The 57,671-nt window shown below is 58.0% G+C and carries 50 protein-coding genes (1 of these 50 running past the window's edge); 33 read left to right on the top strand and 17 right to left on the bottom strand.

The features are described 5' to 3' along the window. From J7382_RS00250 to J7382_RS00235, 4 genes are all read left to right on the top strand, one after another. Positions 1-224: the 3' portion of a MarR family transcriptional regulator gene (locus J7382_RS00250; protein WP_223229148.1), read on the top strand. 238 nt of this gene lie to the left of the window's left edge; only the last 224 of its 462 coding nucleotides appear in the window; its start codon lies beyond the left edge, outside the window; the stop codon is at positions 222-224. Positions 225-228: 4 nt separating this feature from the next. Then, positions 229-1,281, top strand: coding sequence for an efflux RND transporter periplasmic adaptor subunit (locus J7382_RS00245; protein ID WP_209066355.1), 1,053 nt, complete (start codon positions 229-231; stop codon positions 1,279-1,281). Between the two features lie 11 nt (positions 1,282-1,292). Continuing rightward, on the top strand, positions 1,293-4,346 hold the full coding sequence (locus J7382_RS00240; protein ID WP_209066354.1) for an efflux RND transporter permease subunit: 3,054 nt from the start codon (positions 1,293-1,295) through the stop codon (positions 4,344-4,346). Positions 4,347-4,529: 183 nt separating this feature from the next. Continuing rightward, positions 4,530-5,123, top strand: coding sequence for a 3'-5' exonuclease (locus J7382_RS00235; RefSeq protein WP_209066353.1), 594 nt, complete (start codon positions 4,530-4,532; stop codon positions 5,121-5,123). 294 nt (positions 5,124-5,417) lie between these two features. On the opposite strand, the gene J7382_RS00230 is transcribed toward J7382_RS00235, so the two are convergent. Further along, on the bottom strand, positions 5,418-5,597 hold the full coding sequence (locus J7382_RS00230; protein ID WP_209066352.1) for a hypothetical protein: 180 nt from the start codon (positions 5,595-5,597) through the stop codon (positions 5,418-5,420). 809 nt (positions 5,598-6,406) lie between these two features. Continuing rightward, entirely contained in the window at positions 6,407-7,000 is a 594-nt protein-coding gene (locus J7382_RS00225) for a TetR/AcrR family transcriptional regulator (protein ID WP_209066351.1), read from the bottom strand. A 217-nt stretch (positions 7,001-7,217) separates the two neighbouring features. Here J7382_RS00225 and J7382_RS00220 point away from each other — a divergent pair, with 217 nt between their 5' ends. Continuing rightward, complete coding sequence (locus J7382_RS00220; protein ID WP_209066350.1) at positions 7,218-7,673, top strand: nuclear transport factor 2 family protein; 456 nt, start codon at positions 7,218-7,220, stop codon at positions 7,671-7,673. Between the two features lie 59 nt (positions 7,674-7,732). Here J7382_RS00220 and J7382_RS00215 read toward each other — a convergent pair whose 3' ends face one another. After that, complete coding sequence (locus J7382_RS00215; RefSeq protein ID WP_209066349.1) at positions 7,733-8,647, bottom strand: alpha/beta hydrolase; 915 nt, start codon at positions 8,645-8,647, stop codon at positions 7,733-7,735. Positions 8,648-8,673: 26 nt separating this feature from the next. Then, entirely contained in the window at positions 8,674-9,327 is a 654-nt protein-coding gene (locus J7382_RS00210; protein WP_209066348.1) for a glutathione S-transferase family protein, read from the bottom strand. 115 nt (positions 9,328-9,442) lie between these two features. On the opposite strand from J7382_RS00210, the gene J7382_RS00205 reads away from it, so the two are divergent. Then, positions 9,443-10,048 (top strand): TetR/AcrR family transcriptional regulator, encoded by a 606-nt coding sequence (locus J7382_RS00205; protein WP_209066347.1) that lies wholly within the window; start codon positions 9,443-9,445, stop codon positions 10,046-10,048. 348 nt (positions 10,049-10,396) lie between these two features. On the opposite strand, the gene gyrB is transcribed toward J7382_RS00205, so the two are convergent. From gyrB to dnaA, 4 genes are all read right to left on the bottom strand, one after another. Further along, complete coding sequence (gene gyrB / locus J7382_RS00200) at positions 10,397-12,814, bottom strand: DNA topoisomerase (ATP-hydrolyzing) subunit B (protein WP_209066346.1); 2,418 nt, start codon at positions 12,812-12,814, stop codon at positions 10,397-10,399. A gap of 76 nt (positions 12,815-12,890) precedes the next feature. Then, on the bottom strand, positions 12,891-14,015 hold the full coding sequence (recF, locus tag J7382_RS00195; protein ID WP_209066345.1) for a DNA replication/repair protein RecF: 1,125 nt from the start codon (positions 14,013-14,015) through the stop codon (positions 12,891-12,893). A 56-nt stretch (positions 14,016-14,071) separates the two neighbouring features. After that, complete coding sequence (dnaN, locus tag J7382_RS00190) at positions 14,072-15,190, bottom strand: DNA polymerase III subunit beta (RefSeq protein ID WP_058239851.1); 1,119 nt, start codon at positions 15,188-15,190, stop codon at positions 14,072-14,074. 172 nt (positions 15,191-15,362) lie between these two features. Beyond that, positions 15,363-16,739: a chromosomal replication initiator protein DnaA gene (gene dnaA, locus J7382_RS00185; RefSeq protein ID WP_209066344.1), complete on the bottom strand. Its 1,377-nt coding sequence runs from the start codon at positions 16,737-16,739 to the stop codon at positions 15,363-15,365. 771 nt (positions 16,740-17,510) lie between these two features. Between dnaA and nth the strand changes: the two genes are divergently transcribed. Both nth and J7382_RS00175 read left to right on the top strand, forming a co-directional pair. Further along, on the top strand, positions 17,511-18,155 hold the full coding sequence (gene nth / locus J7382_RS00180; protein ID WP_209066343.1) for an endonuclease III: 645 nt from the start codon (positions 17,511-17,513) through the stop codon (positions 18,153-18,155). Then, positions 18,152-19,138, top strand: a complete 987-nt coding sequence (locus J7382_RS00175; RefSeq protein WP_209066342.1) for an adenosine kinase — start codon at positions 18,152-18,154, stop codon at positions 19,136-19,138. Before nth ends, J7382_RS00175 begins: the two co-directional genes overlap by 4 nt. Positions 19,139-19,216: 78 nt before the next feature. Here J7382_RS00175 and J7382_RS00170 read toward each other — a convergent pair whose 3' ends face one another. Continuing rightward, on the bottom strand, positions 19,217-19,858 hold the full coding sequence (locus tag J7382_RS00170) for a TetR/AcrR family transcriptional regulator (protein ID WP_247744767.1): 642 nt from the start codon (positions 19,856-19,858) through the stop codon (positions 19,217-19,219). Between the two features lie 141 nt (positions 19,859-19,999). Between J7382_RS00170 and J7382_RS00165 the strand changes: the two genes are divergently transcribed. From J7382_RS00165 to J7382_RS00130, 8 genes are all read left to right on the top strand, one after another. Beyond that, entirely contained in the window at positions 20,000-21,181 is a 1,182-nt protein-coding gene (locus J7382_RS00165) for an acyl-CoA dehydrogenase family protein (RefSeq protein WP_209066341.1), read from the top strand. 4 nt (positions 21,182-21,185) lie between these two features. Continuing rightward, positions 21,186-22,295, top strand: a complete 1,110-nt coding sequence (locus J7382_RS00160; protein WP_209066340.1) for an acyl-CoA dehydrogenase family protein — start codon at positions 21,186-21,188, stop codon at positions 22,293-22,295. Positions 22,296-22,461: 166 nt separating this feature from the next. Further along, a complete protein-coding gene (locus J7382_RS00155) occupies positions 22,462-23,337 on the top strand; it encodes a branched-chain amino acid ABC transporter permease (RefSeq protein ID WP_058239858.1) in 876 nt (291 codons plus the stop codon). A gap of 4 nt (positions 23,338-23,341) precedes the next feature. Next, positions 23,342-24,427 carry a branched-chain amino acid ABC transporter permease gene (locus J7382_RS00150; protein WP_209066339.1) on the top strand — a complete coding sequence of 362 codons (1,086 nt, stop codon included), beginning with the start codon at positions 23,342-23,344 and terminating at the stop codon, positions 24,425-24,427. Continuing rightward, positions 24,424-25,194, top strand: a complete 771-nt coding sequence (locus tag J7382_RS00145) for an ABC transporter ATP-binding protein (protein WP_058239860.1) — start codon at positions 24,424-24,426, stop codon at positions 25,192-25,194. The genes J7382_RS00150 and J7382_RS00145 overlap by 4 nt, the downstream gene beginning before the upstream one ends. Beyond that, positions 25,194-25,967: an ABC transporter ATP-binding protein gene (locus J7382_RS00140; protein WP_209066338.1), complete on the top strand. Its 774-nt coding sequence runs from the start codon at positions 25,194-25,196 to the stop codon at positions 25,965-25,967. Before J7382_RS00145 ends, J7382_RS00140 begins: the two co-directional genes overlap by 1 nt. Before the next feature lie 13 nt (positions 25,968-25,980). Then, positions 25,981-27,873, top strand: coding sequence for a long-chain fatty acid--CoA ligase (locus J7382_RS00135; protein WP_209066337.1), 1,893 nt, complete (start codon positions 25,981-25,983; stop codon positions 27,871-27,873). Between the two features lie 46 nt (positions 27,874-27,919). Then, complete coding sequence (locus J7382_RS00130) at positions 27,920-29,074, top strand: ABC transporter substrate-binding protein (RefSeq protein WP_058239863.1); 1,155 nt, start codon at positions 27,920-27,922, stop codon at positions 29,072-29,074. Between the two features lie 137 nt (positions 29,075-29,211). Here the strand turns inward: J7382_RS00130 and J7382_RS00125 are convergent, their stop codons facing one another. The 3 genes from J7382_RS00125 to J7382_RS00115 form a co-directional block, all read right to left on the bottom strand. Then, the gene (locus J7382_RS00125) at positions 29,212-29,826 is read right to left on the bottom strand and encodes a hypothetical protein (protein WP_209066336.1); all 615 of its coding nucleotides are present in this window, start codon (positions 29,824-29,826) and stop codon (positions 29,212-29,214) included. Between the two features lie 261 nt (positions 29,827-30,087). After that, positions 30,088-30,792: a response regulator transcription factor gene (locus J7382_RS00120; RefSeq protein WP_209066335.1), complete on the bottom strand. Its 705-nt coding sequence runs from the start codon at positions 30,790-30,792 to the stop codon at positions 30,088-30,090. A gap of 8 nt (positions 30,793-30,800) precedes the next feature. Beyond that, on the bottom strand, positions 30,801-32,726 hold the full coding sequence (locus J7382_RS00115; RefSeq protein WP_209066334.1) for a PAS-domain containing protein: 1,926 nt from the start codon (positions 32,724-32,726) through the stop codon (positions 30,801-30,803). A gap of 197 nt (positions 32,727-32,923) precedes the next feature. Between J7382_RS00115 and J7382_RS00110 the strand changes: the two genes are divergently transcribed. From J7382_RS00110 to J7382_RS00075, 8 genes are all read left to right on the top strand, one after another. Then, positions 32,924-34,894: an AMP-binding protein gene (locus J7382_RS00110; protein ID WP_247744766.1), complete on the top strand. Its 1,971-nt coding sequence runs from the start codon at positions 32,924-32,926 to the stop codon at positions 34,892-34,894. Next, entirely contained in the window at positions 34,891-35,712 is an 822-nt protein-coding gene (locus J7382_RS00105; protein WP_209066332.1) for an ABC transporter ATP-binding protein, read from the top strand. The genes J7382_RS00110 and J7382_RS00105 overlap by 4 nt, the downstream gene beginning before the upstream one ends. A gap of 41 nt (positions 35,713-35,753) precedes the next feature. Beyond that, positions 35,754-36,755: a branched-chain amino acid ABC transporter permease gene (locus tag J7382_RS00100; protein WP_209066331.1), complete on the top strand. Its 1,002-nt coding sequence runs from the start codon at positions 35,754-35,756 to the stop codon at positions 36,753-36,755. 6 nt (positions 36,756-36,761) lie between these two features. Next, positions 36,762-37,019, top strand: a complete 258-nt coding sequence (locus J7382_RS00095; protein ID WP_058239868.1) for a hypothetical protein — start codon at positions 36,762-36,764, stop codon at positions 37,017-37,019. After that, the gene (locus J7382_RS00090; RefSeq protein ID WP_209066330.1) at positions 37,019-38,095 is read left to right on the top strand and encodes a branched-chain amino acid ABC transporter permease; all 1,077 of its coding nucleotides are present in this window, start codon (positions 37,019-37,021) and stop codon (positions 38,093-38,095) included. The genes J7382_RS00095 and J7382_RS00090 overlap by 1 nt, the downstream gene beginning before the upstream one ends. Before the next feature lie 78 nt (positions 38,096-38,173). After that, positions 38,174-39,457, top strand: a complete 1,284-nt coding sequence (locus J7382_RS00085; RefSeq protein WP_209066329.1) for an ABC transporter substrate-binding protein — start codon at positions 38,174-38,176, stop codon at positions 39,455-39,457. A 73-nt stretch (positions 39,458-39,530) separates the two neighbouring features. Continuing rightward, entirely contained in the window at positions 39,531-40,349 is an 819-nt protein-coding gene (locus J7382_RS00080; protein ID WP_209066328.1) for an ABC transporter ATP-binding protein, read from the top strand. 160 nt (positions 40,350-40,509) lie between these two features. Further along, positions 40,510-41,730, top strand: coding sequence for an AMP-binding protein (locus J7382_RS00075; protein WP_209066327.1), 1,221 nt, complete (start codon positions 40,510-40,512; stop codon positions 41,728-41,730). A 47-nt stretch (positions 41,731-41,777) separates the two neighbouring features. Here J7382_RS00075 and J7382_RS00070 read toward each other — a convergent pair whose 3' ends face one another. After that, entirely contained in the window at positions 41,778-43,031 is a 1,254-nt protein-coding gene (locus J7382_RS00070) for a DNA polymerase IV (protein WP_209066326.1), read from the bottom strand. 41 nt (positions 43,032-43,072) lie between these two features. Here J7382_RS00070 and J7382_RS00065 point away from each other — a divergent pair, with 41 nt between their 5' ends. Next, the gene (locus J7382_RS00065; RefSeq protein WP_058239874.1) at positions 43,073-43,552 is read left to right on the top strand and encodes an NUDIX hydrolase; all 480 of its coding nucleotides are present in this window, start codon (positions 43,073-43,075) and stop codon (positions 43,550-43,552) included. 25 nt (positions 43,553-43,577) lie between these two features. Here J7382_RS00065 and pyrF read toward each other — a convergent pair whose 3' ends face one another. After that, complete coding sequence (gene pyrF / locus J7382_RS00060; RefSeq protein ID WP_209066325.1) at positions 43,578-44,297, bottom strand: orotidine-5'-phosphate decarboxylase; 720 nt, start codon at positions 44,295-44,297, stop codon at positions 43,578-43,580. A gap of 155 nt (positions 44,298-44,452) precedes the next feature. Then, on the bottom strand, positions 44,453-44,773 hold the full coding sequence (locus tag J7382_RS00055) for a hypothetical protein (protein WP_144432552.1): 321 nt from the start codon (positions 44,771-44,773) through the stop codon (positions 44,453-44,455). 211 nt (positions 44,774-44,984) lie between these two features. Here J7382_RS00055 and clpB point away from each other — a divergent pair, with 211 nt between their 5' ends. From clpB to J7382_RS00020, 7 genes are all read left to right on the top strand, one after another. After that, on the top strand, positions 44,985-47,600 hold the full coding sequence (gene clpB / locus J7382_RS00050; RefSeq protein WP_209067517.1) for an ATP-dependent chaperone ClpB: 2,616 nt from the start codon (positions 44,985-44,987) through the stop codon (positions 47,598-47,600). A 79-nt stretch (positions 47,601-47,679) separates the two neighbouring features. Next, the gene (dgt, locus tag J7382_RS00045; RefSeq protein WP_247744765.1) at positions 47,680-49,074 is read left to right on the top strand and encodes a dGTP triphosphohydrolase; all 1,395 of its coding nucleotides are present in this window, start codon (positions 47,680-47,682) and stop codon (positions 49,072-49,074) included. 104 nt (positions 49,075-49,178) lie between these two features. Then, entirely contained in the window at positions 49,179-49,853 is a 675-nt protein-coding gene (locus tag J7382_RS00040; RefSeq protein ID WP_209066324.1) for an HAD family phosphatase, read from the top strand. Positions 49,854-49,939: 86 nt separating this feature from the next. Then, positions 49,940-51,433, top strand: coding sequence for an FMN-binding glutamate synthase family protein (locus J7382_RS00035; RefSeq protein ID WP_209067510.1), 1,494 nt, complete (start codon positions 49,940-49,942; stop codon positions 51,431-51,433). A 129-nt stretch (positions 51,434-51,562) separates the two neighbouring features. Further along, entirely contained in the window at positions 51,563-52,465 is a 903-nt protein-coding gene (msrP, locus tag J7382_RS00030; protein WP_209066323.1) for a protein-methionine-sulfoxide reductase catalytic subunit MsrP, read from the top strand. Positions 52,466-52,472: 7 nt separating this feature from the next. Further along, a complete protein-coding gene (gene msrQ, locus J7382_RS00025; RefSeq protein WP_209066322.1) occupies positions 52,473-53,096 on the top strand; it encodes a protein-methionine-sulfoxide reductase heme-binding subunit MsrQ in 624 nt (207 codons plus the stop codon). Between the two features lie 124 nt (positions 53,097-53,220). Next, positions 53,221-55,176 carry a methyl-accepting chemotaxis protein gene (locus J7382_RS00020; RefSeq protein ID WP_348539982.1) on the top strand — a complete coding sequence of 652 codons (1,956 nt, stop codon included), beginning with the start codon at positions 53,221-53,223 and terminating at the stop codon, positions 55,174-55,176. A 48-nt stretch (positions 55,177-55,224) separates the two neighbouring features. Here the strand turns inward: J7382_RS00020 and J7382_RS00015 are convergent, their stop codons facing one another. Beyond that, positions 55,225-56,112 (bottom strand): AraC family transcriptional regulator, encoded by an 888-nt coding sequence (locus J7382_RS00015; RefSeq protein ID WP_209066320.1) that lies wholly within the window; start codon positions 56,110-56,112, stop codon positions 55,225-55,227. Positions 56,113-56,383: 271 nt separating this feature from the next. Here J7382_RS00015 and J7382_RS00010 point away from each other — a divergent pair, with 271 nt between their 5' ends. Continuing rightward, positions 56,384-57,115: an SDR family oxidoreductase gene (locus J7382_RS00010; RefSeq protein ID WP_209066319.1), complete on the top strand. Its 732-nt coding sequence runs from the start codon at positions 56,384-56,386 to the stop codon at positions 57,113-57,115. 349 nt (positions 57,116-57,464) lie between these two features. Here J7382_RS00010 and J7382_RS00005 read toward each other — a convergent pair. After that, positions 57,465-57,671 (bottom strand): hypothetical protein (locus J7382_RS00005; protein ID WP_209066318.1); only part of this gene is annotated, 207 nt, incomplete at its 5' end.

Genomic DNA, 57,671 nt, shown 5'->3' with positions numbered 1-57,671 from the left:
AAGTGCGGGGCATCGTCAGCCGGACGCGTGATCCCAGTGATCGTCGCGCCTGGCTGTTGGAGTTGACACCAGAGGGTGTCGCCGCCCGTAACCATATCATGACCGAAGTTGTATCTCGGTTCCGCAAGTTTTCCGGCATGTCTGCCGATGAAATTCCCACATTTGCCAATTTGGCGATCAAAGCCATGCCCGGTGCCGTTGAGGCCGGGCTGATGGAGGATTAAACCCATGAAATTCCTTGGATATGTCTGCGCCTTTGCAATGGCTGCGACCCTTGGGGCCGGTGTGAGTGCTCAGAGCGCGGATCAGCGGCTAAAGCCGGTAAAGCTCATGCAGGTGAGCGAGACGCCCGTGGCGTTTCAGCGTCAGTTTTTTGGTCAGGTGAAAGCCCGCCAAAGTGTGGATCTGGCCTTTCAGGTAGATGGGCAGATCGTCGAATTCCCTGTGACAGAAGGCAATAGCATCAAGCAGGGCGAAACCATTGCCCGTCTGGATCTTGAGATTTTTGAGTTGCAGCTCGATCAGGCGCGTTTGCAAAAGGAACAGGCAGATCGCACTGTGCAGCGCCTTGAGAAACTGCGGGGCAATACTGTCAGTCAGGTGACACTGGATGATGCCGAAACCCAGGCGGGGCTTGCGGCGATCGCGGTGCGCAACGCGGAATGGTCTTTGAAACACGCGACATTGAATGCGCCGTTTGATGCCTTGGTGTCTTCGCGCAATGTTGAGCTGTTCACTACAGTCTCCAGTGGCACACCGGTGGTACGGATCCATGATCTGAGCGAATTGCGCATTGAGGTGGATGTGCCGGAAATCCTGTTTCAGCAGGGCAGAAGTGATGAAAACGTACAGATCACCGCACAGTTCCCGGGCAGCAATGAAACCCATCCTTTGGAGATCCGTGAATTTGATGCGGAGACCTCAAACATCGGTCAGACCTTCCGCATTACCTTTGGCATGACACCCCCAGAAGGGCGCACCATTCTGCCCGGATCGTCCGTGACGGTGAGCGTGAGCGCGGTCCAGCCTACGACGGGGATCCTGATCCCCGCGACTGCAGTGGTCATCAACGTGGACGGAGAAATTGGCGTGATGCGCTTTGATCCGATTGGCGCGGCAGAAGGCTCTGTCACTTGGGTGCCAGTGGCCACCGAGCCGGGCATTGGCGGCACGTTGCGTGTGACCGGCGGGCTGAGCGATGGCGATGAGATTGTGCTCACCGGTGGCGCAGGGCTGGATGACGGGCAGGCGGTGCGCCGCTTTGTCGGATTCGGGAACTGAGGTCTGACATCATGGTCAATATCGCGCGCGCGTCGATCGACAAGCCGATCTACACTTGGCTGATCATTTTGATGTTTCTGTTTGGTGGGGCGGTGAGCTTCCTCAACCTGGGACGTCTGGAAGATCCTGCCTTCACCATCAAACAGGCCGTGGTCACCACCAACTACCCCGGTGCAACGGCCGAACAGGTGGCGATCGAGGTTTCTGAGCCACTGGAATCTGCGATTCAGCAGATGGAAGAAATCGACTTCATCACCTCAACCAACCAGCCCGGGTTCTCCCGGATCGATGTGCACATCAAATCCACCTACAGTGGCGATGAGCTCAAGGATATCTGGACCCGTCTGCGGGCGCGGATGCGCGATGCCGCGCGGCACCTGCCTGCTGGGGTGAGTTCGCCTTTGGTCAATGATACCTTTGGAGATGTGTATGGCATCTTCTTCGCTGTCACCGCCGAGGGTTTCACTGATTCAGAGAAGCATGAGTTGGCCACGTTCTTGCGACGGGAGTTCCTGACCGTTGATGGTGTGGCGGATGTAGAGCTTCAGGGCCTGCCAGAAGAAGCGATATTCGTGGAGCCGGATCTCGCACTTTCGGTCAATCAGAACATTTCTCTTGAGGCTATCGCCAACGCCATTGCCAATGCGGATGCAGTTTCTGCGGCAGGCTCGATCACCAATGCCACGAGCAAAACCCGCATCATGCGGCCTGATGGCTCTGACTCTGTGTCAGACATTGCGGGTCTCTCACTGGGTCAGCAGGGGCATGTGGTGAACCTTGTGGATATGGCACATGTGTTCCGGGATCGTCTGCGTGATCCCATGCAGATCATTCGCTTTAACGGCGAAGAGGCCTTTACGCTGGGTGTGGCTGGGATTGCGACAGAGAACATCGTTGAAGTGGGCAAGCGGGTTGATGCCAAACTGGCCGCCATGGAGGGAGATATCCCTGCAGGTGTGACGCTGCACCCGATTTATCAGCAGCATCTGGTGGTCGATCAGGCCTCCAATGACTTCCTTGTCAGTCTGGCGATGTCCGTGGCGATTGTGGTCGCGGTGCTGGCCGTCTTCATGGGCTGGCGTGCCGCGGTGGTTGTGGGAGTCACCCTGTTTCTGACCGTGGTCGGTACCTTCCTGTTCATGGGGCTGTTCTCCATTGAAATGGAACGGATTTCGCTTGGCGCTCTGATCATTGCCATGGGCATGCTGGTGGACAATGCGATTGTGGTGGCCGAGGGCATGCAGATTGCCATGCTGCGCGGCAAAAATTCCCGTGAGGCGGCTGACGAGGCTGCGGGCAAAACGCAGATCCCGCTGCTTGGTGCGACCATCATTGGGATCATGGCCTTTGCGGGCATCGGACTGAGTCCGGATGCCACAGGTGAATTCCTGTTCTCTCTCTTTGCGGTGATTGGCATTTCACTGCTTCTGAGCTGGGTGCTGGCGCTGACTGTGACACCGATGCTGGGGCATTATCTTTTCAAACAAGGCCATGCGGATGCGGCGGATGCTTATGGGGGATTGATCTTCCGGCTTTATGGTTGGTCCCTGCGTCTCGCGCTGAAGCTGCGCTGGCTGGTGATCCCGGGTTTGTTTGCCGTGACCATCGCCTGTTATGCGGGCTTTGGCATGGTGAAGCAGCAGTTTTTCCCCGACAGCAACACGCCGATCTTTTTTGTGCACTACAAGCTGCCGCAGGGCGCGCCGATCCGCACAACCTCCGACCATCTGGAGGTGATCGAAGACTGGCTGGATGCGCGCGAGGATGTGGTCAACTACACCACAATTGTGGGGCAGGGGGCGACACGCTTTCTGCTGACTTATAGTGCCGAGCCGATCAACCCAAGCTATGGCCATCTGATCATCCGCACAGAAACGCTGGAAGAGATCCCGCCGCTGCAAGAGGCGCTCGAAGCCTTTGCCGCAGAGCAGTTGCCAGAAGGGGAATTCCGTACCAAACGTTTGGTCTTTGGCCCTGGCGGCGGTGATCCCATTCAAGTGCGTCTCTCCGGTACGGATCCGGTGATCCTGCGCCAATTGGCGGGGCAGGCGGAGACCATCCTGCGGGGCGCCTCCGACAATATCCTCAGCGTGCGCACCGACTGGCGTGAGCAGGAGGTGGTGATCAAGCCGATCTATGCCACCGAGCGGGCCCAGACTGCAGGTGTCAATCGCGAGGACATCGCTGGCATGCTGGAATTTGCTACCGATGGCAGCAGAACCGGGGTGTTCCGGGAAAATGATCGGTTGATTCCAATCATTCTGCGTCGTCCGGCGGAAGGTGATTTTGGGCTCTTGGATCAGGTGGTCTATTCCTCCACATCTAATAGTTTCCTGCCGGTGGAGCAGCTTGTCGACGGGTTTGTGCATGAGACGCAGAACACGCTGTTGCATCGTCGTGACCGTCTGCCAACCATCACGGTGGGTGCGGACATAGCGCCGGGGCTGACTGCTGCACAGGTGCAGGCTGAGGTGACCGCTGCGATGGAGGCGATGCCAATCCCTGTTGGCTATTCCATGGAATGGGGCGGCGAACTGGAGAGCTCCAGCGATGCGCAGGCCAGCCTTGGGGCACAGCTGCCGCTGAGCCTGTTGATCATGGTGTTGATTTCGGTGCTGCTTTTCAATGCGATCCGACAGCCGATCATCATCTGGCTGCTGGTGCCCATGTCGGTCAACGGGGTTGTGATTGGCCTGCTTGGCACCGACATGCCCTTCACCTTTACCGCGCTGCTTGGGCTGCTCAGCCTGTCGGGGATGTTGATCAAAAATGGCATCGTGCTGGTAGAAGAGATCGACTTCGTCCGCGAGGAAGGCCTGCCCCTGCGGGAAGCCATCGTCACGGCCAGCGTCTCACGTCTGCGCCCGGTGATGTTGGCGGCGGTGACCACGATCCTTGGAATGGCGCCTCTGCTGACCGATGCGTTCTTCGTCTCCATGGCGATCACGATCATGGGCGGTCTGGCCTTTGCCACCGTGCTCACTCTGATCGCGGCGCCGGTGTTCTATCTGGTGTTCTTTGGCCGTGATGAAAAACGCGAGAAGGCTGCTGCGCAGCCCGCCTGATCGCAACACCACATCCAAAAGAGGGCCGTTCTGCACGTCAGGGCGGCCCTTTTGTCGCAAAGGCTTTTGTTCCGTCCCGGATGCTGGCATAGGAGGGGCCCGGTTGGAGCAAGGGATCTGGCATGGCGTTGCGGCGCATCACATATCAACTTGGATGGCAGAGGCTGTTTTCGGAGGGGTTTGATGTTTCTGCCTGACCAGCCTCTTCCGCAGGGCCTGTTCCGCTTCATTGCTTTGGATGTGGAAACCGCCAATGCCAACCGTGGCAGCATCAGCCAGATCGGTCTGGCCTGTGTGCGCATGGATGGCACGATGGAAACCTTTGCCACCTTCATTGATCCGCAGGAAGAGTTTGCGCCTTTCAATACGGAGCTTACCGGCATTGACGCGACAACCGTACGCGGCGCGCCCAGTTTTGCGCAGGCCTGGAAGCAGCTTGAGCCTCTGTTGCGGGGGCAACTGCTGGTCCAACACAGTGGCTTTGATGAAAAGGCGCTCACAGCGGCCTGTCAGCAGGCCGGCCTGCCAGTCTCCCGCCTGATCTGGGCGGACAGTGTGAAGGTGGCCCGCAAAGCCTGGCCAGAGTTTCGCGGCAACGGTGGCCATGGGCTGGCCCATCTCAAAGAAGCGCTTGGCCTGCGCTTCCATCACCATGACGCAGGTGAAGATGCCCGCGCGGCGGCTGAAGTCGTGCTGCTGGCCGAGGCACGCCTGAGCAAGACCATCGAAGCCATCACCGGGCGCACCGCACATCTGCAGATGTCTTTTGCCTTCTGAACGCATGCACAGCCCGTCGCGCTGTCTGCTTCATTTGACCTAAAATATCCCGGGGGTATGGGGGCTGGCCCCCATGTCTCTGCTTTGTCTCGCGCCGCCGTTATGCAAAAAGCCCAACCAAAAGCCGGGCTTCCTGATCACATGAGGCCGCGTCCATGTAGGCGCATGTAGGACGCCGCGAACGCGTTCGCGGCAGCTTCCGTAATCCAAGTAAAATTTCCGCAGAAGGCACCCGAAGAAGTTCGCACTGAATTCCCAAAAGAATTCGCGAAACTCTCATAGTTGTTCGCACGCCTAGTCTTCAAAAAGGCGTTTCTCGGCTCGACGAAACAAACCCATCGCCTGAGATCTTGATAGCAAAATCAATGACTTTTGGGGGGCGCGAAATTTGGGCTCAAAATCGAGAATTTCGGCGAGGATTTCGACTGGCAGGAAGGCCTGATGGTAAACTTTCGGTGTCAGCGATGCTGTCATTGCCACCTTTTGAGCGCGCAGCAGTGCGCGAAAGCTTCATATTACCCCACAAGTAGCGTGCTGTGGGGTATATGAACGCCGACGAGAACGCGTTCGACCTGCACCCGGCGGAAGGCAAGCAAACCATCAAACAGGTTTTGCCGACGCTCGGCGTTTCGCGTCCCCCCCCGTCTTGCTCATGCATCATGGCCCGGTTGGTGCGGACTATGTGAAAGAGGCCGGAACTGACCTCTACATCGCCGGTCATACCCATAGAGGTGGACAGGTCTTCCCGGTCAAAACGATTTCATGCGCGTTCTTCTATGCCTATTGTGGTGGAATTTATGACCATCAGGGCATGAAAGTCCTGGTGTCACAGGGTATCGGAACCTTTTCCTACCAATGCGTGTAGGGACGGAAAATGAACTCAACTTGGTCCACCTCAAACCAGAGGCATAATTGGGATCGCACTGGAAAACGTTCAACAATTCATAGTGCAATTCGTCAATTGCCAAAAATATGAGCCAACTGGCAGCAAATTATCCGACCCCTCTTCGGTTTGATGCGTGGTTCGTGTTCGGCAAGCCGGATCTTCGTTGCGCAAGCTACGAATGGCCGCTTTGAGCCGGACGCTGACTTGGACATTTTGGTCAGATTGAGGTCATTCGCTGCAGTTAGCACCAAGGCCTAATGTTCGGGGCAAAGCAGGCATTGGCACCATGAAACTTAAACAACGGCAACCCGAGCGTTGCTCGCGTTCGAGTGTTTTCGTCAAAATCTGCTCTCGGTTCTGCTCATCCATTGGCCCGCTGCTGGCGTACTCCGGCAGATCACTGCATTTCTGCCTTGTAGTGCGCCAAGAACATCTTGATGCAATCCGACATGACGCCCGCATTTTCCTGCTTCTGGCCAAACATGAAATCAGGTGTGTAGAAGAAATCTCGGATCAGGCTGATTAACTGCCTGGAGGCGTATTTCGGATCGGTTCTCCGGATGGCTCCGGCATCCATCGCTTCAGAAATAAGCTGCGTGATCGGGTCCTGGAATGTTGCAAGCTGCGCGTAGTAGTCCTGCGACCGCTCCAGGTCGATCAGCATTTCAGCTGTGACCATTCGGGTCAGTGCGATGGTCTCAGGCTCGGTTAGCGCATCAACATATCTTTGCAGGGTTTCCGCCAGTTGCTCCTCTAGGTCACGTTCGGGATCAAAGGGGATTTTTTCCACCGCTGCCTTCTGCTCGATCATGATCTTGGAGATTTCGTCGAGAAGCGCGTCCTTGGTCTCGAAGTGATTGTAGAGCGTCCGGCTCGACACGTTGGCTCTTTTGGCGATTCGGCTGGTCTTGCCCCCCCGGAACCCGTGTTCTTGGAACTCTTCGATTGCCGCGGTAACAATATATTTTCGTTTCTTTTCAGTTAGTTTCACCTGATCACCCTACAAAATGTAAATTATTAGTTTATATTTACCCTCGCTCTCCTCAAAAAGTAAGGCGCAAGTTTACATTTGTCCGCTTCAAACCAAGGAGAGACCCAAGAAAACCGCCCTCAAATCCGCCGCCATCGCCGCCACCCTGGCCGTATCCTCACCTGCCACCGCCGAAGACAGGACGTTCCTGGGCTCGCGAATCACCGTCGAAAATATCGTGGATGTGCTGGAGATCCAGCGCGTCACCGCCAACCTGACCAATGCCGCCGACAGCCAGCACTGGGATGTGGTGCGTAATATCCTGGGTGATCAGGTGGATACCACGATCGGGGAAACCGAGCCCGGCGTGTCCAGTGTGAAGACCAACGATGACATTGCCACCCGCTGGGAGAGCTTCTTTGCCAGCACTGAGCGGTTCGTCATGCATCATGTCACCTCGAACGAGCGCGTGTTCTTTGAGGATCCAGACAATGCGACCGTGTTCAGCAAGGGTGTGATCGTGGTCGAAAACACCCCCGCCGGTGCCTATGCCGAAAGCGGCGGCACCCTACGCGGCTATCGCTGGGTCAGCTACGAGTTTGGTCTGAACCGGACCGATGAGGGCTGGAAGGTGAACAAGGTTCTGGTGGATTACCACTTGCAGGAGTGGGGCTCACTGGAAGCACCGAAGTAACTGAGCCCCAAAGTAGGGTGTTCCCCGCCCAGGTTCCCGGGCGGGGAATGCCTTTCGGCTCAGGCCATGTGCTCGTCAAAGAAGGCAACCATGCTCTCCGGGTTTTCACCGAAGTAGTTGTAGCCATCAAAACGCTGCGTAGTGCCCTCCACCCAGAGCAGTTTCTTGTCCGGTGTGCCCAGCAGATCATAGGTCGTCTGCACATCCTCGGGCCGGGTCCACAGGTCGTCTTTCACCTGGATCACATAGGTCGGCACCGTGACATTTGCCGCGAAGTGATGCGGGGTCATGCGCGCCATCGGGAAGGCGCCAAGACGCTGTTGCTCCTGATCAAGAAGGTCGATGAACTCACCGATCCCCTGCAGTTTGCCAATCTCCTCAGATGCGGTGCGCGACGAGCAGGGTTGCGGGCAGACAAAGGCGCGAACATCCACGAACAGGTCAGGACGTTTGCTCATCGCCACCATGGCCGAGTTGCCCCCGTTACAGGGATTAAACAGGCCTACCGTCATGTGCTTCAGCCGCTCGTGGCTTTGTACGTAGATCTGCGCCCCCGCCACATCACGCCATTCAAACAGCCCATAGGCAGCTAGCCCGGCATTGGCCGCGCCGCTGTGGCCGTGGTTGCGCATATCATAGGTCAGCACGTTGTAGCCCGCGTCATGCAACGCCTTGTAGGCCTTGCCAAATTCGACATTCACCGGCGCGAACTGCGACCAGGGCTCCAGGTGGCCGGGGAAGCCGTAACGGCTGAAGGTCAACGGGTGGTTGCAGATGATCAGCTTGTCGGACCCTTCGGCCGGAATGAACCAGGCCTCAAGCGGCACGCCGTCCAGTGCCGGAAAGAACACGTCTTCATAGTCCATGCCGTAGTCGGCAGGCGTCTTCAACACCGGGGTGCGATTGACGATGGTATTGCCCTGGGCCATGGCCTGGATGATGGCCATTTGTTCGGCGGTGGGGTGTTTGGTCATGGGAGGATCCCTTTCTTTTATTCAGGTCAGCCGATGCGTGAAGGCAGAGGAGCCAGCATCTGTTCACTGGACGGGCGCGCCGCCATGGTTGTGCGCCAACGAGTGACGTTTTCCAGATCGGTCCGGTCGAGCCATGGCACCACTGGCGCCATCGTGGAGAGGAACGCGTTCAGCAGGATATCGGCCATGCTCAGGCGATCCCCGACGATAAAGCTGCGCCCGGCAAGGTCTTGGTCCAGCTGCTCCAACCCGCGCTCAGCTTGAGCCTGCATCCAGTCTTGTGCCTTCGTCGCTGCCAGCCGGTGACCGCGATAGAACTGCACGACCATCTCCGTTCCCCGCCACCAGGTCACCATCGGAAAGGCGATTTCGCCATAGACGCGCCGGGTCCACATGTTGGCCAGGGCCCGTTCCTCCGGCGTGGTGCCGAACAACGAAACACCACCCTCGGCCACTTCGTCGAAATAGGCGCAGATCGCGGTGATCTCGGTGATCACCGCGCCACTGTCCAAGCGTAGCGCCGGCACTTCGCCTCGGGCATTCACGGTGTTCAGGAACGCCTCTTCACGTTTGGCGAGTTCAACATGTTCCACATCCATCGCAATCCCGCCGCGTTCCAGCACGAACTGGCGAACGGTGACGGGGGTTGGCCCGGGAGAGTTGGCATCATAAAGCAGCATGGGACAGGCCCTTTCTGGCGGAGAGCATGTAAACGATATCGTTCACATACTCTCCGCCAATACACTTGTAAACGTTTATGTTTACATTTTTGCGGGCACGCCCTAAACCATCCAAATGCAATCGAAAAAAGACGACATTCTAATCGCCGCGCTGCAGGTGTTTCAGGAAGAGGGGCTGAAAGGGGCGCGGATGGAACGGATCGCCGAGGTGGCCGCCGTGTCCAAACGCACGCTCTACAAATATTTCGACAGTAAGGCGGCACTGTTCGAGGCGATCAGCGCCATGACCCTCAAGGTTCTGTCTGATATGAAGATCCCGAACCACGACCCAAATGACCCGCTGGCCCCGCAGCTGACTGAGGCATTGCGGGCCTATATGCGCCAAACTATGACGCCTGACTTCCTGACAGGATCGCGGGTTTTGCAGTCGGAATTCATGCGCAACCCCGAGGCCGCACAACGCTTCAACGCTGCCTATCGCGAGGTCGACGTGCCCTTGACCAGATTTGTCGCGGATGCGATGGCAGCTGGGCAATTGATCCCCGCCGATCCCGATGCGGCCACGGCGCGTCTGCTCGCCCTGTTCAAAAGCATGATCCTGATCCCGGCCATTTTGAACAGCGTCGGCACGCGTGAATCAGAAGACATGGACAGCATCGCACAGGAAAGCGTGCAACAGTTTCTGAGGCAATTCGCAAGTCCGGTGGCGTCAGACAGCTGACCCAAAGTTAACCCGGACTCGTTTCAGTTTGATGCGCGGTTCGTGTTCGGCAAACCGGGCCTTCGGTGCGCAAGCTGCGAATGATCACCTTGGGCCGCTCGCGTATTCTGGGCCATTGATCTCTATTTGCACCAATAGAAAGGTCTGTCGCCAAATCGCGATTCTACCGAGGGGAGAAAAACCAATTCAACACAGCTTAGGCGAGTAAATTGACGGTGCCAAAATGGTGAACATCCGCATTCAAAAATGTCTTCAGATTTTGGCGAATTTCAGGGCACTTTACTACCTGACCCGAAATTCGCCAAAATTAGTCAAAACGAACGACTATGGGGAATCATACAGCGCATCTCAGAAGTCGAGGTTTTCCACGCTCAGTGCGTTTTTCTGGATGAACTCGCGGCGGGGCTCCACCACATCGCCCATCAGCTTGGTGAAGAGATCATCCGCCTCGGCCATGTCTTCGACTTTCACCTGAAGCAGCGTGCGGGCGTCCGGATCCAGCGTGGTTTCCCAGAGCTGATCGGGGTTCATTTCCCCCAGACCTTTGTAGCGTTGCAGCGTCAGGCCTTTTTCGCCCTCTTCCAGAATGGCGCGCAGCAGGTCTAGCGGGCCGTGGATAATCTGGCTGCGGTCTTTGCGCATCAAAGTGGCGGGGCTGCCGTATACTTCTTGCAGGCTGTCTGTGAAGCTGCCGGATTTGCGGGCCTCACCAGAGCGCAGCATCGGGCCATCCAACGTGCGCACCTCTTCCACACCGCGCAGAATGCGCGCCAGTTTGATGCCGTGATCCTGTGTGATCCGGCCCTGCCAGCCGCGCTCATATTCCAGCGCGATCAGATCCAGCCGCGCGGCCACTTTGTCGGCGACGCCTTGCAGATCGCTGTCCACAGCGCCGGGCACAAAGGCCCCGGCAATGGCGGCCTGTTCCAGAATGTGGCGCGGATAATGCGTTGGAAAGGCGTCCAGAACCTGCTTGAGCTGGCGCGCCTCTGTGACCACACGGGCCAGATCCTGCCCGGTCATCTCCATACCATTGCCCAGCTTGAGTACAGCGCCCTCAATGCCCTGATTGATCAGGTAATCGTCCAGCGCGGCCTGATCTTTCAGGTAAACCTCTGATTTGCCCCGTGCCACTTTGTAGAGCGGCGGCTGCGCAATGTAGAGATGTCCCATCTCGATCAGTTCGGGCATCTGACGGTAAAAGAATGTCAGCAGAAGTGTACGGATGTGGGCGCCGTCCACGTCCGCATCGGTCATGATCACCACCTTATGGTAGCGCAGCTTTTCGAGGCTGAATTCATCGCGGCCAATACCGGTGCCAAGCGCCATCACGAGGTTGCCGATCTCCTGCGAGCTCAGCATGCGGTCAAAGCGGGCGCGTTCCACGTTCAGAATCTTACCGCGCAGGGGCAGAATCGCCTGTGTCATCCGGTCCCGTCCGGTCTGTGCGGACCCACCAGCGGAGTCCCCCTCCACGAGGAAGACTTCGGTCTTGGAGGGGTCTTTCTCGGCACAGTCTTTCAGCTTGCCGGCGAGGAAGTTCACATCCATCGCGGTTTTGCGCCGGGTCAGCTCACGCGCCTTACGGGCGGCTTCCCGGGCATGGGCGGCCTCAAGAATTTTGGAAACGATCATCTTGGCGGTCTGCGGGTTTTCCTCAAACCATTCCGTCAGCTTCTCGTTCATCAGCCCTTCAACGGCCGGGCGCACCTCGGAACTCACCAGCTTGTCTTTGGTCTGCGAGCTGAATTTCGGATCCGGCACTTTCACGGAGAGCACACAGGTCAGACCTTCGCGGGCATCATCACCGGTGAAGGTGATCTTTTCTTTCTTGGCGATGCCGCTTTCCTGCGCGTATTTCTGCAATGTGCGGGTCAGCGCGCCTCGGAAGCCTGCGATATGCGTACCGCCATCGCGCTGTGGGATGTTGTTGGTGAAGGGCAGCACATTTTCATGATAGCTGTCATTCCACCACATGGCGACTTCCACACCGATGTCGTCCTTCTCGCCTTTCACATAGATTGGCGCCTCCATCAGGGAGGTTTTGTGACGGTCGATGTATTTCACAAACTCATTCACACCACCGTCGTAATAGAGCTCGGTGCGCAGCGGCTCGGCAGGGCGTTCATCTTCCAGAATGATGCGCACGCCGGAGTTCAGGAAGGCCAGCTCGCGCAGGCGCTTTTCCAGCGTGTCAAAAGAATAGTCGATGTTGGAGAAGGTCTCGGTGGAGGCCATGAAGCGCACTTCCGTGCCGGTCTCATCGCCACAGTCCTGCACCACGCGCAGGTGTTCGGTACAATCGCCATGCTCAAACTTGGCGTAGTGCTCTTTGCCGTTGCGCCAAATCCGCAGTTCCAGCCAGACCGACAGCGCGTTTACAACCGAAACACCCACACCGTGCAGACCGCCGGAAACCTTGTAGGAGTTGCTGTCAAATTTGCCGCCAGCGTGCAGCTGGGTCATGATCACCTCGGCCGCAGACACGCCTTCTTCAGGGTGAATATCCACCGGAATCCCGCGCCCGTTATCAAACACGGAGACAGAACTGTCGGCGTGAATTTTCACGCGTACATGGTCAGCGTGATTGGCCAACGCCTCATCAATGCCGTTGTCCACAACCTCATAGACCATATGGTGCAGACCCGAGCCATCATCGGTATCGCCGATATACATGCCCGGACGTTTCCGGACCGCTTCCAAGCCTTTGAGAACTTTAATGGAATCCGCGCCATATTGCTCGGGATTTTGCGCGCTGTCAGACATTCATGTGGCCCTTTTTGGTTTCCCGATTTTATATCGGCTTTGGCCGGGGATGTCACGCAATTGGGGCGACTTTTTGCTATTGTGCCTGTGGTGCCTGACCCAATGTGGAGAGGGCGGAAAGACCGGCCTCATCGGTGACTTCCACATATTGCGCACGCGCCCCAAGCGCTTCAAACAAACCCACTTCCGTTCCGGTCATCCACGCCTGTGCCCCAAGCGCGCAGATCTCATCATAAAGCGCCGCGCGGCGGTCGGGATCCAGATGGGCAGCGACCTCATCCAGCAACAGAATGGGCGCGGCTCCCAGATCCTGTTTGAGCGCGCGGGCATTGGCGAGGATCAGAGAGACCAGAAGCGCCTTTTGCTCGCCGGTGGAGCAGTCTTTGGCGGGCACGCCTTTCTTCCGGTAGGTGCCGATCATATCGGTGCGGTGTGGCCCCACAAGCGTGCGCCCTGCCGCAATGTCGCGAAACCGGCTTTCCGCCAGGGCTTCCAGCAGATCTGCGGCAGTGTCGGGCAGCGCGCCTTCGGATTGCATCAGTTCCAGTTCCGCCACGGGGAAGGCGGTTTGTGTTGCTGCCTGTGCGTCCAGCAGGCGCTCAACGGTCTTGGCGCGAGCGGATTGGATGTGCGCGCCATGCTCGGCCATCTGCCGCTCCAGCGCAACATACCAATGGGCATCGCTGATCTGTTCTTTCAGCAAGCGGTTGCGCTCACGCATGGATTTTTCATAGGCCAGCGTGGCTTCGGCGTGATCGGGATAGAAGCTCAGCGTCATGCGGTCCAAAAACCGCCGCCGCCCTTCGGCCCCTTCGATCCAGAGCCGGTCCATGGAGGGGATCAGCCAGAGCACACGCGCCAGCCGCCCAAGCTGCGTCTGAGGCGCGGTTTTTCCATCAATCTGAACCTGACGGGCGGCGCCATTTTCTGATTTAATGTCAATTTCATAGGAGGATCCGCCCGACTTCAGAAGCCCGGACAGCTTCCAGCCGATGGCCTCTGGGCGGCGGGTCATCTCTTCGGCACTGGCCCGGCGAATGCCACGCCCAGGTGAGAACAGAGAAACCGCCTCAAGAATATTGGTCTTGCCCGCCCCATTGGGCCCATAAAGCGCCACAGGGCGCGCATCACACTGGAGCGCGCCCTTTTTGTGGGACCTGAAATGGGACAGGTTCAATGAAGTCAGATACAGCTCAGACATGTGCCCGTTTTCTTGCTGGGCCAGATCGCTGCGCCGCAGGTTGCCGCGTCAGTGGATCATACCCGCATTGGCATCACGACATAGACGGCGGAGGTGTCATTGCCTTCGCGCATCAGGGTCGGATCTCCGGCGGAGTTGAACAGGAAGACGGCGTTTTCGCGATCTACCTGGCTGGCGATTTCCAGCAGATATTTCGCGTTAAAGCCAATTTCCAGACGCTCGTCATTGTAAGCCACGGCCAGCTCTTCTTCGGCGGCACCGCTGTCCGGCGAATTCACCGACAGCACTAGACGGTCTTCGTCCAGTTGCAGCTTCACAGCGCGGGAGCGTTCGGAGGAGACGGTGGCCACACGGTCTACCGCTTTGGCAAATTCGGCGGCGTCCACTTCGAGCTTGCGGGTGTTGCCCTGTGGGATCACGCGGCTGTAATCGGGGAAGGTGCCGTCGATCACCTTGGAGGTCAGAGTGATGTTGGGCGTGGCAAAGCGCACTTTGGTTTCGCTCACGGAGACGGCGATTTCCATTTCGTCGTCATCCAGCAGCTTGCGCAGCTCGCCAACGGTTTTGCGCGGCACGATCACGCCGGGCATATCCGCTGCGCCATCGGGCAGATCCGTGTCAATGCGCGCCAGACGGTGGCCATCGGTGGCCACAGCTCGCAGCGCCTTGGCACCATCTGCGTCGGCGACATGCATATAGACGCCGTTCAGATAATAGCGGGTCTCTTCGGTGGAGATCGCGAACTTCGATTTGTCAAACAGGCGGCGCAGCGCAGGCGCAGGCGCGGAGAAGTTTGAGGTGTATTCCGAGGAGGCCATCACCGGGAAATCTTCGCGCGGCAGGGTTGCCAGCGAGAAGTTGGAGCGGCCCGCTTCCACGGTCAGCCGGCCCGCTGCACTGTCGTCGGTCAGGGTGACCAGCGCGCCGTCTGGCAGCTTGCGTACGATTTCATGCAGTGTGGTCGCGGCCACGGTTGTGGCACCAGCGCGTTCCACCATGGCATTGGCTTTGTCGACCACTTCGATGTCCAGATCCGTGGCGCGGAACTGCACCGTGTCGCCTTCGGCTTCGATCAGAACATTGGCAAGGATCGGAATGGTGTTGCGACGTTCCACAACGGATTGCGCTTGGCTCACTGCCTTCAGGAGCACGGCGCGTTCGATACTGATTTTCATCCCTTCACCCTCTCGATTGCCGGGACAGCCACGTTAGCCTTTCGCCGCACCAGCACAAGTCTTTTTATAGGTTGTTGAATACTTCGGCTGGACCGTCAAGCGCCAAGCACCGAAATGAAAACGCCGCACCTCTGGGACGCGGCGTTTTGGTCACGTTTTTTAGGCAAATGCCTCAGGCTTCCAGTGCCCGGCGCAGCATTTCCAGATCTTCGGCGATCTGACCATCCGAATTGCGCAGCTCTTCGATGCGGCGCACGCCGTGCATGACCGTGGTGTGATCACGCCCGCCAAAGCGGCGGCCTATTTCTGGCAGCGACCGGCTGGTCAGCTGTTTGCACAGATACATGGCAACCTGGCGGGGGCGTGCAAAGGTGCGCACGCGCTTGGGGCCAATCATGTCGCTGAGACGGATATTGTAGTGATCTGCGACCTTGCGCTGAATTTCTTCCACAGAGATCTTACGCTCAGAGGCGCGCAGCACATCTGACAGACAGTCCTGCGTCAGCTCCATGGTGATCTCGCGCCCCACGAGGGAGGCAAAAGCGAACAGACGTGTCAGAGCGCCTTCGAGAACGCGCACATTGGTGGAGATGCGATGCGCGAGGAATTCCAGAACCCCGTCGGCCAGCTGCAGCTCCGGGTATTGCTGGCGGTAGGTTTCAACCTTGTTTTGCAGAATGCCCAGACGCAGCTCATAGTCCGTTGGGTGCAGATCCACCACGAGACCGCATTGCAGGCGGCTCTTGATGCGATCTTCCAGATCCTTGATCTCACCGGGCGCGCGATCGGCTGAAATGATGATCTGCTTGTTTTGATCCACAAGCGCGTTGAAAGTGTGGAAGAATTCTTCCTGTGTGCTGTCTTTGCCAGCGATGAATTGAACATCATCCACCATCAGAACATCCACGGAGCGGAACAGCTCCTTGAAGTCCATCATTTTGCGATCCCGCAGCGCCTGCACAAAGCGGTACATAAACTGTTCGGCGGAGAGGTAGAGCACGTTCAGGTCGGGGCGATGCGCCTGAAGCTCCCATGCAATCGCGTGCATCAAGTGCGTTTTACCAAGACCCACGCCACCATAGAGAAACAGCGGATTGAAGGTCACCGGGCCACCTTCGGCCACGCGGCGCGCAGCGGCATTGGCCAGTTCGTTGGGTTTGCCGACAACAAAGCTGTCAAAGGTAAAACGCGGATCCAGTGGCGCACCGGTCATCTCTGCCTCAGACTGGACAGCGTTTTCCGCTTTTGTAGCGGTAGATTTGCTGCGCGTGACAGCTTTGGGCGCTGCAGCGGCGCGCTGTGCCTTTTGGGCGGCCACTTTGAATTGCATGCGCTGTACGTTTTCGCCGGCCTGATGGAACTGATGCATGATCAGGTCGCCGTAATTCTGCGATACATAATTGCCAATAAAGTTGGTTGGCACGTGAAACGTTGCCACCCCATCTTGCAAATTTGCGAAAGCGACTGGCTCAATCCAAGTTTTAAAGTTGTTCTGGCCCACCGTTTTCAAAAGGTCTTGCCGAATGTCGCCCCATTTATCGTCGGTCATCTGTCCCCATATTCCTTCACGCGTCTAGTCTTGCCGGGCTGAGCCCGATCCTTAGTTTTATTTTTGGATTGCACCGAGCCATTGGGTCAAAACGGCCACATAAAGACATGCCTCAACCGTTCCGGGGGTCCCTATTCCCCGGTTGAATATGTCTTCATGCGCAAGCGCAGATTTGTTGGAACAGGTGAGCTGTCAGACAACCGCCCGGCTACATCGTTGTGCAACCAGTGCAGTCGCCCGGTATGGCCTAAGCCATCACGTGTCGGCGTCTGTCCCCCCCAAGGCGAAGTGAATCGCTGGAAGAAACTAGCAATAGGGGCCTCAAACGGGCAACTGAACTTCGAACTTGACTCAGGCATTTGCAAAAAAGAATCTATCCACAGGCAATTAAGTGTCTGTTAATATGTGGAAAACGCATTTTTTTTGAACACTTCTAGAAGCCAGTGAGATGACGCAGTTGGTCACCCGTTCTGCCCGGCTTCAACGCGCCGCAGCGTGTGGGATTTGGCGGTAAAACCGGGGATTCCGTGAGTGTTTTCCGGGGGTCGCAAGGAAAGCCGGTGTTGCGACTCTGACACAATCCACAGGGGTATGCTGCGATGCAGAAAAAGGAATCGCTGAAATTGCTTGCAGCAGGCGCATAGCGCATTTGCGAAAACGGTGGATAAGAGGGGGTTGTTGTCCACAGTCTCTGTGTGCAGGCGCGGGGATTCGTCGCCATCTTGGTCTGTACCCTTGTCAGCTTGGGGGTGCCCATGCCAAAGGTCGCTCATGGCAAAGCAACTGGATTATCACACCATCCGGGAGATCTTCACCCGGTTTGAGGCAGCTGAGGCCGAACCCAAAGGCGAATTGGATCACGTCAATGTCTATACATTGGTGGTGGCCGTTGCCCTGTCGGCTCAAGCAACCGATGTTGGCGTCAATCGCGCCACCAAAGATCTGTTCAAAGTGGCGGACACGCCGCAAAAGATGCTGGATCTGGGAGAAGAGGCCCTGATCGAGCACATTAAAACCATTGGGTTATACCGCAACAAAGCCAAAAACGTCATGAAGCTCTCCAAGATCCTTGTGGAGCAATATGGCGGAGAGGTGCCCAACTCCCGCGCCGCTTTGGAAAGCCTGCCGGGGGTGGGGCGCAAGACGGCCAATGTGGTGCTCAATATGTGGTGGCGCTACCCGGCGCAGGCGGTGGACACGCATATCTATCGTTTTGGCAACCGCTCCGGAGTCTGCCCCGGCAAAGATGTGGTGGCGGTGGAGCGCGCCATCGAAGATCACATCCCTGTGGACTTTCAGCTTCATGCACATCATTGGATGATCCTGCACGGGCGTTACGTGTGTAAGGCGCGCAAACCCATGTGCAGCAACTGTTTGATCCGTGATCTCTGCCTATTTGAGGACAAGGCCCTATGAAACAATATCAGGTTGTCGGCATCGGCAACGCCATCGTCGATGTGATCAGCCAGTCTGATGACAGTTTTCTGGATCTGATGGGGATTCAGAAAGGCATCATGCAGCTGGTGGAAAAAGAGCGTGGCGAGATGCTCTATGCCGCCATGACCAACCGCACGCAGGCGCCGGGCGGCTCTGTGGCCAACACGCTGGCAGGCCTTGGCGCGCTGGGGTTGTCCACTGCCTTTATCGGGCGGGTGCATGATGATGCGCTGGGGCAATTCTATGCCCAGTCGATGCAGACGGGCGGTACGGATTTCGTAAACCCGCCTGTGGCCGGCGGCGATCTGCCCACCTCCCGCTCTATGATATTCGTGTCCCCGGATGGGGAGCGCTCGATGAACACATATCTGGGGATTTCCTCCGAGGTCGGGCCTGAAGATGTGTCTGATGATGTGGCCGGTCAGGCGCAGCTGCTGTTTTTGGAGGGTTACCTCTATGACAAGCCCAAGGGCAAAGAGGCCTTTGAGCGCGCAGCCAAACTGTGCCGGGATGGCGGCGGACTTGCGGGGATCGCGCTCTCTGATCCTTTCTGTGTGGAGCGCCATCGCGCCGATTTCCGTCGCCTGGTGAAGGAGCTCGACTTTGTCATCGGCAACGAGCACGAATGGGCCTCGCTTTATGAAACCGATCTGAGCAACGCGCTTGAGCAGGCGTCACAGGATGCCGGCATGGTGGTCTGCACCCGTTCTGGCCATGATGTTGTTCTGCTGCGGGGGGAGGAGCAGGCCACCGTGCCTGTCAATGAAATCGTGCCCGTAGATGCCACAGGTGCGGGCGATCAGTTTGCCTGCGGTTTCCTTTATGGTGTTGCCACAGGGCAATCTCTGGAAGTGGCGGGCCGGATGGGCTGCATCGCTGCCGCAGAGGTCATCAGCCACTATGGTGCCCGCCCGGAAGCGGACATCAAAGAGCTGTTTCGCAAAGAAGGTCTGATTGGCTAAGCCCTCAGATCAAAACAGACAACTGGTGGCGTCCAGATATGCCACCAGCACGCCAGCCAAGTGCGCCCGCAGGCCGAACTATTGCAGAGCGGCCACGGCCATATCCGCAAGCTGCTCTGACAGGTCGGTTATAAACTCCGACGGCTCTTCGGCGCGCGGCTGATACCAGAACACCGGCGCATTCACCATCAGCAGCACCGAGTGCAGCGCCACTGAGATGTTCTGCGACCGGAAGGCCCCGCACGCCATGCCGCGGCTGATCACATCGCGAAATAGGGTTTCATAGGCTTTGCGCTCTTGTCGGATGTCCGCTAGCAGGCTGCGCTCCAGCGCTGTGGTGGATTTCTGAGACATGCCCACAAAAGACTGCAGGATCACTTTATGATAAGGCAGGCTGCCCAGCACGGCGGGAATATGGGCGCAGACCATCTGCCGCAATTGTACATCCGGTGGCAGATCCGGGTCCAGAACCGGATGCACCGCGCGGTGGGCAAAATCCGCAGCCCTCAGACAGACTTCTGCCAACAACACGCCCTTTGAGGGGAAATGATGGTAAATCCGGCCTTTGGTTGCGCCAAGATGGCGGGCCACATCGTCAATAGAGGCCGCCTCCGCGCCCAGCGTCATGAACACCTCCGCAGCGGCGTCCAGTACCTCGGATTTGGCGCGGCTCATTTTCGGTTTTGGCGCCTGTGACGGGCTGTTTGGCTCTGAGTTCATTTGGCTATCTTTGCCGTGCCCCCCTTTGAGGTGACGTGGCGTCTGCTTGGGACCTGTGATTGACAGCATACTTAGTAGTATGTTTGCATCCCAATAGCAACGCAGCCCTGCAAGAGGCTGTTGGGGCAAGGGAGGAACAGCATGACGGATTTGGCCCTGTTTCGGCAGGAGACACGCCAATGGCTTGAGACACACTGCCCGGAGGAGATGCGCCTGCCGATGTCCGAAGAGGACATCTGTTGGGGCGGGCGGCATTTTACCTTCCGTTCTGCGGCTCAGAAGGCTTGGCTGGAGGCCATGGCTGCGCGCGGCTGGACCGTGCCGGGTTGGCCCAAAGCATATGGCGGCGGCGGTCTCTCCGGAGAGCAGCAAAAAATCCTGGCTGAGGAGATGGCTCGCATTAACGCGCGCCCGCCGCTGCAGAGTTTTGGCATATGGATGCTGGGGCCCGCCTTGCTGGAGTTTGGCACAGAGGCGCAGAAGCGCCATTACCTGCCGCAAATTGCGCGCGGTGAGATCCGCTGGTGTCAGGGCTATTCCGAACCCGGTGCGGGGTCGGATCTGGCCGGTTTGCAGACCAAGGGCGTTGATCACGGGGATCATTTCGCCGTCACAGGTCAGAAAATCTGGACATCTTACGCCGACAAGGCAGATTGGATTTTCTGTCTGGTCCGCACAGAGCCGGAGGCGGCGAAACACACGGGCATTTCCTTTCTCCTGTTTGATATGGAAAGCGCCGGGGTTTCCACGCGGCCGATCAAACTTATTTCCGGGGCATCACCCTTCTGCGAAACCTTTTTTGACGATGTGAAAGTGCCCAAGGATCAGATCGTCGGGGAGCGGGGGCAGGGCTGGACCATCGCGAAATACCTGCTCACCCATGAGCGCGAAATGATTGGCGCTTCTGACAATGCGCTCTTTGCCAAGACGGATTTGGTGGCGGATGCCATTCAATCCGTCGGGGTGAACGAAGATGGGCATTTGGATGATCCGATGCTGCGTGCCGAGCTGGGCCAGTTTCTGGTCGATGAAATCTGTTTTGACGCCCATATGCAGATGTCTGGCGCCTATATGCGGGCGGGGCATGAATTGGGCGCGCGCTCCGCAGAGCTGAAATATCTTGGCACTGAGCTCAACAAACGCCGACAGAGTCTCAGGGTGTCTGCCGGTGGGGCGGATGATCTGGTCTGGGAAGGCACAGCCAACAGCGCGGGGCAGGCGGCCAAAGACTGGCTGCGCGCCAAAGGAAACAGCATCGAAGGCGGCACCTCTGAGGTCATGCTGTCAATCCTGTCCAAAGCCGTTTTGAAATTGCCGGGGTGAGCTTATGGAAGTGTTGAGCGAAGATCATAAACTGATCGCCGAAGCCGCGCAGGGGTTTCTGAAGGCAGGGCATGGCGTTGAGGCTTTCCGGGCCCTACGGGATGCAGGCGATGACAAAAACGCTGCGCTGCGCAGTGAGATCGCAGGGATGGGCTGGATGGGTATTTTGCTTCCGGAGGCGGTTGGCGGCGTGGACTTTGGCTATCGTGCTGCCGGGCTGATTGCGGAAGCAATGGGACGCAACCTCACCATCAGCCCGTTTCTGTCATCGGCGATTCTGGCCGCCACCGTGCTGCGCGCTGTTGGCGGTACTGCGCTGCAGCATTGGGGGCCGCGTCTTGCCGAAGGGCAGGTCACCATGGCGCTTGCGCTGGAGGAAGGCACAAAGCACCGGCCAGACCGGATCGCAACAACCCTGGCGGAAACGGCAAGTGGCCTGCGTTTGACCGGGCGTAAGGGTTTTGTTGTGGATGGCGGCGCGGCGGATCGCCTGATCGTCGTGGCCAAACAGGGGGGCGCATGCGTTTTGGTGCTGGTTGATCCAGCGGCGGATGGGGTTGTGGTCACCGAACAGATCATGCTGGATCACCGCAATGCTGCCGCGGTGGCTTTTGAGGATGTGGCGCTTGCGCAGGCGGATGTGCTGGCAATGGGGCCGGAGGCCGAAGCTGCGCTGGCTCAGGCGCTGGCAGCAGGCCGCGCGGTTGCCGCCGCAGAGCAGCTTGGCGTGGCCAAAGCGGCAGCTGAACAGAGCTTTGACTATCTGCGCACGCGCAAACAATTTGGCGTCCTGATCGGACAATTTCAGGCGTTGCAGCATCGTGCCGCCGATCTCTACTGTGAATTGGCACAGGCGGACTCGTTGGTAGCGGCAGCGCTCAACGCGTTGGATGCAGGCAGTGACGACAGCGAGCTGCTCACCCGCGCCGCCAAGGCCAAACTGGCCCGCGTGGGGCGGCAGGCCACGGAAGAGGGCGTGCAGATGCATGGCGGCATTGGCATGACCGACGCCATGGACCTTGGTTTGTTCATGAAGCGGGATCGCGCGCTCAGTGAGTTTCTTGGGGATGCAGGGTATCACACTAATTGGATTTTGCGGCACCGCGGCATCTAGCGCGGGATTTGAAGCAAAGAAAGACAGGAGCATACGGAGGCGTATGGAAATCTTAGGGTGACGTAACGGAGGCTTGCATATTGGGAGGTATGGCAAGCTTGACGCGAAGGCAATCGCTCCGGAGACTGATCCCATAAAGCCGGGAAACCCGGCACGGGAGGATAGATTGGAAGTTGTGCAATTGCTCGTCAGCGGGCTTGCGAACGGCTGTGTTTACGGTCTGATCGCACTTGGCTTCGTGCTCATTTACAAGGCGACCGAACAGGTGAATTTCGCCCAAGGCGATTTCATGATGCTCGGCGCCTTTGTTTGTTTGGGGCTCACCAACGCGCATTATATGGGCTTGCCCTTCTGGCTCGCCGCGCCGCTGGCTGTCGTCATTATGGCCGTGCTGGGCTATCTGCTAGATTTCTTTGTGCTGCGGCATCTCTTTGGGCAAAGCCAGACGGCGGTGGTGATCCTGACCATCGCGCTGGGCTTTGTGATCCGTTTTGTGGCCGGGGTGATTTGGGGCCATGAGCCACAGACCCTTGAGAGCCCGCTCGCGGTGGGCGATTTCAATCTGGGCGGCGTGGTGCTGGGCATGGCGGATCTGGCCGTGATCGTGGTGACGGTGCTGCTGACGCTCTGCCTCTATCAGTTCTTTCAACGCACCCGTCTGGGGCTGGCGATGCAGGCCGCCAGTCAGAACCAGATGGCGGCGTATTTCATGGGCATTCCGGTGAAGCGGGTGCAGGGGATGATCTGGGGATTGTCCGGCGCGGTGGCCGCCGTGGCGGGCATCCTGTTTGCCTCCAAGGGCGCGATTGAAATCAGCTCAGGATTGCTTGGTATCAAGGCCTTTGCCGCAGCGGTGATTGGCGGCTTTGGCAGCTTGCCCGGTGCGCTGATGGGCGGGCTGATTGTTGGGGTGATCGAGCCCTTCGCTTCTTATTATTTCCCGGCGGGCTACAGCCAGATCGCTCCTTATGCGCTGCTGCTTTTGGTGTTGGTGTTCCGCCCCCATGGCCTGTTCTCACAGGTCCGGATCAAGAAGGTCTGAGCCGATGCGGATACATTTCAAAACCTCATATGATCATGACATCCGCCTCTTTCCCGATCTCTGGAGCTTTGGCGTCTATGCTGCCCTGCTGGTGATCGCGGTGGCTCTGCCCTGGCTGATGGATGACTTCTTTCTGGGCGAAGTCACCAATGTGCTGATCTGGGCCATTGCGGGGCTTGGGTTGATGCTTCTGACCGGACAGACCGGGCAGGCGAGCCTTGGGCATGCCGCCTTTCTGGCGCTGGGATGCTATTCCTGCATCATCTTTATGGAGCAGGGGTGGCCCTTCCTGCTTGCCTTTCCTGTGGCGGGCATTCTGACCGGTGTGGTGGGCACGATCATCGCCATTCCCGCGATCCGCCTGCATGGTATTTATCTGGCCATTGCCACGATTGCGCTTTCTATTCTGGCCGATGACATCATCGTGCTGCTGGATCCGATCACCGATGGGGTGTCAGGCAAATTTGCCCCGATGATCACCATCTTTGGCATCGAGATAGAGCGCTGGACCACGCCGGATCGCTTCTATTGGCTGGTGCTGGCGATCACCGTGCTTTGCACGCTGGCCTACCGCAATCTGCTGCGCTCCCCATTGGGGCGTGCCTTTGCCGCCGTGCGTGACAGCGAGGTCTCCGCCAGCGCCATGGGCGTGCATATCGCGCGCACCAAGGCGGCGGCTTTCGGGCTGTCCTGTGCCATCACCGGGCTCGCCGGAGCTTTGATGGGGTTTTATGCGGGGGCCTTCAACAATGAGACCTTCTCCATCGTGATTTCCATCACCCTGCTGATGATGATCGTGATTGGCGGTCTGGGCTCCATCCACGGCGCTTTCTTTGGCGCGGTGGTGGTGGCTTTCCTGCCGCAGTTTCTCTCCATGGCCAAAGATCTGGTCGGGGGCAGCTCGGTCGCCATTCCAGGGCTGGAAACCGGTGTCTTTGGCATGATCCTGATCCTGTTCATCCTGTTTGAACCGATGGGCATCTATGGCCGTTGGATGAAAATCCGCATCTGGTTTGAGCTCTTTCCGTTTGCGCGCAAAGACATGTTCAAACGCCAGAAGAGCTATCTGAAAACGGAGCGTTTGAGATGAGCCAATTGCTGGAAATTGAGAACGCCACGCTCAAATTTGGCGGTGTGGTTGCGGTCAATGATCTGAGTTTTTCGGTCAAAGAAGGCGAAGTTTATGCCATCGTTGGCCCCAATGGGGCGGGTAAATCCACCGTCTTTAATCTGATCTCGCGCTTCTATGACCCCTATGCGGGGGCCTTGCGGTTTGACGGCCAGAACCTGCTGGCGCGCAGTGCCGATGCGGTGGCCGATCTTGGGATCGCGCGCACCTTTCAGAACATCGAGCTGTTTGACCACGCCACGGTTTTGCAAAACCTGCTGGTGGGGCGGCATCGCCATCGCAGAACCAATATGGTGCAGGAGATGCTGTTCACACCCAAGGTGCGCCGCGAAGAAGAGCGCCACCGCGCCGCCGTGGAGGATGTCATCGACTTTCTCGATCTGCAGCCCTACCGCGACAAGATGATTGCGGGCCTGCCTTATGGGGTGCGCAAAGTGGTGGAACTGGGCCGCGCGCTGGCCTCCGGGCCGCGGCTATTGCTCTTGGATGAGCCGGCCTCTGGTCTCTCGGTGGAAGAGACGCAGGACATGCGCTGGTGGATTGATGACATCCGCAAACAGATGGGCATCACCGTTCTGATGGTGGAGCACGATATGGGGCTGGTCTCTGGCGTATCGGATCGCGTTCTCGCGCTGGCGGATGGGGCCAAACTGGCCGAAGGCACGCCCGCGCAGGTGCAATCTGATCCGGCGGTGATTGAGGCCTATCTGGGCACGGGGGTGGTGTGATGGGCGAAACAGTGCTGGATATCCAGAATATCGAAAGCTTCTATGGTCCGATCATGGCCATTCGCGGCGTCTCCCTGAAGGTGGAGCAGGGACAGGTGGTGACCGTGCTGGGCGCCAATGGCGCGGGCAAGTCGACGTTGCTGAAAACCATCTCAGGCATCATGGATCCAGAGAAAGGCCAGATCCTGTTTGAAGGGCGCGAGATACAGGGCATGGAACCCCATAAGGTGGTGGGCCGTGGCATTGTGCATGTGCCGGAAGGGCGTGAGGTTTTCCCCCTTCTGACCGTGGAGGAAAACCTGACGCTGGGGGCCTATACCCGGTCAGACAAGGCCGAGATCGAAAAAGACCGTCAGATGGTCTTTGACTATTTCCCCATTCTCGCAGAGCGCCGCCATCAGGAGGCTGGCACGCTGTCCGGTGGTCAGCAACAGATGCTCGCCATTGGTCGTGGCCTGATGCTGCGCCCCAAGATCATGCTGTTGGATGAACCCTCTCTGGGGCTCTCACCGCTGTTGGTGCAGGAGATTTTTGCCATCCTCAAACGTCTGAACAAAGAGGAAGGCGTGACTATGATGCTGGTGGAGCAAAACGCCAGAGTGGCGCTTGAGCTGGCTGATGTGGGCTATGTCATGGAGGTGGGCCGCATTGTGATGGATGACACTTCTGAGCGCCTGATGGAAAGCGAAGACATCAAGGCCTTTTACCTGGGCCATCAGGAAGACGGCGCGCGCGGTGAGCGGCGCTGGAAACGCAAGAAGACATGGCGCTGAGGGGAGGTCACACATGAACAGTCACACAAGGCCCACGCCCGCCAAACAGATCGAAATCAACGGGGTGATTGTCTCCGCCGTTCCGGGGCAGAAACCCGCTTTGGTGGATGGCTGCGACACGATTGTCAGCCTGTTCCAGAAGCGCTGCGCACAATTGGCAACCCGCACGGCCCATCGCGAAAAAGACCTCGGCATCTGGCAGAGCTATTCCTGGCAGGATTACTGGACCCATGCCAAATGGCTGGGTCTCGGCCTGCGGGCACTGGGGTTGGCGCGCGGTGAAGTGGTCTCCATTCTCTCAGAGGACCGCAAGGAATGGCTCTATGCGGACATGGGCATTCAATGTGTCGGTGGCATTGCCTCCGGTGTCTACACCACCGACAGCGCCAGCCAGCTGGAGTATCTTCTGCGCGACAGCGGCAGCCGCTTCCTCTTTGTCGAAAACGATGAGCAGCTCGACAAGTTTCTGGAGATCGAAGACCAAGCCAGCCACGTGGAAAAGGTCATCATTCTGGATCAGGATGGTCTGCATGATCTGCGGCATGAAAAATGCGTGTTTCTTGATGAGCTCTATGAAACCGGGCGCGCCTATGAAGCGGAAAACCATGGGGTGTTTGAGGCAGAGATAGCCAAGACCCGCCCAGAGGACACAGCGCTGTTGATCTATACCTCCGGCACCACAGGGATGCCCAAAGGCGCGATGCTGTCACAGGAGAATGTGATTTCGGCCTGTGTTTCGGGCGCGCATGCGCTGCCGACGCAGGATCATGATGAACAGCTCTGCTTTCTGCCGCTGTGCCATATTCTGGAACGCAACGTTTCTGTCTATTTCCCGATTGCAGGCAAGGCGACGGTGAATTTTGCCGAAAGCCCGGAGACGGTGTTTGACAATCTGCGGGAGGTCTCGCCTGCGCATTTCACGGCGGTGCCACGGGTTTGGGAAAAGGTCTATTCACGGGTGCGGGTGCTGGCGCAGGAGGCCACGCCGATCGGGCGTCTGTGTTTCAATCTTGCGATCAAGGCCGGGTTGAAACGGGCCGATTATCTGTTGGCGCGCAAGCCTGTGCCTCTGGGGGTGCGGGCCCATTATGCGGTCTGGGATATGCTGGTGCTGCGCAATCTGCGTCGGATGCTGGGTATGGACAAAATGCGCCGTGGCGGCACCGGGGCGGCACCGATTTCGCCGGAGTTGATCCGCTGGTACTGGGCGATTGGGGTGCAGCTTCTGGAAGGCTATGGCATGACAGAAAATGCCGGGCTGGCCTCCATCAACCTGCCCAATGACAATAAGATTGGTTCCGTGGGGCGGCCCTGTCCGGGGGTGGGCACACGCATTGCGGATGATGGGGAGATCCAGACCCTCGGGCTTAACAACTTTCAGGGCTACTGGCGTAACAATGAGAAGACCGCAGAGACCTTCACCGAAGATGGCTGGCTGCGCACCGGGGATGTGGGCAAGCTGGATGATGACGGGTTCCTCACGATCACGGGCCGTCTGAAAGACATCATCATCACCGCCGGTGGCAAAAATATCACCCCTGCCGAAATCGAAAGCCGTCTGAAATTCAGCCACTACATTTCCGATGCGGTGGTGATTGGCGATGCGCGCAAATATCTCACCTGCCTGATCATGATTGATCAGGAGAACGTAGAAAAATATGCGCAGGATCGCAAAGTGCCCTTTTCCGATTTCGCTTCTCTCTGCGCGTCGCAGGAGGTGGTGGATCTGATCAAGGGAGAGGTTGAGGAGGTCAATCACGCCTTCGCACGGGTGGAACAGATCAAGGATTTCCGCCTGATCAATGTGCTTCTGACCGCCGAAGATGAGGAGCTTACGGCGACCATGAAGCTCAAGCGCAGCTTCGTGGAGAAGAAACACGCAGGTCTGATTGAGGAAATGTACTAAGCTCAAACGCAGGTGGTGTCGCACCACGGTTAAACGGGAGGAAAACATGAAAAAACTGACGACGGCTCTGGCAGTTGGCGCGGCGGCGCTCGCGTCTCAGGTCTCTGCGGATACGCAGGGGGTGAGTGACAGCGAAGTGGTGATTGGCTCAGTCAATGATCTCAGCGGTATTTTTGCCGCCGTGGGTGTGCCTGCGGTGAATGGTGCCAATATGCGCTTTGACGAAGCCAATGCCGGTGGCGGCATCCATGGGCGTCAGATCCGGTTTGTTGTGGAGGACAACGGTTATCAGATCCCGCGCGCGATGCAGGGCTACAACAAGCTGCTCAATCGCGACAAGGTGTTTGCCATGCTGCTCAGCCTTGGCACGCCGATGAACACGGCGGGTTTCAAGCTGCTGGACCCCAAAGGCATTCCCAACATCGGCCCGCTTTCTGCCGCACGTCAGATGCTGCAGGAGCCGGTGGACAACAAGTTTATTGCCTTCTCCAGTTACTATGATCAGGTGCAGGCCGGAGTGACCTATCTGGCAGAAGAGTTTGACGCCAAAGAAGTCTGCGCCATGTATATTCCCTCTGATTTTGGCAAGGAGATTGCCGAGTCCACGGCCGACACCGCAAAGGCGCTGGGCCTGACCATGGCCGGTGAAACCACCCACAAGCCGGATGAGCTGGATTTTGTCGGCTCCCTCACCAAGCTTAAGGCGGCAGAATGTGACATCGTCACCATGGCGCTGGGCGTGCGGCAGGGCATCACGGTGGTGGGCACCGCCAAGAAGCTGGGCTGGACTGATGTGAAATTCCTCAACACCTCTGCGGGCTTTCTGGAACCTGTGGCTGCCGTGCCGGGCGGTGTGACCGATGGGCTTTATGCGGCATCCGGCTGGCAGGATCTTTATGCCCGTGCCAGTGACCCTGTTCCTGCGAAATTCATTGCGGATTATCAGGCGAAATTTGATCAACCGGCCTCTGGTTTTGCCATGTTGGGCTATTCTGCGGCGGATACAGTGGTGCGCGCGCTGGAGGCCGCTGGCCCGGAGCTCAGCCACGAAACCTTCCTCGCCGGGCTGGAAAGCCTGAACTACCTTGATGAGCTGACCGGCGGGCAGATCTCTTATGGGCCCGAGGATCACCGCGGTGCCGATGAGATTGTGATCTCTGTCGTTGAAGGCGGCGGCTGGAAAACGCTGGCGGTGAAATAGGCTTATAGCAAGGCAGACATCTGCGCTCCCGGAGGTTTTTCGGGAGCGCTATTGTTTCATGGGCGGTTTAGGTTAGCAGTGTGGACAAAGTTGCTGTTGGTCCGCGATTTATGCGGACGCTCCTACAGAAATCCTGCCTAAGGTTTGATAACGAGTGCTGGGGCAGAAAGGGCGTCTTGGTCATCGACCGTTAAACCTGCGCGAAGCAGGCAGGCTCCCGCGAGTGACAAAACACGCGTTTCTTCCACGGTATTGGCAACTGACAGATCAGGGTATGCAGAAGAGAAGGTATCAGCTGCCTTCAAGGCATCGAGATGATGATCCCCTGCGCCGGCATGTGCTGCACCGCTTACGAATGCCTCAAAAACCAAAATCGAATTTTTGGACGACCAATCATGCCAATCAAGTGTGAATGGAGTGCCCGCCAAGTCTTCTCGAAGCCCTTCGAATACGTGTGACATAACGGCGAGACCGATCGTTGTGACAGTGGCACCTGCTCCTGCTGACCAAGGCCGACCAGCCTCTCCGCTACGCTGAGAGGTAATATTTGACAATTTGCGATTAACTGGAACGAATAAAGGCGCTTCAAAACCCAGAGCGCCGGGGTGATGCGTTACCAATTCTCGGTAGCGGTCAATGAAGTCATCCAGGTTTTGGCCGGTTTCATTCTGACCGCGAAATTTGATTGCCCAGCCAATTTTCTTTGGCGCACCTACATCTACAACGCCGACGACAATCTCGTTGATATCCAAATTTGCTTCGCCCTTTTCTGCCCAATGTTAATACCACGCAGGCGCCTCTCTAGCCGCCTGCCTCCCCCTCCAATGCCCTGCAAAAAAATTCCCCGCAGCCGATGGTCTGGTCTGCGGGGAAGGCGGGAGTGATCTTTTATGCATCATCCCCAGAAATGCTGTCCCATGGCCCGCAATGGGCCTTTCCAACATATACCGCATATTGGGTTGGGAATCTATATTTTGTGTGTTTGGTGGCCTTGGGTCTATATTTGGCGGAGTTTACTGCCAGCTGACATCCCCAAGGAAGATATAGCCCGCGCCATAGATCGTCTTGATAAGGCGGGGATTTTTGGGATCTTCCTTCAGCTTGGTGCGCAGTCGGGAAATGCGCACATCCATCGCCCGATCAAAGCTTTCCCCGGCAGCTCCACCAAGGGTTTCCTGCATTTGCGCCCGGCTGATCAGACGCTTGGGACTGTCCAGAAACAGCCGCAGCACCTCACCTTCGGCATGGCTGAAGGTGGTCTCTGCCCCGGTTTCATCCACCAGAACATAGCGGTCGAAATAAGCCGTCCAGCCATTGAACACCGCCGTATTGGCGGCCACTGGCGCAGAAGGGCGCTCTTTGCGCAGACGGGCTCGCACCCGTGCAACCACCTCAGTGGGGTCAAAGGGTTTGATGATGTAGTCATCTGCACCCAGTTCCAGCCCGGTGATACGGTCCTGTACCTGCGCGCGACCTGAAATGATGATCACCGCCGCCCCCAGTTCCAGCGCCAGCCGATGTACCAATGTCAGGCCGTCTTTGTCCGGCAGGCCCAGATCCACAAGGCACACATCCGGCGTGGTGGATTTCAGCGCCGCTTCAAATTCCGTGGCACGGGAAAATGCCATGGTGCGAAAGCCGGCATCTTCCAGCGCATCGGCCAGAATCATGCGGATTTCCGGTTCATCGTCCAAAATCGTGACAAGCGGGGCGGTCATGGCAGGGCTCATTTCGGATGTAAGAATTGGTCAAGCTGCTCGGCGGTGAAGGGTTTGGGCAGCACAGGCGCACGCGCGGCCCCTTCGATATAGAGCGGATGGCTTTGGGGCAAGCTGGTCATCAGATAGCTGGGCACACGATCGCGCCCCAACGCGCGGATCAGATCCACGCCTGTCTCATCGCCCTCCAGCGAAATATCTGACAGCACCAGATTGATGTCTGGCACCTGATCGAGCAGCACACGGGCTTCATCCACACTGGCGGCTTCGATCACCGTGTGTTTCATGCTTGTGAGCATGTCGCGGATCAATCCACGCAGATCAGGGTTGTCTTCCACCAGCAGGGCCAGACCCGGTGTCGCATCCTGTACGGCCCGTCGTAGGGGTAGCCGCAGCGTCACCTGACCACCGGTTGCAGTGTTGGCAATCTTGATATCACCACCCACCAGCTTGGTCATGTCATAGACCATGGCCAGTCCCAGCCCCGACCCATCCGCGCCTTTGGTGGTGAAAAACGGATCCAGCGCGCGGTTGAGCGCCTCCTCGGAAAAGCCGGGCCCGGTGTCGCGTACAGTGAACTGGACCCAGGTGTTCTGCACCAGTTCGGCAATCAGCAGAATGGTCCCTCCCCCGGCTTTAACTTGCCCACAGGCATGGGCGGCATTCAGCAAAAGGTTCACCAGACTGTCCTGCAACATGGCCGGATCAATCATCAGCGCCTCTGCCGGGATGTCATTTTCGATGATCAGTGCAACACCATCGCCCACCGTTGGCTGCGCCAGCGTTTCCAGATCGGAAAGAAAGGCGCGCATATCTGTCGCGGCAAGGTGAGGCACGCGCGGGCCGGTGACATTGGCCAGATTGTCCAACAGCGTGCCACCCCGGCGCGCGGCTCCCAAGGTGGCTTCAATCAGGGCACTGGCCTCTTCGGGGAGGGCCATTTTCTGCAATTTCGTCTGTGTGCCCAGAATAATGGTAAGCAGGTTGGAAAAATCATGGGCCAGCCCGCTGGTCATCTGGGCGGCGATCTCCCGGCGGCGGGTCTGTTGCAGCGCCACGCGGGTCTGGGTTTCTTCGGTGATGTCCATTGAAAGTACATAGACGCCGCGCTCTGGGCCTGCGTTGTCATCGGGGGTGAAGGCCACGCGGATGCGCCGTGTGCTGGGATGCTCGTTGAACTCGAACACCGATGGCGTGCCTTTGAAGGCCCCATCCAGATGCGGTTTGATTGCGCGATAGGCGCTGTCGCCCAAAGCTTCGCTGGCATGCATGCCAACAATATCAGAAGGGCGCCCGGGAATCACCGCGCTGAGGCGACGGTTGGAATAAGTGTAGAGCCGGTCTGGCCCCACATGGGCGATATGCGCAGGCATCATCTCGGCCGTCAGACGCATGCGCGCTTCACTTTCCGTGAGCTGCCTTTTGACCTCCTCCAGCGCATGTACGGTGGATTCCAGCTCTCGGTTGGTGGCGGAAAGCTCTTCAGCATATTGCAGCAGCTGGTCAGAGAGCTCCTCGGAGCGAGACCGCAGCAGGGCCTCTTGCCGTTTTGTGGAGGTGATGTCCGTATAGACAGCCACCCAGCCGCCCTGTGGCATGGGAGAGCCTTCCACACTCACCCAGCGCCCATCTGCGCGCTGACGCTCAAAGTAGTGCGGTTCAAAATTCTTGGCCCGGTCGACACGTTCCAGAATGAAGGCTTCTTTGTCTTCATCGCGTATGTGACCATACTCTCCGTTTTCTACCAGAAAGCGAATGGTCTCCGCGAACGGAGCCCCCGGCTGGGTCAAGGGTTTGGGAATGGAGAACATTTCCCGAAACCGTGCATTGGACACAACAAGTTTCAGGTCACTGTCATAGATCGACATCGCCTGTTTGATCAGGTTCAGCCCGGCGACTGTCATCGCCTGTGTTCCACCGGTCACGCGCTCCATAGGGGCCTCCTTCCCTTTATCGCTAACACCTGATTCGGGGGGACGAAAAGGCAGAAATGAATGTTGTTACAATTCGTAAGGATTGGGAAATGTTCAGGAAAAAGTTGACCAACAGTGTGAAAAGCGCACCACTAGAGGTGGAGGAATCGCTCGCGCGGTTTTGGCCCGTTCCGACGGGCTTAAGGGAGGATAAAAATTTGGCACAGTCGTCACAGGCGACCGGAGGACTCGCGTCCATCCCGGCGCTGTTGCAGCGGAACGCCGCCCAGTTCGCAAACAAAGATGCGTATCGGGAGAAAGAGTTCGGGATCTGGCAGACCTGGACTTGGGCAGAAACTGAGAAAGAAATTGAGGCTCTGGCGCTCGGTCTGATCAACCTGGGCGTGGAAGAGGGTGATTTTGTCGCCGTTATTGGGCGCAACCGCCCTTACTTCTACTGGTCCATGGTGGCGGCGCAGTCTGTGGGGGCCGTGCCGGTGCCGGTCTACAACGACAGTGCCGCGGATGAGATGGAGTATATTCTGGGGCATTGCGGTGCCAAATACGCCATCGTCGAAGACCAAGAGCAGGTCGATAAGGTCATCGAGATCCAGGAGCACCTGCATCAGTTCAAGCATATGATCTACATCGACCCGCGCGGGCTTCGGAAGTATGATCACCACCAGTTGCACGAGTTCAGCCACATTCAGGCACAGGGCCGTGCCGCTCATGATGAGTGGATCACCGATCTTGAGGCACGGCGCAGCAAGCTGACTTATGACAGCACCTGTGTCATGCTCTACACCTCCGGCACCACCGGCAAACCCAAGGGCGTGGTGCTCTCCAACCGCAACGTGATTGAAAGCGCTAAGAACTCTGCTGAGTTCGACAATCTCGGCGCTGGCGAAGAAATTCTGGCCTATCTGCCGATGGCATGGGTGGGGGATTTTATCTTCTCTGTGGGGCAGTCCTACTGGACAGGCTTCTGCGTGAACTGCCCGGAATCCGCAGACACGATGATGACCGACCTGCGCGAGATCGGCCCGACCTACTATTTCGCGCCGCCGCGCGTTTTTGAAACTCAGCTGACCAATGTGATGATCCGCATGGAAGACGCGGGTAAGATGAAATACCGCATGTTCCATCACTTCATGAATCACGCCAAGAAAGTCGGCGGCGATATTCTGGATGGCAAGCCTGTTGGGCTGTTGGATCGCCTGAAGTACAAGCTGGGCGACATGCTGGTCTATGGCCCGCTGAAAGACACGCTGGGGTTTGGCCGCGTGCGTGTGGGCTATACCGCTGGTGAGGCCATTGGTCCGGAAATCTTTGAGTTCTACCGCTCTTTGGGGATCAACCTGAAACAGCTCTACGGCCAGACAGAAGCCACCGTGTTTATCACTGTGCAGCCAGATGGCGAAGTGCGGGCGGACACCGTGGGTGTGCCTGCGCCGGATGTGGAAATCAAAATCGACGACAATGGCGAAATCCACTACCGCAGCCCCGGTGTATTTGTGGAGTATTTCAACAACCCTGACAGCACGGCCTCCACCAAGGATGCCGAAGGCTGGGTGGCAACTGGCGATGCGGGTTTCTTTGAGGAAGGCTCCGGCCATCTGCGCATCATCGACCGCGCCAAAGATGTTGGTAAAATGGCCGATGGCTCCATGTTCGCTCCCAAATATGTCGAGAACAAACTGAAGTTTTATCCCGACATTCTGGAGGCGGTGCTCTTTGGCAATGGCCGCGACCGCTGTGTCGCCTTCATCAACATCGACCTGACGGCGGTGGGCAACTGGGCGGAGCGCAACAACATCCCTTATGCCTCCTATCAGGAGCTGGCGGGGCACCCTAAGGTGCTCGAGTCGATCCAGGATCATGTGGAGACGGTCAACCAATCTGTGGCGGGTGACCCGATGCTGGCGGGCTGTCAGATCCACCGCTTCCTTGTTCTGCACAAAGAACTCGATGCGGATGACGGCGAGATGACCCGCACCCGCAAGGTGCGCCGCGTGGTTGTGGCGGAGAAATTCAAAGATCTGGTGGATGCGCTTTATGGCGGTGCCACCTCGGTCTCGACGACAACCGAAGTGACTTACGAAGACGGCCGCAAGGGCAGCATCAGCGCGACCCTTGATTTGCGCGACGCCAAAGTTGTGCCCATGGCCAGCAAGGTGGCAGCAGAATGACACAGGTTCCCGCAGACAGCTACGTTACGGATGACGGCCGCACGATCGGTCCAACTGTGATGGAAATGAAGAACATCACCCTGCGTTTCGGCGGTGTGAAGGCCATCACGGACATCTCCTTTGATATCCGTGAAGGCGAGATCAGGGCCATTATCGGTCCAAACGGGGCCGGTAAATCCTCGATGCTGAACGTGATTTCAGGCTTCTATGTGCCTCAAGAAGGCGAGGTCTGGTACAAAGGGGCCAAACGCCCCGCCATGAAGCCCTATCAGGTGGCGCAGCAGGGCATCGCCCGCACCTTTCAGAACATCGCGCTGTTTGAAGGCATGTCCGTGCTCGACAACGTGATGACAGGCCGCTTGCGTCAGATGAATGCCAATCTGATCCAGCAGGCGCTGTGGAAGGGCCGTGCCGAAAAGGAAGAGGTTGAAAACCGCGCCTTTGTGGAACGCATTATCGACTTCCTCGAAATCCAGCACATCCGCAAAACACCTGTGGGGCGTCTGCCTTACGGTCTGAAGAAGCGTGTGGAGCTGGCGCGTGCGCTGGCGGCGGAGCCCTCCATTCTGCTTCTGGATGAGCCCATGGCCGGGATGAACGTTGAGGAAAAAGAGGATATGTCCCGCTTTATCCTTGATATGAATGACGAATTTGGCACCACAATCGCGCTGATCGAGCACGATATGGGCGTGGTCATGGATCTGTCCGACCGTGTGGTGGTGATGGATTACGGTAAGAAAATCGGGGATGGCACACCGGATGAGGTGCGCAACAATCAGGACGTCATCGACGCCTATCTGGGGGTGGCACATGACTGAGCAATCCCCTGTGTCCCAATTTCAATTCGGAGGCGTGATTGATGCCTGAAAGTCTTCTCTACGGCACCGAAGTTGTGCTCAATGGCCTGATGGCCGGGGTGCTTTACGCCCTCGTCGCGCTGGGCTTTGTTCTGATCTACAAAGCCTCTGGCATCTTTAACTACGCCCAGGGGGTGATGGCGCTGTTTTCCGCAGCAACTCTGGTTGGGATCATGAAAGGCCAGGTGCCTTTTGCCCATCTGATCAATGCCGCGCTCGGCACGGAAATCCACCATTTCGGCTGGCATGTGCCCGCAATTCTGGCGATCCTTCTGACCATGGGTGTCATGGTGCTCCTCGCTTGGGCGGTGCAGAAATTTGTGTTCCGCCATCTGGTCAATCAGGAGCCGATCATCCTGTTCATGGCGACCATTGGTCTGGCCTATTTCCTCGAAGGGTTTGGCGATCTGATGTGGGGCTCTGACATCAAGAAAATGGATGTTGGCCTGCCACAGGGCGGCAGCTTCTGGATTGAGGAAAACACCCAGTGGCTCGGCTTTGGAAATGAGAATTTCTACGGCTTCTTCCTCGATCAACTGGATCTGGTCGCCACGGCGATTGCGGCTGTGCTTGTGGTCGCGCTGGTGTTGTTTTCCCAGTACACCAAACAGGGCCGCGCCATGCGCGCTGTGGCAGACGATCACCAGGCCGCGCTGTCGGTTGGTATCTCGCTCAACTTCATCTGGGTCATGGTCTGGTCTGTTGCTGGGTTTGTGGCTTTGGTTGCCGGCATCATGTGGGGTGCCAAGTCCGGGGTGCAGTTTTCTCTGTCCCTGATCGCTTTGAAAGCGCTTCCGGTGCTGATGCTGGGCGGCTTCACCTCGATCCCCGGTGCCATTGTCGGCGGGCTGATCATCGGTGTGGGCGAAAAGCTCTTTGAATTCACCGTTGGCCCGCTGGTGGGCGGTGCAACTGAAAACTGGTTTGCCTATGTGCTGGCTCTGGTCTTCCTCGTCTTCCGCCCACAGGGGCTGTTTGGCGAGAAAATCATCGAAAGGGTGTAACGCGCGATGCCAAAGCTCCTTGCCCTCCTCAATGTGGTTGCCTGGTCCGGCTTCTGGGCCTTCGGATACCTCGCCATCACCGGCGACGCCTCTCAGCCAAGGCAAATGACCATTGCAGCCATTCTGGCGGCTGTGGGGGGCATGGTTGGCATCTGGGCTTACTTCCAACTGGTGCGCCACGCAGAGCGCTCCGGCTATGCAAAGCAACGGAACCGGGCGGACCGGTCCCATCTTGAAAAAGAATACAACGAGGAGAACAGCTGATGTTCTATCGTGAAGCGGGCGATTTCAAAACGAACTACGCTGACGACAACCAGACGTTCCCGATCAAATTCGACCGGTATCGCTACTATGCGCTGATGCTCTTTGCCTTCATCGCCGTGCCGTTCCTGATCAATGACTACTGGGTGAATGCCATCTTTCTGCCGTTCCTGATCTATTCGATCGCGGCGATTGGTCTGAACATTCTTGTGGGGTACTGCGGGCAGGTGAGCCTCGGCACCGGGGGCTTCATGGCGGTGGGCGCCTACGCTTGCTATAAGCTCATGACCTCTTTCCCCGAAATCAGCATCTTTATCCATGTGCTTCTGGCGGGGGGTGTCACCGCGCTGGTCGGGGTGCTCTTTGGTCTGCCATCCCTGCGCATCAAAGGCTTTTATCTTGCCGTGGCCACTTTGGCGGCACAGTTCTTTCTGGTCTGGCTCTTCAACCGGGTGCCGTGGTTTTACAACTACTCCGCTTCTGGTCAGATTTCGGCACCTGAGCGCACCGTATTTGGCGTTGCCGTCACCGGCCCGAACACTTCTGCCTGGGCGACCTATCTGTTCTGTCTTGTTCTGCTCACCATCGTGGGGCTCATCGCGCGCAACCTGACGCGGGGCACGCAGGGACGCAAATGGATGGCCATCCGGGATATGGATATTGCGGCCGAGATCATCGGGGTGAATCCACTGAAAGCCAAGCTGTCTGCCTTTGCGGTGAGCTCTTTCTTCATTGGTGTGGCAGGTGCATTGTACTTCTCGGTCTATCTCGGCGCGGTGGAAGTGGGCGAAGCCTTTGGCATCAACCAGTCGTTCCTGGTGCTCTTCATGATCATCATCGGCGGATTGGGTTCGATCTTCGGCTCCTTTGCCGGCGCAGCCTTCCTGGTTCTGATGCCGGTGCTGCTGAAAAACTTGCTTGTGGGTGGCCTCGGCTGGCCGACCGACATTGCCGCGCATCTCGAATTCCTGATCGTGGGGGCGCTAATCATCGTCTTCCTGATCGCTGAACCCCATGGCCTCGCCCAACTGTGGCGCGTGGCCAAGGAGAAACTGCGGTTGTGGCCCTTCCCGCACTGACGGCGGGGCCCTGACCATCCACCGGGGCGGGGAGGCCCCGGACACACATCGGACAAAAACCAAGGGAGGAGAAACCCGATGAAAATGAAGTTCGCAACCATGGCCGTGACCGCCATGATGGCAGCTGCTCCGGCAATGGCGGACCTGGTGTTCCCATCACTGAGCTACCGTACCGGCCCTTACGCGGCAGGCGGCATCCCCTTCGCGGATGGCTATGCTGACTACTTCACTCTGCTCAACGAGCGTGACGGTGGCATCGGTGGCGTGCCCACCCGCCTGCTGGAATGTGAAACCGGCTACAACACGGCCAAAGGTGTGGAATGCTATGAATCCACCAAAGGCGAAGGCGCCTTGGTGTATCAGCCGCTCTCCACCGGCATCACCTATCAGTTGATCCCGAAAGTGACCGCAGACGGCATCCCGCTGCACACCATGGGCTATGGCCGGACCTCTGCGGCCAACGGCGAAGTCTTCAGCAATGTCTTCAACTATCCCTCCAACTACTGGGATGGGGCTTCCGGTGCGATCAACTACCTTCTGGAATCCAACGGTGGTGACATCTCCGGCAAGAAAATCGCGCTGGTTTATCACAACTCCGCCTATGGCAAAGAGCCGATCCGCACGCTCGAAGAACTGCAGAAGAAGCACGGCTATGAGCTGACCCTGCTGCCGGTGGATCACCCCGGTCAGGAACAGAAATCCCAGTGGCTTCAGATCCGCCGCGAGCGTCCGGACTTTGTGGTCATGTGGGGCTGGGGCGTGATGAACCAGGTGGCCATTCAGGAAGCCGCCAACATTCGCTTCCCGATGGAAAACTTCATCGGCGTCTGGTGGTCCGGTGCGGAGCATGACGTTCTGCCTGCAGGCGACAAGGCCAATGGCTACAAGGCCGTGACCTTCCACAACGTGGGTCGTGACTTCCCTGTGTTTGACGACATTCAGAAATATGTTGTGGACACTGGCAAAGCCGCAGGGGCCGGCGATCAGATTGGCAACGTGCTCTACAACCGTGGCATGTACGCGGCGATGCTCGCAGCTGAGGCTGCCAAAACCGCACAGGAAATGCACGGCACCGCAGAGATCACTCCGGCGATGATGCGCGACGGCATGGAAGCCCTGGTGATCGACGAAGCCAAGATGACCGCTCTGGGCATGCCGAACTTCGGCCCGAGCTTCAACGTGTCCTGTGAAAACCACGGTGGTCCGGGTCTCGTTGGTGTGACTCAGTGGGACGCCGCCAATCAGACTTGGTCGCTGATCTCTGACTTTAAAGAGACTGACAGCGAAGTCATTGGCGCTTTGGTTGCGGAAGACTCCGCCTCCTACGCGGCGGAAAACAACATTGAAGCTGGCTGTAAGTAAGCGGCTCTAAATACCTCCGCTCCGGCCGGGTTTTCGGCCGGAGCACCCTGAAAGCGAGAGAAAGACAACGCATATGCTTGACGCTGGTCGCACCGAAGAGACCCTGCTGGAGGTCAACAATATCGAGGTGATCTACAATCACGTGATCCTCGTTCTCAAAGGCGTGAGCCTGTCTGTGCCCAAGGGCGGCATCACCGCGTTGCTGGGCGGCAATGGCGCAGGCAAGACCACCACGCTCAAAGCCATCTCCAACCTGCTGCATTCTGAACGCGGCGAGGTGACCAAAGGCTCCATCAATTACCGGGGTGAACCGGTAGCTGATCTGGATCCTGCCGCATTGGTGAAAAAAGGCGTCATCCAGGTGATGGAAGGTCGGCACTGTTTTGAACATCTGACCGTAGAAGAGAACCTGCTGACCGGGGCCTATACCCGCAGCGGCGGCGATGTCGCCGCAGATCTCGAAATGGTGTACAACTATTTCCCACGTCTGAAGACACGCCGCAAATCGCAGGCTGGTTATACCTCTGGCGGCGAGCAACAGATGGTGGCCATTGGCCGTGCGCTGATGAGCCGTCCGGAGTGCATCTTGCTGGATGAACCTTCCATGGGGCTTGCACCTCAGTTGGTGGAGGAAATCTTCAACATCGTGAAGGAGCTTAACGAAAAGGAAGGCAACACTTTCCTGCTCGCTGAACAGAATACCAACGTTGCTCTGCGCTTTGCCCATTATGGCTACATTCTGGAAAGCGGACGTGTGGTTATGGATGGCCCTGCAGCAGAGCTGCGCGAAAATCCAGATGTGAAGGAATTCTACCTGGGCATGTCTGACGATGGTCGCAAATCCTTCCGCGATGTGCGGTCTTACCGTCGTCGCAAACGTTGGCTGAGCTGACACCTGACTTGCGTGAAACGGCGACAGGCTCGGTTTCACGTTTCCCTCCCCCCGCTGGGGCACTCTCACGACCGCCGTTCCGCGCTGACTCAGAGGCAGCGGCCTGGCGTATCTTTGCCACATCACCGCAGTGGCGCGAGTACAAACAAAGGATGGCACCATGAGCCGCTTTTTTGACGACCTGGAAACCCGCAGCGCCGATCAGCGCGCCGCCGATGTGGCTGCTGCTTTGCCCGCACAGATCGCGCGGGCCAAAGCCTTACCGGGGTTTTCGTCCAGTTTGTCATCCGTCGATTCTGCGACGATCACCTCTGTAGAGGCCCTGGCCGGGCTGCCGGTTCTGCGCAAATCCGAATTGGGCGCCGCGCAGAAAGCCAACGGTCCGTTGGGCGGGTTTGCTGATCTCAGCAATCCCAATATCGTGCATGTTTTCCAATCGCCCGGCCCAATCTATGAACCCGGTGGCCAGACCTCGGATTGGTTCCGCTTTGGCCGTGTGCTGCATGCGGTGGGGATTGGCGCGGATGATATTGTTCAGAACTGTTTTTCTTACCATCTCACCCCGGCAGGCATGATGTTTGAGAGTGGGGCGCGTGCGGTGGGCGCTAAGGTTTTGCCCGCCGGTGTGGGGCAGACTGAAATGCAGGTGCGCGCGGCGGCCGATATCGGCACCACCGCCTATGCAGGCACGCCAGACTATCTCAAGATCATTTTGGACAAGGCCGAGGAGATGGGCGAAAAGCTCGCAATCACCAAAGCCACAGTGGGCGGTGGCGCATTGTTCCCCTCGCTGCGTCAGGAATATGCGGATCGGGGCATCACCTGTCTGCAGGGCTATGGCACCGCGGATCTGGGATCCATCGCCTATGAATCAGAGGCTATGGAAGGCATGATCATTGATGAAGGCGTGATTGTGGAAATCGTCACGCCCGGTACAGGCACACCCGTGGCCCCTGGCGAAGTGGGTGAAGTGCTCGTGACCACTCTCAACCCGGATTACCCGCTTGTGCGCTTTGCCACTGGCGACCTCTCCGCCATCCTCCCTGGGCAAAGCCCCTGTGGACGGACAAACATGCGCATCAAAGGTTGGATGGGTCGCGCAGACCAAACCGCCAAGATCAAAGGCATGTTTGTCCGTCCAGAGCAGGTGGCTGCGCTTGTGGCAAAACATGAAGAAGTGTCCAAGGCCCGCGTGATTGCGACCCGCTCCGGTGAGATGGATGTAATGACGGTGCAGATTGAAAGCACCGGTGGCGATGCGCAGGCCTATGGCGCATCGGTGGCAGATGCGCTCAAACTTAAGGGACAGATTGAGATCGTCGCGCCGGGCACCCTGCCCAAAGACGGCATCGTGATCGAAGATCAGCGTAAGTACGACTGAAGCACTCCCCCCCGTGGTGGGTGCGCCGCTGGCCGCGTTGACATCCCTCAACGCATCGCGCGGCCTTTGACAATCGCATCCGCCCCAAAGCGCGCCCGGATTGCATCCGTGGCGCGCTCTGCTTTGGCGCGCTGGCTGGCCTGAGGATCCAGCAAATCCCCAGAAAGGTCTGCCTGTGTGGCTGGCACCAGATCCGCCAAACCCACACCAATCAACCGATAGGGCCCCTCATTGCCAACCTGATCAAACAGGCCGCGCGCTGTGCGATAGAGGGTATCCGCCATTTGCGTGGCATCGCGCAGGCTGACACGTCGGCTGATGCTGCTGAAATTGGCACGTTTGAGTTTGAGCGTGACGACGCGCCCGGCAAGATCCTTGGCTTTGGCGCGGTCGCTGACCTTTTCTGACAGCCGCCACAGATGCCCGTCCAGAATATCGAGACTGGCGGTGTCTTCATAGAATGTGGTCTCGTTGCTGATGCTTTTCATCGGTGTATGGGCCGAGATCTTGCGCTTGTCCTGTCCGCGCGCCAGATGCCACAAACGATAACCCGTATTGCCAAACCGGGCGATCAAATCCTGCTGATCCCACCGCAGCAGGTCGGTGAAGGTGCGAATGCCCGCCCGTTCCAGGCTGTCGCGCGCCACCGGACCAATGCCCCAGATCAGGCCAACGGGTTTGTCCGCCAAAAAGGCGCTGGTCTCTGCCTCGCCAATCACCGAAAAGCCGCGCGGCTTGTCCAGATCGCTCGCCACTTTGGAAAGAAATTTGTTGTGGGACAGCCCGATCGAGCCGGTCACGCCCAACTCGTCTTTCATGCGTTTGGTCAGCCGGGCCAGCATCACCGCTGGCGGGGCACCATGTAGTTTGGCCGTGCCGCTCATATCCAGAAAGGCTTCGTCCAGCGACAGGGGTTCTATCACCGGGGTCAGTTCATCCATCATTTTGCGAATGGCCCGGCTGACCTCCACATAGACATCCATGCGCGGTTTGATCACCACAGCATCCGGGCAGAGCTTGAGCGCCTGAAACATCGGCATGGCGCTGCGCACGCCACGAATGCGCGCCACGTAACAGGCGGTGGAGACCACGCCGCGTTTGCCGCCGCCGATGATCACGGGCTTGTCAATCAAATCCGGGTTATCGCGCTTCTCCACACTTGCATAAAACGCGTCGCAATCCATATGCGCTATAGACAGAGAAAACAGCTCCGGATGGGCTGTCACTCGAAAGCTACCACAGTTTGGACATCTTTTTGTGGTTTCCAATTCGTTAAGACAATCGCGGCATACTGCTGGCATTGGGCACCTTCGCACGGAACAGGCTTCACACGGAACAGGCCATGACTATAGCATTTCACACACTACCTGACAGGGCTTATCGCGGCGCCAAGCTGATCCTGTTTGTGGGGGATAAACTGGTCACGGTGCTGCGCGATGACAAGCCTGATATCCCTTGGCCAGCCTATTGGGATTTCCCCGGCGGCGGGCGTGAGGGCAATGAATCCGGTCTCTGTTGTGCGCTGCGCGAAACCCGCGAGGAAATTGGCCTCAACCTGTCAGAGGGTGATGTGGTCTGGGCCCGCCGCTATCAGCGGCACGATCACTTCACGTGGTTTTTTGCCGCCCAGCTTCCGGCCTCCGCGGCACAGCGTATTGTGCTGGGCGATGAGGGGCAGCGCTGGACGCTGATGTCCCCTCAGGTCTACCTGACCCATCCCAGAGGCATTCCGCATTTTCAGGCGCGGCTTGCGGATTTCATTGCCGCCACCGACCGGTTTGAGCCCAGCCGCTATCAGGTGCCACTGGCCGCCTGCGCCTGACGCAGACAGCCTGTGATGTTGTGGATCAACGGTTGGGCTGACGCGCCTGTGCAGAGGCCAGCTCGCTGACAATCGCCTCGGCGGCGGCACGCGGATCTTCCGCGGTCCAGACCGGGCGGCCCACCACAATGTGATCTGCCCCATCGGCAACCGCATTGGCCGGCGTGGCCACACGTTTCTGATCGCCAAGCGCGGCCCCCGCCGGGCGCACACCCGGCGTCACGATCAGACGCCCTTCGGCCTCTGGCAGGGCCCGGATCAAAGCGGCTTCCTGAGGGGAGGCAATCACGCCATCGGCCCCGGCGTCAAAGGCCCGCCCCGCACGTTCCTGCACCAGATCCCGGATTGCGCCCTCTTTGATCATGCAATTGTCCAGATCGCTGCGGTCCAGAGAGGTCAGGATGGTGACGCCCAGAATTTTCAGATTGCTTCCGGCAGCGCCCTGTTTGGCGGCGGCCACCACATGCGGGTCGCCATGCACAGTCAGGAAATCCAGATCAAACTGCGCCAGCCCCCGCACGGCGGCCTCAACCGTGGCACCAATGTCAAACAGCTTCATATCCAGAAAGATCCGCTTGCCATGCTCATCTTTCAGCTCATTGGCCAATGCCAGCCCGCCACCGGTGAGCATTCCCAGTCCGATCTTGTAGAAAGACACGGTGTCACCAAGGGTCTCGGCAAGCTTCAAACCCTCCAGGGCATTGGGCACATCAAGGGCTACGATCAGGCGGTCGTCTGAACTCATGGGGGTCTCCAGCGGTTTCAGGGTGGCAAAAAGCAAACGGGCGCTTCCTACCGCCTTCCCCTGTGTCGGGCAAGCCTTGGCACAGAGGTTTTGCAGGGATTTTAACGCAAAACGGCCCCGCATGGGGGCTGTTTGAGAGTACATATGGGGTCGTGTCAGCCCTCGTTGGGCAAAATACCAGGCGCAAAAGATACCTCTTCGCGCCCCGTGCGGATCTCGGGCATCCGCCGCAATTGGCGCAGGGCATCTCGGATAAAGGCCAGACGGCGCGCGCCTTTAGACTGTTCTTCCTCAGCGGGCACATTGCACAGCAGTCTCACATCACGGGCATCACAGCTGAGGCTGACCATCGCGGAGAATTCTCCAAGGGTCTGGCGGTAGGTGGGGTTAGAGATCTGGATGTCGGTCACATGCATGCTGTGCCCTTTCTTGGTCGTTCTGAGTGGTGCAATGAACATGCCGCTGAAATGGGGCAAAATTTGTCCAAGACTAGGGGGATTTTTAGGGCCATTTGCCCCCTTGGTATTGGAGCATGGGTCAAACCTCTAAAAACCTGATGAATTTACGTTCTGACAGTCTTGATCTGATTGGATATGGGTCCCACATCTATGCTGAGGCCCGAACCGGGGCGTGCCGCAAAGCGGGCGCCATGACCAGAAACGGGCGCTTATGAGAAGGAGAATGACCATGGACTTGAGCAAGTTCACGGAGCGGTCGCGCGGTTTTATTCAAGCCGCTCAAACGATTGCCATGCGGGAAAATCACCAGCGTCTGGTGCCCGAACATATTCTGAAAGCATTGATGGACGATGATCAGGGGCTCGCCGCCAATCTGATCAACCGCGCTGGCGGTGATGCCGCTCAGGTGCGCGCCACGGTGGATGCCGCGGTGGACAAACAACCACAGGTGTCCGGTGACACTGGCCAGCCTTATCTGGATAACACCTCCGCCAAAGTGCTTTCTGAGGCCGAAAGCCTCGCCAAGAAAGCCGGTGATAGCTTTGTCCCGGTAGAGCGTATTCTGATGGCGCTTGTGATGGTGAAATCCAAAGCCTGCGATGCGCTTGAGGCCGGTAATGTCACCGCCAAAGCGCTCAACGCGGCCATCAACGACATTCGCAAAGGCCGCACCGCAGACAGCGCGTCTGCCGAAGATGGCTATGAGGCGCTCAAGAAATACGCCCAGGATCTGACTGAGCGCGCCAGCGAAGGCAAAATCGATCCGATCATTGGGCGCGACGATGAAATACGCCGTGCCATGCAGGTGCTGAGCCGCCGTACCAAAAACAATCCGGTGCTGATCGGGGAGCCCGGCGTGGGGAAAACCGCGATTGCCGAGGGCATGGCCCTGCGCATCGTGAATGGCGATGTGCCGGAGTCCCTGCGCAACAAAAAGCTGCTGGCGCTGGACATGGGCGCGCTGATTGCGGGCGCAAAATACCGGGGTGAATTTGAGGAACGGCTTAAGGCGGTTCTGACCGAAGTGACCGAGGCCGCAGGCGAAATCATCCTCTTCATTGATGAGATGCACACTCTTGTGGGCGCGGGCAAATCGGACGGCGCGATGGATGCGGCCAATCTGATCAAACCTGCGCTGGCGCGTGGTGAGCTGCACTGTATCGGCGCGACCACGCTGGATGAATACCGCAAATATGTGGAGAAAGACGCGGCGCTTGCGCGGCGTTTCCAACCGGTTGTGGTCGAAGAGCCCACCGTGGAAGATACGATTTCCATCCTGCGCGGCATCAAGGAGAAGTATGAGCTGCACCACGGCGTACGCATCTCGGATGCGGCGCTGGTGGCGGCCTCCACTCTCAGCCACCGCTACATCACCGATCGCTTCCTGCCGGACAAGGCCATCGACCTTGTGGACGAGGCCGCCTCTCGCCTGCGTATGGAAGTGGACAGCAAACCCGAGGAGCTCGACGCGCTTGACCGTCAGATCCTGCAATTGCAGATCGAGGAACAGGCGCTCCAGCTTGAGGATGATGCAGCCTCTGTGGACCGTCTGGAAACCCTGCAGAAAGACCTTGCCGATCTTCAGGAGAAATCCGCCGAACTGACCGCCAAATGGCAGGCCGGGCGCGATAAGCTCGCCTCCGCGCAGCATATCAAAGAAGCGCTGGAAAAGGCGCGTGCCGATCTCGATATCGCCAAACGTGCAGGCAATCTCGCCCGCGCAGGTGAGCTGTCGTATGGTGTGATCCCGGATCTGGAGAAACAGCTGGAGGCGGCAGAAAGCGCCGAAGGTGAAATGACGGTGGAAGAGGCCGTACGTCCTGAACAGATTGCTCAGGTGGTCGAACGCTGGACCGGTATTCCAACCTCCAAGATGCTGGAAGGGGAGCGTGAAAAACTCCTGCGTATGGAGGATGACCTGCACCGCCGCGTGATTGGTCAGCATTCCGCGGTCACAGCGCTGTCCAATGCGGTGCGCCGTGCGCGTGCGGGCCTCAATGATGAAAACCGCCCCCTTGGCAGCTTCCTCTTCCTCGGCCCGACAGGCGTGGGGAAAACCGAGCTCACCAAGGCCGTGGCCGACTTCCTCTTTGATGATGACAGCGCCATGGTGCGCATCGACATGTCCGAATTCATGGAGAAACACGCGGTCGCCCGCCTGATCGGCGCGCCTCCCGGCTATGTCGGCTATGACGAAGGTGGCGTGCTGACAGAGGCCGTGCGCCGCCGCCCTTATCAGGTGGTGCTGTTTGATGAGGTCGAGAAAGCCCACCCGGATGTCTTCAACGTGCTCCTTCAGGTGCTCGATGATGGGGTGCTGACCGACGGTCAGGGCCGCACGGTAGATTTCAAACAAACGCTGATCATCCTCACCTCCAACCTTGGCGCTCAGGCGCTTAGCCAGTTGCCCGAAGGCGCGGATGCGTCTGACGCGCGGCGCGATGTGATGGATGCGGTGCGGGCCCACTTCCGCCCCGAATTCCTCAACCGTCTGGATGAGACCATCATCTTTGACCGCCTCGCGCGCGCCGATATGGATGGCATCGTCGAGATCCAGCTCGCCCGCCTGAAGAAACGTCTCGCAGGGCGTAAAATTGGCATCGAGCTTGACGAAGGCGCGCAGAAATGGCTCGCTGATGAAGGCTACGATCCGGTCTTTGGGGCACGTCCGCTCAAACGCGTGATCCAGCGCGCCCTGCAAAACCCGCTGGCCGAGGCGCTTCTGGCGGGCGACGTGAAAGACGGCGACACCATCCCGGTCAGCGCCGGGGCGGAGGGGCTGATCATCGGCGACCGCCTTGGCACCTCAGGGCAGCCCAAACCCGACGATGCGGTTGTGCATTGATCCAGGACATATCTAATAAGAAGGTCCGCTGTTTCGGCGGGCCTTTTTCATAAGAACAACAAGAACCACAGGGGCAGGCATGGCACAGACAATGGATTGGCAGACGCTGCTGAATACGGAACGTCCGGGCAAACCGGGGCGGGCCGAAGATCCGGGCCGCCCGAACTACACGCAGGACGCAGATCGCATCACCTTCTCCGCGCCCTTCCGGCGGCTTGCCAACAAAACGCAGGTCCATCCGCTTTATGCCAATGACCACCTGCGCCACCGCATGATCCATTCTTCCGAGGTGGCCAGCGTGGGCCGCAATCTGGGCATGCAGGTGGGGCACTGGCTGGAAGAAGAGCGCGAGATCAAACCCGGCGAAGCCCATAAGATTGCGGGCGTCATTCACGCCGCCTGTCTGGCCCATGACATCGGCAACCCGCCCTTTGGCCATTCCGGCGAAGCCACCATTGGCGCGTGGTTCAAGCAGCAGTTTGAAAGGTCCGAAGGCCTGTTCAAGGGCGTGGATGAGGCGCTCTGGGAAGAGTTCATCAAGTTTGAGGGCAACGCCCAAGGCTACCGCATCCTCACCCGTCTCGAAATGTATCGCGGCAAACGCGGAATGGATCTCACCCATGCCGTGATTGGCGCGTTCACAAAATACCCCATGTCGGCAAGCAGTTCCAAGGCGATCAAAGACGCCAAAGCGGCGACAGGCATCGCACCCGCCGACGTCAAAAAGCACATCTATGCGGGGGCCAAGAAGTTTGGCTTTTTCGAAGATGAACGGAACATCTTTGCCACCACCGCCAACGCGCTGGGCCTGATTGAAGAGAAAGACCCGGACGGCAGAAGCTGGTGGCGGCGGCATCCGCTGGTCTTCCTCGTCGAGGCCGCAGATGACATTTGCTACAATATTGTCGATCTCGAAGACGGGTTCACCGCCGGGGATCTCAGTTTTGCCAAGGTGAAGGGGCTGTTGCTCGATCTCATCGAGAATAAGCCGAACGATCAATCCGGTTTCACCGAGTACGAGCAGATCAGCCATCTGCGTGCCATGGCAATTGGCAGCGCCATCGGCGCCTGTGTCGAGGCGTTCAAAACAAATTACACCGACATCATGGCTGGTCGCTATTCCGGCGAGTTGATGGATGACTCAGCCCTTGGCCCACAATTTCGCGCAATCCGCACATTGGCGAGCGAACAGCTGTTTACTGCGCCCCGCAAAACCAAACTCGAGGTACGCGGCCGCAATCTGATTTTCTCTGTGCTGGATGGCATTCTCCCGGCCTACACCGCCTTGAAAGAGGCAGGCTGGCGCGAAGCCGATTTGCCGGCCTATGAAAAGCAACTGGTGCGCGCCGTCGGCCTCGACCTGCGTGAGGTCAACAGCAACTACACCGCCCTGCACGCCATGACGGATTTTGTCTCAGGCATGACAGATCGCTACGCCGTTGAAACCGCCAAATTGCTTTCTGGCACGGCATAGGCGCTGGGGGTCTGGGGGCGACCATTATCGGGTGTTACATGGCTGACATTGCTGCACTATAAAGCTTTGGAGATACCTGCATGTTTCCAAGAGCGTTTGTGACAATGACCTTCCCTCCCGAGCTTGTCCTTTTTGATTGTGATGGCGTGCTGGTCGATAGTGAGCGGCTGACCAATCAGGTGATTCAACGCAATCTCAACGCGCGGGGGCTGTCCGTTCCCGAGGAAGAGATCATCACGTTTTTTGTCGGGGGCACCATGCAGGGCGTCTATGAGACCGCTCTTGCTAGAGGTGCACAGCTCGAAGACCACTGGGTTGAGCACATTTATAAAGAGGTGTTTGACACGCTTGCCAAAGGGGTGGCCCCGATCCCCGGCATTGTCGATGTCCTGGATCAGTTGGATCAGGCCGCCATTCCCTATGCCGTTTGCTCCAACGGTCCACATGCCAAAATGGAAATCACGCTCACAGGCTGCGGTCTCAAATCGCGCTTTGAGGGGCGGATCTATTCTCGTGAGGATGTCCCCACGCCCAAACCGGCGCCGGATATCTATTTGCACGCCGCGCGCATCGCCGGGGTGGCACCGGTGCGTTGTGTGGTGATTGAAGACAGCCCAAATGGTGCAACAGCCGGCAAAGCGGCAGGCATGTACACGCTGGGCTATACCGCAGAGATGTCTGCTGCGCGGTTGGCCCCAATCTGTGATCAGCTTTTTGAGGACATGCGTGCGCTTCCCGCGATTTTGAAATGTCCCACACACCTGCGTGCGGTGACGTGACTTGCGCTCGCGCGTTTTGGGGATCACTTTAGCCGCAACGCGCCAGCCGATCCAAATCACGAAGGAGCCCGCCGATGGAAACCACAATGGAAACCGCCTTTGATGTGGTGGAATTTCTCGGCCTGACCTTTGTGGTCATTTTTGCCCTGCTCATCGCCGTTGCGATCGTGCTGTTCATCATCGACCGCAACCAGACCGGGGACGCCATCCGCCGCAACTATCCGGTCATCGGGCGCTTTCGTCATATCTTCTCTGAATTGGGTGAGTTCTTCCGGCAGTATTTCTTTGCCATGGATCGTGAGGAACTGCCGTTTAACCGGGCCCAACGCGAATGGGTGGGGCGCGCAGGCGAAGGTCAGTCCAACACGGTGGCCTTTGGTTCGACCCGCAATCTCAACGTGCCGGGCACGCCAATTTTTGTGAATGACCCTTTTCCGCCGCTGGATGATGAATATGCCTGCTCGGAATCGCTGATGATTGGCCCCACGGCGCGCACGCCGTATATGGCCCCTTCCTTTTTCAATATCTCCGGCATGAGCTACGGCGCGCTGTCCAAACCTGCCATTCAGGCGCTCAGCCATGGCGCGGCCAAAGCGGGCGTCTGGCTCAACACCGGCGAAGGCGGCGTCTCGCCGTTTCACTATGAAGGCGGCTGTGATCTTGTGTATCAGATCGGCACGGCGAAATTTGGGGTGCGGGATGAGCACGGCGGGCTGGATGATGGCAAGCTGCGTGAACTGGCCAGCCATGACAAAATCCGCATGTTTGAGGTGAAGATGGCGCAGGGAGCCAAGCCGGGCAAAGGCGGCATCCTGCCCGGCGAGAAGGTCACCGAGGAGATCGCCAAGATCCGAGGCCTGAAAGTGGGGCAGGACGGCATCTCCCCCAACCGCCACCGTGAGATTGATAACTTTGATCACATGCTGGAGTTTCTCGGCCACATTCGCGAAGTCACCGGCAAACCCGTGGGCATCAAAACCGTGGTTGGTACCGAGGCGGTGATGCGAGAGCTGTTTGAAACCATCGCTCGGCGCGGCGCGGATATGGCCCCGGATTTCATCACAATTGATGGTGGCGAAGGTGGCACAGGGGCTGCGCCAATGCCGCTGATGGATCTGGTCGGCATGCCGGTGCGCGAAGCGCTGCCTTTGGTGGCGGATCTACGCGACGAATTTGGCCTGCAGGACCGCATCCGCCTGATTGCCTCAGGCAAGCTGGTGAACCCGGGAGATGTGGCCTGGGCCTTGGCGGCAGGGGCGGATTTTGTGACCTCGGCACGGGGGTTTATGTTTGCGCTGGGCTGTATTCAGGCACTCAAATGCAACAAGAATACCTGCCCAACCGGCATCACCACCCATGATCCGCGCTTTCAGAAAGGGTTGGTAGTGGATCGCAAGGCCCCACGCGTGGCGCGCTATGCACAGGCGCTGGTCAAGGAGGTGGAGGTCATCTCCCATTCGGTCGGCGTGTCTGAGCCGCGCAAGTTGCGCCGCCGCCATGTGCGACTGGTGCAGGCCAACGGGCGGTCTGTGCCTATGAATGAGGTGTTCCCGCGCCCAGAGGCGGTGGCAAAATCCTAGAATCCTGCGCCGTCCGGGCGGTGCAGGGCGGGCAAACATTTCAGTCCGCTTACACCATCGTGACCCCGCGTGGGTGGCGTGAGTCACCTATGCTGCGGTATCACCGGTGCAAAGGCATAGGAGCGACTGATGGCATACCGCTGGAAAAACACCCTGACTCATGAAGATGTGACGCCCAAGTCCGCCTTCCTGAACCGCCGCCAGATCATGGCCGGCATGGCGGGTCTTGGACTGGCGGCCATTGCGCCGAAGGTGCAGGCGTCCACTGATCTGGAGCCGACGCCGCTGGATGTGATCACTCAGTACAACAACTTCTATGAGTTTGGCACGCGCAAGGATGACCCGGCCAAATATGCCCATCAACTGACAACCAAACCCTGGACCGTGACCATTGATGGCATGGTTGATCACCCTGGCGATTATGCCTTTGACGATATCATGTCCCAGATGACGATTGAGGAACGTATCTATCGGTTCCGTTGTGTCGAGGCTTGGTCCATGGTGGTGCCCTGGAATGGGTTTGAGCTAAAGGACTTGCTGGATCTCGCCGGGGTGCAGTCTTCGGCAAAATATGTGGCCTTTGAAACGCTTTATCGCCCCGAGGAAATGCCCGGACAGCGCGCCCCGTTTCTGGAATGGCCCTATGTCGAAGGTCTGCGTCTGGATGAGGCCAACCATCCGCTGACATTGATGGCTACAGGGATCTATGGCGATCCGATGCCCAAACAGAATGGTGCACCGCTGCGTCTGGTGGTGCCTTGGAAATACGGGTTCAAGTCGATCAAATCCATTGTCCGCATCACGCTGACCGACAAAGAGCCGCCTACCAGCTGGAACAAATCGATCCCAAGCGAATACGGCTTTTATTCCAATGTGAACCCGCAGGTGGATCACCCGCGCTGGTCGCAGGCCTCTGAGCGCCCGATTGGCGGCGGTTTCTTTGCCAAACGCATCCCGACGCTGATGTTCAACGGCTACGAAGAAGAGGTCGCAGGGCTCTATGAGGGCATGGACCTGCGCAAGTTCTACTGAGCCCGTGATGGATCGTCTCAACAGATACATTCGCAAAACCCCAAACTGGCTGCTCTATTTGATTGGGGCGGCCTATCCGGCCTGGCTGCTCTATGCGGCGTTTTCGGGCGGTCTGGGGGTTGATCCTGTGAAGGCAATGGAACATGCGCTGGGCAAAACCGGCCTTCAGGTCTTGGTCGCGGTTCTGACCATCTCCCCGCTGCGCCGGTTTGCCAAGATCAACCTGATCAGCTGGCGCCGCGCGTTGGGCGTGATTGGGTTTGCATACATTTTGCTGCACTTTTTGGTCTGGATGGTGCTGGATGTGCAGATCCTCAGCCAAGTCTGGGCCGACATCGTCAAACGCCCCTACATCATTGTGGGCATGGTCTCGCTTATGATCCTGTTGCCCTTGGCACTGACCTCCAACAATTGGTCCGTGCGCAAACTCGGCCCCCGTTGGCGCAAACTGCACAAGGCGACCTATCTCGCCGTGGTATTGGGGGGCATTCACTACCTCATGCAGATCAAGAGCTTTCAGTATGAGCCCTACGTCTATCTGATCGTGATTGTTGGCCTCATCGCCCTGCGCCGCCTGCCCCAAAAGGGCGCCAAACAGGCCCGTAAACCCAGCCGTCCCCGCCCGGCCTGATCGGGCGTTTTTTAAAGGTTCATTTTCCGCGCCGCTTTGTTTCTGCCGCTAAGGCAGCGTTAACGCCCTCCGCCGTAAACCGCGATGAGAAGGCATCGCGACTCATATGCGGAGGAATAAGAATTTGCCCCCCTTCATCCACAAACTCTCAACACGGATCATTGCGCTCGCTGTATTGGCGTTGATGTGTTCGGCAGCGCTGACGCTGATTTCGCAAAATCAGATGCGCCACACCATTGAAGATCGCAGAGATCACGAGCTTCGGAGCATCACCGAAATCGGGATCAGTCTGCTGGGGGATCTTCAGGAGGGCGTGGAGAACGGCCTCTATACGCTGGAGTCCGCACAACAGCTCGCTCGTGAGCGGCTTACGGCGTTTCGTTTTGGCGACGCCGGCTATCTCTATGTGTTTGACAAAGACTATGTGGTGCAGGTGCACCCCTATCGCCCCGAGTTTGTCGGCGTGAACAAGCGCACGCTTGAGGATGTGAACGGGCTGCGGGTTTATGAGCTGCTGCATGACATCGCCTTCAACCAGGGCCATGGCGCGGTGGAGTTCCATTTCAACAAACCCGGCTCTGATGTGCCGGAAGCCAAGATCGGTTACGCCAATCTTTATGAGCCTTGGGGCTGGGTCATTGGCACTGGAGCTTACACGGGGGATACCGAAGCGGAACTGGCCGCCATTCGCAACAAGGCTTTTGCCATCATGGGGGTGATCATGCTGATCATGGGGGCGGCCTCCATCTTCCTGACCCGCAGTGTTACCGGTCCGCTCAACCGTTTGGGCGCGCGGATGGAAAAGCTGGCAGAGGGGGAGACCCAAAGCGACATCCCCTTTGTGGAGACCCAGAACGAGCTGGGGAATATGGCGCGCACCGTTGGTGTGTTCCGTGATACGCTCGTGAAACAGAAAGACATGGAACAACAGCAGAGCCACCATGAGGCGGCGCAAACGGCCATGGTGAAAACCCTGTCGAGCCATCTCTCAAGCCTGTCGCAGGGCGATCTGACGGCCCAGATCGAAACCGCCTTTCCTGAGCCCTACGATCAACTGCGTCGGGATTTCAACAGCTCCATGTCCAAACTCAGCAGCACCATGACCGATGTTGTGGATGCGGCCAGCTCCATCCGCCATGGGTCTGCCGAGATCAGTCAGGCCTCTGATGACCTTTCCAAGCGCACCGAAAGTCAGGCCGCCACGCTGGAAGAGACCGCCGCCGCACTGGATGACATGACCGTTTCTGTCAAAGCCGCCGCCGATGGGGCCCGCAACGTTGAAGCAGCCATGTCCGAAGCACAGCAGGAAGCCGAACAGAGCGAAGCGGTGGTGCAGAGTGCCGTGGCTGCGATGACGGAGATTGAGCAAAGCTCCAGCCAGATTTCCCAAATCGTTTCGGTGATTGACGACATCGCCTTTCAGACCAACCTGCTGGCCTTGAACGCGGGCGTTGAGGCGGCGCGCGCAGGGGACGCCGGACGCGGCTTTGCGGTCGTGGCCTCCGAAGTGCGCAATCTGGCGCACAGCTCTTCTGAAGCGGCGATGGAAATCAAAAAGCTGATCGATGAATCTTCCAAACATGTGCAGCAGGGCGTGGAACTGGTGGGCAAGGGGGGGGAGTCCTTCAACAATATCATCGAACGGGTCGCGCGGATTTCTCAGATGGTGTCTGACATCGCGACAGGCGCCGCAGAGCAATCCATGGGCTTGGGAGAAATCAACTCCGGTGTGACACAGCTCGATCAGGTCACCCAGAAGAATGCCGCTATGGTCGAAGAGGCCACGGCCGCGGGCCATATGCTCAACACCGATGCCCTGCGTCTGGTGGAACTGGTGAATGGCTTCAATATCGATGCAGGGCAGGGGCGCCGCTCCGCCCCGGTGACCCCCGCCAAAGTATCACCGAATGCGGCGGTCAAATCCGCCGCTCAGAAGACTGCGCCGAGCAAAGCGTCCAAGGCAGTCTCCGAAGTTGCGCTGGATGACGGCTGGGAGGAGGCGGCAAAGATCAAGCCTCAGAACAACGTCGGCGCGGCAGCATCAGCGGCGCTGGCCGAAGACACCTGGGCAGACTTTTGATCACAGCAACAAGCTCAAGGATGCGTGCCTTTGCCAAAGAGGCGCGCCTCACACATCAATGGGCACATAGCCCGAGCTCTGCGCCTCTTTGGGGCTGACGTGAAAATGCTTTTTGAATTCGCGGCTGAAATGGGCCGCGTTTTCATACCCAACCCGATGGGCTGCCTCGGCAACGCCCACGCTTCCTTCCAGCAGCAAGCCTTTGGCCCGGCTCAGGCGCGTGGCTTTAAGATATTGCAGTGGCGATGACCCCGTGATGCTCTTGAAGGCGCGAAAGAACACCGGCGCGCTCATCCCGGCTGTGTCGGCCAATGCATCCACCGTGATGTTCTGCGGATAGTGTTCCCGGATGTGCACAATGCTGCGCGACACCCGCTCAAAATGTGAATCCGCTTTGGCCAGCGCCTGAAGCGCGCCGCCATGGGGGCCATTGAGCGCGTGAAACAAAACCTCCCTGACAATGCCCGCGCCCAAAGCCCGGCTTTCGGCCTCAGAGCAGAGCGCGCGCAACAGCCGGTCCACGGCGGCTTTCATATCTGGATCCGCTGGAACCGGGGCCAACCCAAGGGCAGGTCCGCCCACCGGGTCAGCGGAGGCAGGGGGGACCAAAGGGGCAAGATCGCGCAGTTCGACTGTGTCGATATGGATGAACAACCCCAGCAGGGGATCGTCGGGGGTGGCGAAGGTTGCGCAGTCAAACGGGGTGGGCAGGCTGACCACAAGGAAATGGTCAGGGTCATATTCAAAGACGTGATCGCCCAGATAGCCTGTCTTATGCCCCTGCAGGATGAATACGATTCCGGCATTATAGATCAGCGGTGCGCGTGGCACGGCTTCTGTGGACCAGAAGAATTGTACCTGTGGCAATGTGGTGGGCACATAGCCCGCGCCCGGGCTGAAGCCATAGCGCTCTTTGACCTCTTCCAAATACTTCATCGCTGCTCCTGTTGTCCTCAAAACCCCTGTGTGAAGGGCGGTTTCAGAGAGGGTATGACATAAATCATCATGAATGGCGCTTCAAAAGTCGCCCTTTCTGGTCGCATTGATAGGAATGTGCAGGTTTTCGACAGAAACCATCATTCTCTCCGCAGGTCTCCTCGCCTATTTTCTTAGCAACAGACAAGGCGAGGTATCTTGCTGCGCCGCGTCTTCAGGAACAGGTATTAAGGTCAGACATATGGGTCTGACACAAAGAAAGGATCTCTCCATGACCGAAGCAACCAAAGGTCTCGTTGTTATCACTGGCGCAAGCTCCGGCATCGGTGCCGCGATGGCGCAGCGGTTTTCCGAAGCAGGGCACCCTCTGTTGTTGCTCGCGCGTCGCGTAGAAAAAACTGAGGCGCTGAACCTGCCCAATACCCTGTGCCGGAAAGTGGATGTGACCGATGCAACGGCGTTTCGTGACGCGGTCAAGGAAGCAGAGGCAACCTATGGTCCGGTAGAGTGCCTGATCAACAATGCAGGCGTCATGCTGCTTGGTCAGGTGGACACACAGGATCCGATGGAATGGCAGAAAATGTATGACCTGAATGTGGTCGCTCTGCTCAATGGCATGCAGCTTGTGCTGGGGGATATGAAAGCCCGCAAATCGGGCACCATCCTCAACGTGTCTTCCGTGGCTGGCAAGAAAGCTTTCCCAAACCATGCCGCCTATGTGGGCACCAAGTTTGCCGTTTCTGCGATCAGCGAAAACGTCCGCGAAGAAGTGGCGGATCTTGGCGTGCGTGTGATGAGCCTCTGCCCTGGTGCAGTCGATACCGAACTGCTGGGTCATACCACGGATCAGGCGATCATTGATGGCTATGAGGAATGGAAAGACGCCATGGGCGGCGTGCTTGTTGCCGATGACATCGCCCGCACGGCTCTCTTCATGGTGGGGCAGCCCCAGAACGTGAACATCCGCGACGTGGTGATCACCGCTACACGCCAGCAGCCCTAAGAGGCAGCGTCTCTATTGTGTGCTGAGGCCGTCTTTGTTCTGTGAAGGAGCAAAGACGGCTTTTTTGATTCTGCCCATTCGCCCCCCTTTTCTGTTGCGTGAATTTGTTTTGTGCGTTCGCATGGTTGCTTGGGTTGATTGTTCTGCTGCTGTGATACTGCCGGGATACTGCTGTGATACCGACGTTGTAGTTTTGTGTTGCGTTGTGAGTTTGAGGTTTTGGTTTTGATTTTGGTGAGTCTTGTTGGGAGTCGGGTGTGTTTGTTGGTGAGTCTTGGTGATTTGGTTTGTTTTTTGGTGTGTTTTGTGTGTTTGGGCTGTGGGGTTGCTGTCTATTCCCTTGATATTGTTATATTTTTGAGATTTTTTGAAAAAAGGTGGTTTTTGTTTGAAAAAGCGCTTGCGGGTTCTGCGTGATAACCTTAGAACCCCCTTCACCGGCGGCGCTGAGGCGCACAACGGCGGGACGGACTGGACGGAGCGGCGCTTGAGAGTGCTGGTTTGGGAAGGAAGGTTCTGGAAATATTGAGGTGATATCAGCGGGTTGCGCTAGTAA

It is taken from the genome of Shimia sp. R11_0 (assembly GCF_017744035.1).
GTDB classification, from domain to species: Bacteria; Pseudomonadota; Alphaproteobacteria; order Rhodobacterales; family Rhodobacteraceae; genus Shimia; species Shimia marina.
Note: the sequence above shows the minus strand (reverse complement) of the source record. Positions and strands in the feature narration are given on the sequence as shown.

What these genes read in the sequence shown, in the direction of transcription:
- J7382_RS00235 (WP_209066353.1), top strand. Translation starts at nt 4,530, where the DNA reads ATGTTTCTGCCTGACCAGCCTCTTCCGCAGGGCCTGTTCCGCTTCATT.
- J7382_RS00135 (WP_209066337.1), top strand. Translation starts at nt 25,981, where the DNA reads ATGAACAGTCACACAAGGCCCACGCCCGCCAAACAGATCGAAATCAAC.
- J7382_RS00080 (WP_209066328.1), top strand. Translation starts at nt 39,531, where the DNA reads ATGCTTGACGCTGGTCGCACCGAAGAGACCCTGCTGGAGGTCAACAAT.
- J7382_RS00010 (WP_209066319.1), top strand. Translation starts at nt 56,384, where the DNA reads ATGACCGAAGCAACCAAAGGTCTCGTTGTTATCACTGGCGCAAGCTCC.
- J7382_RS00245 (WP_209066355.1), top strand. Translation starts at nt 229, where the DNA reads ATGAAATTCCTTGGATATGTCTGCGCCTTTGCAATGGCTGCGACCCTT.
- J7382_RS00215 (WP_209066349.1), bottom strand. Translation starts at nt 8,647, where the DNA reads ATGACCAAACACCCCACCGCCGAACAAATGGCCATCATCCAGGCCATG.
- J7382_RS00075 (WP_209066327.1), top strand. Translation starts at nt 40,510, where the DNA reads ATGAGCCGCTTTTTTGACGACCTGGAAACCCGCAGCGCCGATCAGCGC.
- J7382_RS00015 (WP_209066320.1), bottom strand. Translation starts at nt 56,112, where the DNA reads ATGAAGTATTTGGAAGAGGTCAAAGAGCGCTATGGCTTCAGCCCGGGC.
- J7382_RS00165 (WP_209066341.1), top strand. Translation starts at nt 20,000, where the DNA reads ATGACGGATTTGGCCCTGTTTCGGCAGGAGACACGCCAATGGCTTGAG.
- J7382_RS00175 (WP_209066342.1), top strand. Translation starts at nt 18,152, where the DNA reads ATGAAACAATATCAGGTTGTCGGCATCGGCAACGCCATCGTCGATGTG.
- dgt (WP_247744765.1), top strand. Translation starts at nt 47,680, where the DNA reads ATGGCACAGACAATGGATTGGCAGACGCTGCTGAATACGGAACGTCCG.
- J7382_RS00065 (WP_058239874.1), top strand. Translation starts at nt 43,073, where the DNA reads ATGACTATAGCATTTCACACACTACCTGACAGGGCTTATCGCGGCGCC.
- J7382_RS00205 (WP_209066347.1), top strand. Translation starts at nt 9,443, where the DNA reads ATGCAATCGAAAAAAGACGACATTCTAATCGCCGCGCTGCAGGTGTTT.
- clpB (WP_209067517.1), top strand. Translation starts at nt 44,985, where the DNA reads ATGGACTTGAGCAAGTTCACGGAGCGGTCGCGCGGTTTTATTCAAGCC.
- pyrF (WP_209066325.1), bottom strand. Translation starts at nt 44,297, where the DNA reads ATGAGTTCAGACGACCGCCTGATCGTAGCCCTTGATGTGCCCAATGCC.
- J7382_RS00115 (WP_209066334.1), bottom strand. Translation starts at nt 32,726, where the DNA reads ATGGAGCGCGTGACCGGTGGAACACAGGCGATGACAGTCGCCGGGCTG.
- gyrB (WP_209066346.1), bottom strand. Translation starts at nt 12,814, where the DNA reads ATGTCTGACAGCGCGCAAAATCCCGAGCAATATGGCGCGGATTCCATT.
- J7382_RS00130 (WP_058239863.1), top strand. Translation starts at nt 27,920, where the DNA reads ATGAAAAAACTGACGACGGCTCTGGCAGTTGGCGCGGCGGCGCTCGCG.
- msrQ (WP_209066322.1), top strand. Translation starts at nt 52,473, where the DNA reads ATGGATCGTCTCAACAGATACATTCGCAAAACCCCAAACTGGCTGCTC.
- nth (WP_209066343.1), top strand. Translation starts at nt 17,511, where the DNA reads ATGGCAAAGCAACTGGATTATCACACCATCCGGGAGATCTTCACCCGG.
- J7382_RS00085 (WP_209066329.1), top strand. Translation starts at nt 38,174, where the DNA reads ATGAAAATGAAGTTCGCAACCATGGCCGTGACCGCCATGATGGCAGCT.
- J7382_RS00120 (WP_209066335.1), bottom strand. Translation starts at nt 30,792, where the DNA reads ATGACCGCCCCGCTTGTCACGATTTTGGACGATGAACCGGAAATCCGC.
- J7382_RS00100 (WP_209066331.1), top strand. Translation starts at nt 35,754, where the DNA reads ATGCCTGAAAGTCTTCTCTACGGCACCGAAGTTGTGCTCAATGGCCTG.
- J7382_RS00040 (WP_209066324.1), top strand. Translation starts at nt 49,179, where the DNA reads ATGACCTTCCCTCCCGAGCTTGTCCTTTTTGATTGTGATGGCGTGCTG.
- dnaN (WP_058239851.1), bottom strand. Translation starts at nt 15,190, where the DNA reads ATGAAAATCAGTATCGAACGCGCCGTGCTCCTGAAGGCAGTGAGCCAA.
- recF (WP_209066345.1), bottom strand. Translation starts at nt 14,015, where the DNA reads ATGTCTGAGCTGTATCTGACTTCATTGAACCTGTCCCATTTCAGGTCC.
- J7382_RS00240 (WP_209066354.1), top strand. Translation starts at nt 1,293, where the DNA reads ATGGTCAATATCGCGCGCGCGTCGATCGACAAGCCGATCTACACTTGG.
- J7382_RS00035 (WP_209067510.1), top strand. Translation starts at nt 49,940, where the DNA reads ATGGAAACCGCCTTTGATGTGGTGGAATTTCTCGGCCTGACCTTTGTG.
- J7382_RS00230 (WP_209066352.1), bottom strand. Translation starts at nt 5,597, where the DNA reads ATGACAGCATCGCTGACACCGAAAGTTTACCATCAGGCCTTCCTGCCA.
- J7382_RS00160 (WP_209066340.1), top strand. Translation starts at nt 21,186, where the DNA reads ATGGAAGTGTTGAGCGAAGATCATAAACTGATCGCCGAAGCCGCGCAG.
- J7382_RS00095 (WP_058239868.1), top strand. Translation starts at nt 36,762, where the DNA reads ATGCCAAAGCTCCTTGCCCTCCTCAATGTGGTTGCCTGGTCCGGCTTC.
- J7382_RS00090 (WP_209066330.1), top strand. Translation starts at nt 37,019, where the DNA reads ATGTTCTATCGTGAAGCGGGCGATTTCAAAACGAACTACGCTGACGAC.
- J7382_RS00170 (WP_247744767.1), bottom strand. Translation starts at nt 19,858, where the DNA reads ATGAACTCAGAGCCAAACAGCCCGTCACAGGCGCCAAAACCGAAAATG.
- J7382_RS00105 (WP_209066332.1), top strand. Translation starts at nt 34,891, where the DNA reads ATGACACAGGTTCCCGCAGACAGCTACGTTACGGATGACGGCCGCACG.
- J7382_RS00150 (WP_209066339.1), top strand. Translation starts at nt 23,342, where the DNA reads ATGCGGATACATTTCAAAACCTCATATGATCATGACATCCGCCTCTTT.
- J7382_RS00140 (WP_209066338.1), top strand. Translation starts at nt 25,194, where the DNA reads ATGGGCGAAACAGTGCTGGATATCCAGAATATCGAAAGCTTCTATGGT.
- msrP (WP_209066323.1), top strand. Translation starts at nt 51,563, where the DNA reads ATGGCATACCGCTGGAAAAACACCCTGACTCATGAAGATGTGACGCCC.
- J7382_RS00145 (WP_058239860.1), top strand. Translation starts at nt 24,424, where the DNA reads ATGAGCCAATTGCTGGAAATTGAGAACGCCACGCTCAAATTTGGCGGT.
- J7382_RS00070 (WP_209066326.1), bottom strand. Translation starts at nt 43,031, where the DNA reads ATGCCAGCAGTATGCCGCGATTGTCTTAACGAATTGGAAACCACAAAA.
- dnaA (WP_209066344.1), bottom strand. Translation starts at nt 16,739, where the DNA reads ATGACCGACGATAAATGGGGCGACATTCGGCAAGACCTTTTGAAAACG.
- J7382_RS00210 (WP_209066348.1), bottom strand. Translation starts at nt 9,327, where the DNA reads ATGCTGCTTTATGATGCCAACTCTCCCGGGCCAACCCCCGTCACCGTT.